Source organism: Desertivirga brevis (genome assembly GCF_017355835.1).
This window is the reverse complement of the sequence record NZ_JAFEWF010000018.1, coordinates 1-42,369: the sequence shown is the minus strand read 5'-3', so window position 1 is coordinate 42,369 and position 42,369 is coordinate 1. Positions and strand designations below refer to the sequence as shown.

Here is a 42,369-nt window from a genome sequence, read left to right as displayed (position 1 = left end):
AAAACGATCCGAAGTCTGGAAAAAATAGACCAGCCCGTTATTATCGCAATGACGGCCAATGTTCTACCTGAAGATAAGGAGAATTGTTATAAAGCAGGCATGAACAATTTTATCTCAAAGCCATTTAAGCTGGAGGAGCTGATGGAGGTTCTGAAGTTTGAAACAAGCATACCGGGTTCCTAAAGCTTTTAAACGAATTCCCTTTAGATAGCCTGTCTCCTGTCCTACACGTCGTAAGAGTAATTGAAAAACAAAGCAGGAGGCGCCAGATCCTTTACAAATGATCTGACACCTCCTGAGTTTTACCTGCCTCTAATTATTACTTCTTCTTCGGATTCTTCAACAATAGATTTAAAGATTTTTCACGAAAGTCGTTATGCTTTGTGCGGGCAGCGTAGCTGTGAATCTACCGTTATTCACGTTTATGCCAGGTAACTGTACTAAATTTTCAGTTGGAGAGGTGCGGAAAGGGGTAAATTGATTCACTGCCCCGGAGCTGACTGCGAATGACTGGCTTACTGACGTTGTTCCCTTATTTATTGCAACTACTACTATTTTACCATCACCCTGATAGGCGCTAACATACACATTAGTTTTAGGATTGTTAGTGGCATCTATACGGTTGTAACCGGGACGGATGAATTTTGAAAACTGACCGATCGTGTAACCTTTTTTATTAAGTATTCCATTATTTATTAACGCGCAATCCCATATTTTTAAAGTCCACCAAATATAGGCGTTATGGTCAGCAAGAGTCAGGCAATCGTGGATTTCTTTAGCTACAGTCATGCAGGTGCTAATGTCCGTACCATTATGATAGTGCTCGGTCATCCAAACCTTTTTGCCTTTATTTATAGCATTATCGTATCTCTGCGGTGTACTAACACCATAAATATGCCCTCCAATATAAGGAACGTTAGCAGACGCAGCAGGATCGTTAAGAACAGGATCGCTTAATGCATAGTTAAAACCCAGCGCTTCTGGCATCATTACAGGTTTTCCAATAGATGCAGCATTGTTTTTGGCGAAATTTAAAAAGTCATTTGCACTCCATCCACAGGATTCGTAATCAGGCAACCAATCCGGCTCATTTTGAATGGACATGACGTCTATAGTTCCAAAGTAATCACATGCTTCTTTCAGGTAATTCGCATAGTTTTGATACTGGTCAGGAAGCAGGGAGCCTTGAATAGTATTGTTATTCGTCTTCATAGAAGCCGGGGGAGTCCATGGGGTAGCAAGAACCATTGCACCGCGGGCTTTAGCTTTCAAGGAATTTGATTTTTCATCTGCCCAGTCTTTCCATGGATCAAGTCTTACACGTAATATGCTTAACCCTAACTGCTGGTTGTTGCCGTTGGAAAATAGCGCGTTCGCTTCATCTTCTGACATAGCACCACTCCAGGCGGTTGAACCGCCAAACCCGTCGATCACTTGCCTTATCCCATTTACATCCACAATTGCTTCACCTGAAATCGGTTTTTTTGAATTACTGACACTTAGAACTTCTTGTTCCGGTTCAGAAATTGTTTTGTCACTGCAGGATGCAAAGACCATCAGAATTAGTAGACAGAGGGTGTTTTTTAATGCTTTCATAAAGTCGTTTTTCTTTAGTAATTGATTATTTGTAGTCTTTCATATACTCAGCTGAATTTTCTTATATCTTCAGCTGAATACCGGCCTTGTCGATTATACATTGTTACTTCATGCATAATTTCGCCGTGGGTTAGTTTAAAATAAAATGCATTGCTACTCTAAATTTTCTAAGGCGGGATGTTGTCTGCCGTTATTTCCGCAAAAGAAGTGCAGGTAAGGTAAACAGATACATTAATATTTGAATTTGAAGGGAATGGTTGAACTGTTAGTTTATGTAGAATGAACGAAATAGAGAACCGCATCCTTATCCATATTCTTTCACAGAATGGCTTACAATTAACGATAGATGCCAGATTCAGAGGATCCATTTCTTTTGCAGGAATTTGGTTAGTTTAGACTTGACTTTGTATTTCTACGTCTTGGAATTCCTTTCAAAATCGGATGTCGACAGATAATACAATCAAGAGTATATAAAGCGACTAATATCTAGTGCTGAATTTAGTCAAGAGTGTATTATAGTTAAAATCTCGCGTCTATATGTTAAACCTTCTAATTGCTTAACCTCCATCTTTCAATGCCTACCTCCCCTGGCTCATCCGCTTTACGTGCAGATAGAAACAGTAACAATGGCCTAGCGACTTGTGTTGGTACTCAAAAGTTAAAGCCCCTCCTTGGTACCCCAGTCCTGTGTTTATAAAACTATTGATTTACTAAAATGCCAGACAAGGCACATCCTAGACCTACCTCAGCAATTTTTAACATTTGTCTTATCAAATTAAACATGTGAACATTACTCCAGCTGAGGCTTCCCATATTTTAGTCCCCTCGAAATCAATGATTTTTTAATACTGATTTATTACGTTGGAGAGTGAACCGGACAAATTCAAAGAACTACCCGAGGTAAACCTGAAATTACAAACACACAAATATTTAGATAACTTATGATGAATGTTAGAGAACGAAATCTGACAACAAAAAAAGGATGGTATTTTTTCACAGCACTACTATTCCTTTTCGTGGCACAGACACCCATGTCAACTGCCCAGAAAATATCTGCGGACAATGGTGACGGTACTTTTACCAATCCTGTAATTCCTGCTGACTTTCCTGATGTAGATGTAATCCGTGTAAAGGATACCTACTATATGCTGTCAACCACCATGTTTACATTCCCTGGTGTTCCGATCGTGAAGTCGAAAGATCTGGTGAACTGGGAGTACTGCAAGAATGTTGTAGAAAAGATGGATGGTGAATGCTATGACCTTCAGGGTTGTAACCGGTACGCGCTTGGTCAATGGGCAGGGAGCCTGAAATACCATAACGGAAAGTTCTACGTATTGTTCAATTCGCTTAAAGAAGGAGCTTTTTTATGCACAGCCGTAAATCCTGAAGGGAAATGGGACATTAAGCCACTTGGAAAAGGATACCACGACTGCGGGTTATTTTTTGATGAGGACGGAAAAATTTATGTTAGTTGGGGTTATGGCGAGATTTACATGACTGAACTTGACAAGGACTTCAGACCCGTTAGTAAAGATTCTCTGGTATTCACCGGGAAAATGAGAGCCGGACTAGAGGGATCTCATATATATAAAATAAACGGGTATTACTACCTGTATTGTACTTACGGCGGGGCAGATGGGTTGCAGATTGCCTTGCGTTCGAAGAATATATGGGGACCTTATGAGGAGAAAGTGGTGATTGATGAAAAAGACAAGAGCAATGTCAACTTTGGAATTCATCAGGGAGCACTGATCCAGACACAAACAGGAGAATGGTGGACGATGCTGTTTATCGATATTGGCCCCTTTGGACGTGTCCCTTCTTTACAGCCGGTAAAATGGGTGGACGGATGGCCTGTTGCAGGAGTAGACGGACATGCGGTGACCAGATACAGGAAGCCCGATGTCGGCAAAACCTATCCGATCAGATACCTTCCTACTTCAGATGAATTTACAGGCAAAGAATTAGGAATGCAGTGGGGCTGGAATCATAATCCTGACAACGCCAAATGGTCTTTGACGGCACGTAAGGGTTATTTAAGGCTCTCCACAGGAAAGCCGGTGAACGATTTCCTTCAGGCCCGAAATACACTTACACAGAAACCCTTTGTTAAGTACGATCAGCAAATCCCCACCACAGGAGTAACTAAGTTGGACGTAAGCCACATGAAAGACGGCGACATTGCAGGTCTTTCCGTTTTCCAGGATCCATACGGATATATAGCTGTAAAGCAAATCAAGGGAGCCAGGAAACTCATTATGGTAAATAATGGAATTGAAGTAGCCTCCGTCCCATTAGCTGCAAAGGTTGTTTACCTTAAAACCAGTGCTTCTAATGCTTCAAAAATTGCTCGTTTCGAATACAGCCTTGACAACAGGACTTTTAGAAAGCTTGGCAACGAACTATCTATGCAATTTAGTCTTAAAGTGTTTACAGGTAATAAATTCTGCCTGTTTAATTATGCAACTAAAAGCGCAGGCGGATACGTGGATTTCGACTACCTGAGAATGAATTGACAGGATTTATATCCTGATTTAGTTATTAAAATTATCAGGTCATCTTGATAAGGGGGAAATGAGCTGCACAGGTTCGATGATATAAAGTTTGTCCCCCTTATGCGCCGAAATTTAACATTTGTTTCAGAAATGATATCAAATGTACACCTGAATCATAAGCACGAGCTGCAATTTCGTGCTGGATTAAAGTGAATTCACTTTCCGGCAGTTTTGATTAACGATTCTTCCCGGTCCTGCTTAAATTTACTCTTGCCAGGCCCGGGATAAATTAAACACACAAATACTAACTAGATTATCAAAGCCTGGGAATAATTATGTATGGTCTATTAAGAGAGGACAGCTATCTAAATCCCATAGTTATCCTTTTGCTTTCATTATCTCAATTTGGGTTACAATGTACTTGTGGAATCTATCTCGATCTGCCGCGTATAATTCGTTTTTTTTCAAACTCATGTTCTTAAATACGTTCGTATTTTTTTTATTATGAAAATAAGCTTTTTAACTCTATCATTTTTATTTGCTTTCATGGGGCAATGTCTGAAGGCACAGACGGAGTATCCCTTCCGCAATCCAGATCTGCCTAATGAGCAGCGCATCAACAATCTTATCAGCCTGCTGAAGCCTGAGGAAAAAATTGGAATGATGATGCATGACTCCAGAGCGGTTCCCAGGCTGGGGATACCTGCCTATAACTGGTGGAGTGAAGCATTGCATGGTGTGGCACGGGCAGGTACAGCTACTGTATTTCCGCAGGCTATCGGGATGGGGGCAACCTGGAATGTGCCTGCCCAATACAGAACCTTTGATATCATCTCAACGGAAGCAAGAGCTAAATACAACGAAGCCGTCAGAAACAACAACAGGAGCATCTATTATGGTCTTTCATTCTGGACTCCAAATATTAATATCTTCCGGGATCCGCGATGGGGACGAGGGCAGGAAACGTACGGTGAGGATCCCTATCTGACCTCCCAGCTTGGTTTAGCAACGGTAAAGGGATTACAGGGAGACAACCCTAAATATTTTAAAACCCATGCCTGCGCTAAACACTACGCCGTGCACAGCGGGCCGGAGTGGAACAGGCATTCCTATAACGCAGTCGTCTCTGACAGGGACCTCTGGGAAACTTATTTACCAGCGTTCAAAGCCCTGGTGAAGGAAGGAAACGTAAGGGAAGTAATGTGTGCTTACAATGCACTTAACGGTGAACCCTGCTGTGGTAATAATCTGTTGCTTACCAATATTTTGAGGAAAAAATGGGGCTATAATGGAATGGTAGTTACCGATTGCTGGGCAATGAACGACTTTTTTGTAAAAGGTGCACATGCGACGAAGCCCGATGCTCCTTCTGCAGCCGCAGATGCAATTATACATTCAACTAATCTTGAGTGCGGTGATTCGTTTACCAGTCTAAACGCTGCCCTGAAATCCGGTCTTGTTTCAATAGAGCAGATAGATGCATCTCTGCGAAAAATACTTCAGGGATGGATAGAATTGGGTATGCTTGATCCTCAGGAAAGAGTGCCGTGGAGCAAATTACCATACAGTGTGGTGGACGCGCCTGAACACCGTCAACAAGCTTTAAAGGTAGCCCGCGAATCCATGACTTTGTTAAAAAATAATGCAAGTCTCCTTCCTTTAACGAAATCTGTAAAAAAGATTGCCGTAATAGGTCCAAACGCGGATGACAGTACGATGCTTTGGGGAAACTACAACGGCACCCCATCTTCTACCGTGACCATACTCGAAGGCATCAAAAAGAAATTGCCGCAGACAGAGATTGTTTACGAAAAAGGATGCGATCACGTGGATCCCTGGGTTAAAACTTCTTTATACGAGTATCTGTCAACCGGAGTAAATGGCCAAAAAGGGCTTAAGGTTGAATTTTACAACAATAATAAGCGAGAAGGCCAGCCGGCAGCAACATTAACCAACAGTATTGGCATTAGCTACAGCAACGGAGGAGGAACACCGCTGGCACCAGGAGTGAATGTAGAAAACACCTCATCTCGTATTTCGGGTATATTTACAGCACCTTATTCTGGTCCTGTTGCCTTCAGCGCAAGTGCATCAGATGAATATAAGCTGTTTGTCGACGACAAAGAGGTATTGACCCAAACCGGTTACTTTGCATCTGTTACCAGCGAGCATATAATGAATATGGAGAAGGGAAAGACTTACAGGATAAGACTGGAGCAATCGCAAAAAGGCCAGCATGCAAGTGTAAATTTTAATGTGTACAGAAAGGATCCTCAGGAATTCTCCGGACTTCTAAATAAAATCAGTGATGCTGATGTTGTAATATATGTCGGCGGGCTTTCTCCGGCCCTTGAGGGTGAGGAAATGTTCGTTAACGCCGAAGGATTTAAAGGGGGAGACAAAGTATCTATTGACCTTCCAACTGTACAGCGCAAATTGCTTGCTGAACTTAGGAAAGCCGGTAAACCGGTAGTGTTCGTCCTTTGTACGGGAAGCTCCCTGGCTCTCGAGCAGGATGAGAAAAATTACGATGCACTGCTATGTGCATGGTATGGAGGTCAGGCGGCGGGTACTGCAGTTGCAGACGTACTATTCGGAGATTATAATCCGGCAGGTCGCCTTCCTGTTACTTTTTATAAAACGCTGGCACAACTTGATAGCGGATTAAGCAAGCATAACGATCCGGCAAGACAGGGCTTTGAGAACTACGATATGGAAGGTAGAACTTACCGTTACCTTAGGTCGGAGCCCTTATATCCGTTCGGCCATGGTTTGAGCTACTCAGCCTTTAAGTACGGAGCTGCCACTTTAGATAAAAAAGTACTGAAGGCTGGTCAGAATGTCTCTATCACTATTCCTGTATCCAATAATTCGAAAAAGGGCGGCGATGAAGTAGTACAGGTCTATGTAAAAAGGGACAACGATCCTCAGGCACCGGTGAAATCTCTACGGGCATTTAAAAGGCTTTTCATAGAGCCGGGAAAAACACAGTACGTAAAGCTTACACTGGACAATAATTCTTTTAAGTACTTCGATAAGAAAGCTAACGATCTTGTGACCAAGGCAGGAAGCTACACCATTGAATACGGGGGTACTTCCGCCAGTACCACGCTTAATAAAATTAAAATAAAAGTTCAACCGAACTAAATCTAAAAGGCTACACACACACTGGCCCGGGAGACGTGCGAATACCGGGCATATACCTTCTAAAAACTTAGATAAAATACAAAACGACTTATGCATAGTGTAATTAAAACAGTATTTATTCCTACAATTGCAGCAGCGCTGCTGCTGTGCCAACCTGTATGGGGACAGAAACAAACAGAGGTTGCGCAATTTGACTACTTCAAATACGAAGGCAAAGACGAGCGGTTTAAAACGGGAATCGACCACAAGAAACAATACTACAACCCAATAGTGGCAGGGTATTATCCCGACCCGTCTGTCTGCCGGAAAGGCGACACTTATTATCTTGTAAATTCTTCGTTTGGTTTCTTCCCTGGTGTACCTATTTTCAAGAGTAAGGACCTGGTGAACTGGAAACAAATAGGCCATGTTCTGGACAGGCCTTCGCAACTTAGTCTGAATGAAAAACAAGGTATTTCTTCCGGAATATTTGCACCGGCCATCTCTTATAATCCCACCAACGATACCTTCTATATGATTACAACCGACATCGGTGGCATCGGTAATTTCTATGTAACATCAAAAGATCCGGAAAAAGGCTGGAGTGAGCCTGTCCTGCTCCCCGAGGTGAGGAACATCGACCCCTCCTTCCTCTTCGATGATGACGGGAAAGCATACATAGTGCATAATGATGAACCAGAAAATGGACCCGACTGGAACCAGCAGCGGAGTATCCGGATTCATGAATTTGATGTAGCAACAGGCAAGACTATTGGAAAAAGCAAGGAAATACTCAGGGGTGGAGCGCGCCCGGAAGATCGTCCGATTTGGATTGAAGGTCCGCACCTATACAAGATCAACGGTTATTACTATTTAATGTGTGCAGAAGGGGGAACAGACAGCGGTCATTCCGAGGTTGTTTTTCGCAGTAAAAGTCCCTGGGGACCTTACGTGGCAGCAAAAACAAACCCTATTTTAACGCAAAGAGACTTAGCTCCGAACCGGGAAAACATAGTAGCCTGCACTGGTCACGCAGATCTGATACAAACGCCCAAGGGCGACTGGTGGGCAGTATTTCTCGGAACCCGTCCATATACCAATAACTTCGTATTTAACACAGGTCGGGAAACTTTCTTATTGCCCGTTACATGGGAAAACGATTTTCCTGTTATCCTGAAAAAAGGAGAGCCGGTTCCTACAATCGTATCCAAGAAGGATCTTAAACCAGGGACTCAGCCTTTAACTGGTAATTTTACCTACAATGAAAACTTTGAAAAAGATAAGCTAGACCATTCCTGGATTTTTATTCGTACGCCAAAACAGGATTTCTATAAGGTGAATAATGGTAAGCTTGCTATTACTCCCCTGGCGATAAGTACGGAAGAAACACAATCACCATCGGCCATTCTAAGAAGACAGCAACACACTAATTTTTCAGCCGAAACTCAGGTAGAGTACACTGCTAAATCCGAAAATGATTTTGCCGGCTTGGTCTTGTTTCAGAATGAGAAATATCAGTTCCTTTTTGGTAAGACTATCATTGACGGAAAAGAGAGCATAGTACTATACCGGATAGAAGGCAAAAAGGAAGTACTGGCTAGCAAACCCCTAGATGGTATTAAGCCCAATACTCCGGTTAAGTTGAAGGTAGAAGGCAAAGGAGGAGCGGGTGATTTCCTCTATAGCTTAGATGGTAAAACTTGGCAAACTTTGGCTGGCGGTGCTGACATGACCAACCTTAGTACTCAAAAGGCACAAGGCTTTGTTGGTACCTGTATTGGCCTTTATGCCACAAAGAAGAATTAATTTATATTTTCTCTAAAGGTTGTTCCCTGTTGCTCCTTATGGTAACAGGGAATTTTTTTTTCCTCTAATCCGTAGAAAATGGAAGATCGGCTTTATTACAAATCGGAGGAGGAGTGTTAACTGAGTGGCATGACTTAAAATTAGTGTTTCTGATACGCTTTTATGGAGAAGTCAGTCAACTTGGATATATGATCCGGTAAACCCCACCTACTAATGAAAGACCTAATTCGTCATTCCCGCTGTATACCTTGAAGATTCGTTAATTTACTTAGGAAGTGCCCGCTCGAAAATAAAGGTGTTGCCAGATTTGATAACCTGGCTGATGACAATGTCAGGGTCAATTGGATTAGTTGTCCGGACAGCAGCATGCAACAATACGGCGTAAAAAACTTTTTCCGGTTTTCCCCGGATTATGTTCTTCAAGGAACACATGCAATCTTATAAAATTCATCAACGTTCAAATTCCTCATCGCGATAAAGACCTTTAATTGTCTCTATCGCAATGAAAAATAAACTATCTGCCCAAACAGCCAGGAAGTTACTCCTTGGACAGCTTGGTTGAAAACGAGTCATTTACTTTTAAAAGATATAAGCCCGAAGATAAATCCAGATTCAAAACTTCCACACCAGACATTCCCCTTACAATCTTTGTTTTATAGACTATTTTTCCAGTCAGATCACTCACCTTAATATCAATATCTTTTGTTTTTATAGCAGGAGGAACCTGAATTGAAAGAGTATTGTTTACTAAAGGATTGGGATAAACTACAAGCTTTTCTTCTTTACCCAGACCCAACGATACTAATCTTATACCTTCAACTTTTGTATCGCCATTTTTATCGACCTGAGACAACCTGTAATAATTAGGTCCATTTGCAGGACTCGCATCAGTCGCTGAGTAGAATCCACCTTTTTCACCCTTAGATTTCACACTGACAAATTTTTCAAAAGTTTCTCCGTCTGTACTTCTTTCTATAACAAAATAATCATTTCCGGATTCAGAAACAGTAGCCCACCTTAAATCAACATTACCGTTTGCGTTTAATTTTGCTTCATAAGAGGAAAGTTTAACCGGCAAAACTGTTGCATTTAAAGCCTGGATTTCTGCTGGAGACAAAACCTTATCATAAATTCTAAAATCGTCTATTACCTGCTTTGCAAGGCCATCCCATTCAAACTGTGATTTACCCAGATAATTATTTTTTGTTATTCCTAATGCCCTCACTCCCGCTTTAAACTCATTTGCATTTTCAGCGATCTGACTTCCATTGACATAGACTTTTGCCACACCACCTTCATCTACTGTACAGACCAGGTAAACCCACTTATTATCACCCAACAAATAGGGAGGCTGACCCCAGGGAATAGCTCCTTTTTCTCCTCCTGTGATACTGTTTTTCATGAAAAGCCCTGGAAGAAATGCACCACCCGGGTCTGCAGTCCAACCTATTAAGCTGTAAAAAGCAAAGAACGTTTCTGTGTCATTCCCAAAGTCAAAAACACGGCTATAGTTCTGATACTGCTCTATCTTTACCGCAGTAGCGATGGTTATATTAGGATGATTAATTATGCCTTCAGGCAAAGTTATATAGTTAGTACCATCAAATCTGAAAGCCTGGCCTTCGACACCCTCGACAAATAAAGAATTTCCGCTGACTACTGCAGCACTCCCTCCTTTTTCGTCATTTGTGTTGCCATTAAATTTATAATGAACCAGGGGTGAAGGCATTTGAGCAAAGGATTGGACCCTGATAAACAAGGACGAGGCAACAAATAGTGCAGTTGTTCCTCGTTTTAAAGAAGTGTAGAATTGTTTCATGTTAGTTTGAATTATCATTGGAAAAACCCCAACATTACTCCACTTGGCTTCTAGATCTACCTCACTTGCAACTGGGGAAATTAAGTTTATAATGGTTTTATTACTGGCTGCAATTTATAGGAGTGTAAGAACCTGCATTACCACACCTGTAAAAAACATTGCAAGAAATGTTAAATCGAAAAATAATCGGTGAGGGCTTCCGCAGATGCCGGAATAAAAAGGTCTCAGGGTTTAGCGTAATATCCTGAGCGCTTAATGGTGAAAAAAATGGCCCTTTAGGTAGTTAAGTATCAGCCCACGGAATAAATGTTAAAGATGGATATTTTACTGCTGGAATTTTAAGTTTCAATTACCTTCGGCTTTTAGTGCCGGTGAGCAAATTTATAAACGGTCATTCCTGCTTCTTTTACAAGTATCCCAACGAATCGCCTTAAAGATAATATCTCTCGAATAATAAGCCCGATTCCCTAACTTTTAACATTCGGTCGATAATCTTTACGAATAGTCCTAACTAAACTTACAAATCTTCAGGTACTTCGCAGTACAGAAATCAATTATATAAAAGGCAACGCCTTTACCAGGCTTGATTAAATGACAGCCTTCAAGCGAACCAACTGTTCAGGACTTTGCCAATGTATCTATGAAGACAAACAACAAAGAGCTGGAAACGACACAACCTGTTTCTTATGTGCCCGGAAAAATCAACACTAGCTGTGCAACCCTCAGCCAGAACCCCTTTTACTTACTTGGAAGAAGCGAAACGGATATGCGCTCTCCCTGACCAAAAGTAGCTACGGTAAGAGGACAGGATAACTAACCAATTGAACAGTTCTTCACCCCGTACATATTCACTTGCAGCTTTTGCTAACCAACAAACACATTAATCAGAGTAAAAGACTAACCCAAAAATACTGCGCACAAGCTACGGTTTCTCCCTTATAACCCAGTTGATCACGCAGTGCTATAAATTCTAACAACTAATTCAATAAACTATGTTAACGATGAAACATTTAAACTTAAACAGATGCATGCGTATTGCCGCGCTTGCATTGAATTTGGCAATTCTAAGCAGCTGCTCCAAAAATGAGTTACTGAAGGAAGAAGCACCGGTAACAATGAACAATAAGACTAAGATCTCCGGTGTACTTGCACAAAGGGGAAGGCCGGTAAAATCAAACGGAACTTTTTTAACAGACCAGGGGGAATTGCTACGGGGACTTGCTATTTCCAGCGACATTTTTACCACTGTACCTTCTCAGGCTGATATTGCAAAAATCAAAGACCTCGGTATGAATGCCATTCACCTATATGCAGAGTGCCCTAGTTGCGGTTCTCCTGGTGGTAAGGTTGCTCTGGTCGATTCAGTGGTTAATGCTACAGCCAACACAGGCTTATATCTAATACTTACCATCGGCAACGGCAGTGAAAATGGATCATTCAATTTAGATTTCATCAATTCCTTCTGGAACCTCTATGCACCGAGGTATAAGGATAAACCCCACGTTATTTACGAGATTCAGAACGAGCCATTTGCCTGGGGACCTCCGTACGATACAAACACTTTAAACATGGAGAAAAGCGCCTTTAATTTAATCCGTTCCAAGGCTCCGAATACCCCAATTCTGCTGATGAGTTACAGCGTTCCCGGCAACTATACTGCTGCAATTTCAGAAATTAACTCTCTGGGACTCGACCTCTCCAATGCAGGGGTTGCGATACATGGGTACGGAGTAACCAATACTGAGTTTTCAGCTTCTATATCAGCTTTGAAAAATGCCGGTTTTGCGGTCGTTGTAACAGAGCCAGAAACCAGCAGCGGGAATGTAAACATCAGTACAACCACAATCTTTGAAAACCAGGGTGTTTCCTATACCCATTTTCTCTCAGTAGCTGATGTACTTGCAAACAATGCTATGTTCAAAACACCAGTAGAAAGCAGCGTGCTTAGATGGAAACCAGACTATGGGACATGGCCTTTAGGAAACAATAAGATTGTACACATGACCAAAAGTAACTCCAACACTTTCGCGGTCGATGGAGGCAATGGCGGTGCAAATGGTCAGCAAATATACCTCTACACCAGGGACGTTAAGAATATAAATCAGAAGTGGCTGGAAATTGATGCAGGAGGAGGCTACTTTGTTTACCAAAAATTGAATACCAACTACTGCATCGATGGCGGGAATGGTGGTGCAAATGCACAATCCGTGTATTGTTGGACCTGTGATGTAAGCAACCAAAATCAGCAGTGGCAGAAAATCAGTTCCGGTAACGGCAATTTCAGGCTGCAGAAGCGGAACGCTCCGGGATTTTCCATTGATGGCGGCAATGGTGGTGCAAATGGGCAGCCTTTGTACTTATGGTCTTCCGACGCCTTTAATCAAAACCAGCAATGGACCTTCTTAACCTATTAAGTCCTTCAGCTTTCTGCATGTAAGGCACTTACTAATAAGGGAGATACCGTAAAATTCAAGACCCTGAGAAGGGTCTTGATAACTGAAAAGTTAACAGATAAAGTAGTGTAGTATTTATTATAAAACATCTTAAATCCTGTGCTTCGACATATCAACGTGATGCAGTGCTTTAAATCCAAAGATGCAAAGAACATTTCCGCGGCCAGGAACTCGCTCATATAACAACCAGTTTATTTATGAAGAAAAAACAGCTTTTTACATCTAAGACAATGTATAAAAATACTTGTCTCCTGGTAAGCATTTTAATGGCGTCCAGACTGGGCGCCGTTGCAAATGTAGGCCTGGTTAAACCTACCAGAACTCCGGTTTTGATTACCAATTCACTTGACAAAACGATTGGAGGCGTAGTGCTTGACGAGAAAAATCTTCCATTGCCTGGTGTTTCGGTTAAAGTTAAAGGAGCCTCAACAGGAACCGTAACCGATATCAACGGAAAATTTTCCTTATCCGTACCTGATAACAATGCAGTTTTAGTTTTCAGCTTTATTGGCTACACCACCAGGGAGGTACCTGTTGGCGGGAAAACGACCTTTAGAATAAACCTTTCGGCTGAGAACAGTGTGCTTAGCGATGTAGTAGTAGTAGCCTACGGTACCCAAAGGAAAACTTCTTCCACCGCTGCCGTTTCGCAAGTTAAAGGTGCCGAAGCCGCTAAATCTCCTACCCCCAATATTTCAGGTTCGATAGCGGGAAGAGTTTCCGGTGTGAGCATGCGGGGTAACGGAGGCCAGCCTGGCCAGGATAATCCAAGTATCTATATACGTGGAGTAGCATCTACCGGAAATACTAATCCACTGATTGTTGTGGATGGTATAATAAGGGACAATATAAACCAGGTAGATCCAAATACCATTGAATCAATCAGTGTATTGAAAGACGCAGCTGCTGTAGCACCATACGGGATGGGAGGAGCTAACGGGGTACTGCTAATAACAACCAAATCAGGTGTGAGCGGAGCACCCACAATATCTCTCAATGCCTATTACGGGACCCAGACTCCTACCGTTTACCCGGATATGGTCAATGCTACAGAGTATATGAAGATCAGGAACGAAGCTGCCCTGAACTCGGGTGCAACCACTCTTCCCTATGCTGAGGATTTAATTAACAACTATGACGAACTGCATGCTGCTGACCCTGATAAGTACCCGAACAGCAACTTTTTCAGAGATGTTGTGGATCTGCACGTTCCTCTTCAGAATTACAACTTCCAGCTTAACGGGGGAACAGACAAGGTCAAATACTTCACGGGCCTGGGCTTCTATGATCAGGGAGGAATGTTCGGCAATGTAGGCTATAAAAGGTATACCTACAGTTTAAAGACAGATGTAAATGCTACCTCAACCACTAAGATCACCGCTTCCCTGAATGGTTCAATAGAACGAACCTCCAGCACAAATGAATATATTGGAAATGTTATTTGGGCATCGGTAAAGATGCAACCAACAGGAGCTATCAGATATTCTAACGGTTTGCCAGGAGCGGTAACAGGAATTTCTCCACTTGGATTAGTTAACGGAGGATACGCAAACACAAGAAGGAATACTCTTTTAACTTCAATTGCGGTTGAACAACAACTGAGCTTTATTAAGGGACTGAGTGTTAAAGGAACCTTCAGCTTTGATCCCACACAGTCGACCAATAAGAACTGGCACCTTCCCATAACCTTTTATGATATAAACACCACCACCACCCCTTATACATTTACGAAAGCTATTGCCGGGGGACCACGGACAACCTTATACCAGGCCTACTCCCAAAATGAGAATTTCACCTATCAGGGAATAGTGAATTATAACAGGACTTTTGGAAAACACGGAGTATCGGGACTCTTTGTTGCAGAAAGCCGCAGAAACACCAATAACTATTTCAATGCCGCCCGGAACAACTTTGCGATCTCGGTTGACGAGCTTGATCTGGGGAGTGCCACCAAGGAAGATTTTGATAACGGAGGAGGATCGGGGACAGGAAGTCAGATTGGTTATGTTTTCAGATTAGGATACAATTATGATGGAAAATATCTGCTGGAAGCTTCCGGAAGGCAGGATGGGCATTATGCTTTCGGTCCCGGAAAAAGATTCGGGTTCTTTCCTGCGGTGTCAGCGGGATGGAGAATATCTGAGGAAACGTTCTTCAAAGAGCGCTTCGGTTTTATTGAAAATTTAAAACTAAGGGGTTCATGGGGCAGGTCAGGAAACCTTCCGTACCAGAACGGCAACCTGGCATTGTACCAATGGCTAAACGGATATACATTAGGATCGAACGCTTATGTTTTCGGAGCTTCCAATATAGTTCAGGGTGCCTATGTTCCGGTAGAAGCTAATCCAAACATCACCTGGGAAATAGCAGAAAAAACTGATATCGGCTTTGACCTGTCACTACGCCAGGGGCTGCTGAACTTCGAGTTCGATTACTTTGCCGAACAGAGAAAAAATATGCTAATTCCCCCGACTGTTACCGTGCCACTTGAATACGGGATTAGTCTACCTCTTGAAAACGCTGGTATAATGAAAAACCGCGGTGTAGAATTTTCAGTCGGCTCCACCAGACGGTTCAAAAATGGAATGCAGGCCGGACTTACCGGAAACTTCAGCTACGCAAGAAACAAGCTGGTTCAGACTTTTGAAAATGCCTCCACATACAATAATCCAAACAGGAGACAGACAGGCCGCCCACTTAACACTCCATTCGGGTATAAATCTCTTGGCCTGTTCAGTACTGATGATGATGTAAATAAGGATGGACTTATCAATGCAGCCGACGGATACATGGTAAATCAATTTAACGCCGAACTTCGTCCTGGGGACATCAGGTATGCAGATCTGAACGGGGACGGACAGATTGACCCGGAAGACCAGACGGTAGTTGGATATCCAACCTACCCTCAAATCACTTATGGCTTTACGCCAACGTTTGCATGGAAGGGACTGGATGTGAGTTTATTCTTTCAGGGAGCAGCGAGGTTAAGTCTGAATGTTTCCAACTTCCAGACTGTTCCGTTCGCTAATAATGCAAGTAACCTGAGCTACGAATACTATAACAATTACTGGACTCCGGAGAGACAGGACGCTAAATACCCAAGGGTAACCTCCGCCCCTACTCTTAATAACTCTCAATATTCTGATTTCTATATGATGAATACAAGTTACCTGAGACTGAAAAATTTAGTGGTTGGATACACCCTGCCGGGTTCTATTTCAAAAAAAGCAGGAATGAAAACTGCAAGGATTTATGTTTCGGGCCAGAATGTACTCACTTTCAGCAAACTGAAGTATATGGACCCTGAAGAGGCTGCAGTCAATACTAGCGGAACGTATTTCTACCCGAATCAAAAAATGTATACCCTGGGACTAAATGTTAATTTCTAAGACGATAAGAATGAACAACATAAAAAGTATTTTAAGGCTTGCAGTGCTGGCCTTCTCTATAACCGCTATATTTTCTTGCAAAAAGGATTTTCTGGAAAACGAATCGAAAACCAATCTGGATGATTTGAGCCTTTGGCAGACAGAGAACAATGCCGATATATTTTTAAATGATATGTATGGCAATCTTTTCAGGATCAATAACACTCCTGATCAGCTGGATAACTATACCGACGATAATGACGCGGGGCCGTACTGGCCTTGGTGGGGCTGGAGATCAGGAAGTGTAACCCCTACCAGCAATGCAATGAATTATAATGCCTTCGACTGGAATTCTGACACTTACGCCAACTGGCAGCGGGCTTATGAAAGGATTAGGAAAGCGAATCTTTTCATTCAGAAATTAAATGAGAACAAAGCCAACTTTTCTGAAGAATGGTACCAAAAGAGAATTGATGAGGCTCGTTTCCTGAGAGCTTTCACTTATAGCTATCTTCTTAAGCACTTTGGAGGAGTTCCTATCATTACCAACACTCAAAGTCGACAGACCGATAGTGAAGAAGAGATCAACAGGCCGCGTGCAACATTTGCAGAAACAGTAGATTTTATAACGGGACAGTTAGATTCGATTGTGACAAACAACAAACTGGCAGTCAAACACACAAGAGATCAGCAGGACGCCGGAAGGGCTACACTTGGAGCTGCATTAGCTTTAAAAGGATGGATAGAATTATTTGCAGCAAGTCCGGCCTTTAACACCAGTACGCCTGCTGCCGCGCAGGGGACCGGAGCATCCGATGCTCAGAAAAAACTTGTAGGCTACGGAGACTATGATATTCAGAGGTGGGTACGCGCTGCCGCCACCAATAGAAAGTTCATTGAAACTTATGAAGGAACATATGATCTTTTCCCAGATCTCTCGACCTTCTGGACAGAGCAGAACGAATACAACAAGGAGGTTATATTTGACAGGCAGCACGTCACAGCGACTACAAATAACCTTGGGAATAATCTTGAGGTTTACGGAGGCCCGACATTTGTATTAGGCCAGTACCGTTCCTGGGGGAACTATTGTCCTACCCAGGAACTTGTGGATCAGTTTGGAATGGCAAATGGAAAGGGCATAAACGAAGCTGGCTCCGGCTATAACCCTCAAAATCCATATGTTAACCGCGATAAACGTTTTTACGATTTCATCGTGTATGATGGAGCTCCATACAAGATGAACTGGATGCCTACAACTGATATCATTTACACAAGGATTGACAAGGTAAATCCCTCTCCAAACGAAATTGATTTTGCTACTGCAGATCCAACCAATACAGGATATTACTTTAAAAAGAGACTGAATCCTGATGCGAATCCGGGAACCTGGTGGATCAGCGGGCTAAATTATGTCTTCTTCCGCTATGCGGAAGTTCTGCTTAACTATGCAGAGGCTCAGAATGAAGCAATAAATCATCCTGATGCAAGTATTTACGCTGCTATAAACAAAATACGCCGACGTTCTAATGTTCCTACCCTGGAGGAAACTTACGGAGGTCAGGTACTTACCAAGGAGCAGATGAGGGAGGTGATAAGAAGAGAACGCCGGGTAGAACTCTGTTTCGAAAACAAGCGATTCTATGATATCATCAGATGGAAAATAGCAGAGGATGTACTCAATAAGGACCTGCACGGGATGAAGATCACGAACACATCACCAAACGATAATAGCGGCGTTTGGAAATATGAGAAGGTTGGATTGAATCACCCGCATGTGTTTCAAAACAAAATGTATCTCCTTCCTATACCGCAGAGTGCAATTGACCGGAATAATAATCTGATCCAAAATCCGGGATATTAAATTTTAATAATACCTACCCTAAGGCTGGCTCTTGAAATAAGGGCTAGCCTTTTTTTATACAGATCAGCAAAAGATCTTCAGAAATAATGAACTATCCCTGTGGTCATTAAAGGAAAAACGTAATTACAGGTCCTAAATCGCACAAAAAGCTTTAAATTTTAACATTAGGAAGATCATTTTGAAGAATACTCCTAAGCAAATTGAGCGGTATTCCTGTACTTAGCGGAATGATATTTTCCGGACTCAGCGGCCACGCAGAGTCAAGGGAAAACTTAAAGAGCTGATAGGGCTGAGACATTTCCTGCCCGGGCTTCTGAAACTAGCGTTATAAACTATAAGAATGATGAATACTTCTATTTCTCCTAAAATTAGCTTAATTGCTTTGCTTGCGATTAGCCTGACCATCCTCGGAAGTTGCAAAAAGAAAGAACAAAAGGAGGAGGCTACGGCGCCCCCCGTCAGCGGACCGAAAAAAACAGGCGTTGCTGAATTTGAGTATTTCAAGTACGAAGGCAAAGACGAGCGTTTCAAAACAAGCATTGACCCGAAGAATCAATTCTTCAATCCTATTGTGGCAGGGTATTACCCCGACCCCTCTATCTGCCGCAAAGGCGACACTTACTACCTGGTTAACTCTTCGTTTGGTTACTTCCCTGGAGTACCTATTTTCACAAGTAAAGACCTGGTGAACTGGAAACAAATAGGCCACGTTCTGGACAGGCCTTCACAATTGAACCTTCATGATAAACACGGTATCTCTTCAGGGATATTTGCGCCAGCTATTTCATATAATGAAGCAAATGATACCTTTTATATGATTACAACAGATGTATTTGGAATAGGCAACTTTTATGTAACAACAAAAGACCCTGAGAAGGGATGGAGCGATCCAATCTTACTGCCCGAGGTAGCGAACATTGACCCCTCATTTCACTTTGATGATGACGGAAAGGCATACATCGTACACAATGACGCCCCTGAAAATGGACCTGACTGGGATGGACAGCGTACCATTCGTATTCATGAATTCAATGTAGCAACAGGCAAGACTATAGGAAAGAGCAAGGAAATAATAAGGGGAGGAGCGAATCCTGCAGAGCGTCCGATCTGGATTGAAGGTCCGCATTTGTATAAAATAAATGGCTATTACTATTTAATGTGTGCAGAAGGGGGAACAGGCTGGTATCACTCAGAGGTAATTTTCCGAAGCAGAAGTCCGTGGGGTCCTTACGAGGCAGCCCCAACAAATCCTATTTTAACACAAAGAGATCTGCCAGCTAACAGGGAAAATATAGTAGCTGCAGCGGGGCACGCAGATATGATACAAACTCCGGAGGGTGACTGGTGGGCCGTATTCCTGGGAACCCGCCCCTATAACAACGATGCATTCAATACCGGAAGAGAAACATTCTTATTGCCCGTTACCTGGGAGAACGACTTTCCTATTATTTTGAAAAAAGGTTTGTCTGTACCAACAGTTGTGGCTAAAAATGGTCTTATGCCTGGGTCACAACATCTGACAGGTAACTTTATTTTCGACGAAAACTTTGAGAAAGATAAACTTGACCATTCATGGATCTTTATACGGACGCCAAAACAAACTTTCTATAAATTAGAAAATGGAAAACTTGCTATTACACCCTTAGCAATAAGTACAGAAGAATCACTATCACCATCGGCCGTTCTGAGAAGACAGCAACACACTAATTTTTCTGTAGAAACACAATTAGAGTATACCCCTCTGTCTAAAAATGATTTTGCCGGGCTGGTTCTATTTCAAAACGAGAAATACCAGTTCCTTTTTGGCAAGACATTCATCGATGGAAGAGAGAACATAGTAGTTTACCGGGTAGAGAATCAGAAAGTATTACTGGTAAGCAAAGCCCTGACCAGTGCTGAGATTAATTCACCACTGAAACTGAAGGTGGAAGGAAGAGGAGGTATGGCAGATCTGCTTTATAGTACAGATGGTAAAAGCTGGATAGCGCTGGTAAGCAATGCTGACATCACTAACCTTAGTACGAGCAAAGCTCAAGGGTTTGTGGGTACCTGTATTGGGCTATACGCAACAAAAAAGAATTAAATTTAGGTTGGTTTTTAAGGTTAACCCCTGTTACCATATTGGTAACAGGGGTTTTTTATCTTTTACTCTGCTTTATCCTCACCCATATAGGGACTCAAGAATAAAGGCTAATCCAGGAGAACTAGTTTTAGACAGTTGCAGAGAATTTTTCTTTGTACAGCTCTATGCTTTCCCGGATTATCTGGTAAGCAAATTCCCGTCCTTTCAGCTGCTCAACGTTAACCGTTTTATTCTCCAATGCCTTGTAATCCTTGAAGAACCTCACTATTTCTTTCATTGCATGGGGAGGCAGATCTTCAAGGTCTTCTATATAGTTAACCGACATGTCATTTTTGGCAACAGCAATAATTTTATCATCCTGCTCGCCATTATCAACCATATGCATTACCCCTACAACCTTCGCTTCGATGATTGACATAGGGTAAACATCGACAGAACATAATACCAGTATATCCAAGGGATCGTTGTCATCACAGTACGTCTGAGGAATAAATCCATAGTTAGCAGGGTACATTACTGAAGAAAAAAGGATTCTGTCTAACCGAAGGAGACTAAAATCCTTATCAACTTCGTACTTAGCTTTTGACCCTTTCGGGATCTCAATGATAGCGTTAACGTAGGCTGGCAAATTATCTCCGGGAGAGACAATTTCCCAAATCTGTTTTTTATCCATAGTTTCGAAAATTCTCTAGTTAATTTATTGATTAAAAATCCTGTTATTCATTCCCAAAGGTGAATAGCAGGATTTACTTTATAATTTTTCTAATTAAAGGGCACTCACTATTTACCAGAAAACAGTGTAAACAGCGGCCAGAATGCCAATGATCAATAATGATCCGACAGCAAAACTGGTTGTAGTTTTAAACATTCGGGTATCGACCTCCAGACCCATATTTCGAGCGTTATCTCTGTTTTCAATCATACTGATGACATACATTCCCAGAATACAAAAAACAAATACAAGCCCCATGCGGTCCAGGAATGGAATTTCGTATACGCCATTTACCGGTACTGCATAACCGATTGGAGCCAGGAAAGATAAGTCTACCATAGCTGGTAAGAACTTTAGCAATAATGAAAGGAGGAATCCACCAATGGTGGCAAACAGAGCGGCGCTTGACGTAGTTTTTTTCCAGAAGAAACCCAGAATAAACATCGCAAAAATACCGGGAGAAACGAAGCCGGTATACTCTTGTATGTACTGAAAACCTCCTTTTTTATCGATCCCCAAATGCGGAGCTATCAGAACACCCAGAATCATGGAAACTACTACCGTTATTTTACCAACGTTAACCAGTTTTTCCTCACTCGCTTCCGGGTTGATCACCTTCTTGTATATGTCCAGGGTAAAAATGGTTGCAATAGAATTCGCTTTCCCTGCGAGGGAGGCCACTACGGCAGCAGTCAGCGCTGCAAAGGACAGTCCTTTTAGACCAGCCGGAAGCAAGGCAAGAAGTACAGGATACGCCCGGTCAGGATTTACTTCGCCATCGTGGATCATATCGGTTTGAAAAGAGCCCGCATTTTCCCGCCATAGTACATACGCCGCAATACCTGGTAATACAACAATTACCGGCATTAATATTTTAAGAAAAGCAGCGAATAAAAGTCCGCCTCTTCCTGTATTTAAATCCGCGCCCAATGCCCTTTGTGTGATGTATTGATTACATCCCCAATAATTGAGGTTAACGATCCACATACCTCCAACAAGTACAGACAAGCCGGGAAGATCAATAAAATTAGGATTGCTTCTTTCAAGGATCATATCAAAATGTTCAGGAGCTTTCTGGATCATGAAATTAAATCCATTCAATACCCCTGCTGAACCGTAGTGTTCCGCAACAAGATTAAGGGCAAGATAGGTAGTGGCTAAGCCACCCAGAATCAAAAAGAAAACCTGGATTACATCTGTAAATCCAATCACCTTCATCCCGCCGAGTGTAATTAGAATGGCAAATATTGCCATAGCGTACATACATGCGTTAAGGTTAATTCCAGAGATGCTGTTTACAGCAATTGCACCCAGGTAAAGGATTGAAGTAAGATTAACAACTACATATAACAACAGCCAGAAAACAGCCATGATCATTGCAACTGTACCATTGTACCGCTGGTGCAAAAACTGAGGCATGGTGAAGATCTTATTCTTAAGATACAATGGAAGAAAAAATACGGCAACAATAATAAGGGTTAGCGCTGCCATAAGCTCGTATGTAGCAATCGCCAGTCCCATCTTAAAGCCGGATCCGCTCATACCCACAAACTGCTCTGCGGAAATATTTGAAGCAATCAAGGAGGAACCGATTGCCCACCAGGTTAGGGAGCCCTCTGCCAAAAAATAATCTTTTGATCCTGAACTTTCAGTGTTTTTACGACGGTAGATCCAAAATCCGTAAGTAGAGACAATAAGGAAGTAAACAAGAAAAACTACATAGTCTTTCGTTTCAAGTCTATTCATTAAAAAACGGGGTTATATTATTAAATAAAAAAACAATTACAATTTGGATAAAGGAGATGCATCATCAGTATTGCAGCAAACTCAGATTAGGAAGAGCTGCTTCAAAGACAGTAAAACGCGGTGTTAAAAACATACATTCAGAAGTGTCTTAAACTCGCGGTAAAGCTAAAGCATCTGAGGCCTACAGAATAGCCCTTATGTTTTCAAAGACTATCATAAATGTTCAATCACATGTCCAATTATATCCCCCGGCTCACTTTGCCTAAATAACCGCTGAGTTGTTGCATTCCCCGCACGGGAGCACAGCCTTTGGTATCCTCAGGTAATGGAACCTGTTGAATTATGTCGAAAAACACAGCCGCTTGATAATTACCAATGGAAGTATGAGTGATACGGTTACCAGGAGCAATAATACTTAGGATGAAGTTTAACATCCGTACAGTTATCGTTAACATATGTGCATGTTGACTACCTGTTGGAGTGGTACTTTTGAAGTATTAAAAAAATAAGCCTCCAAAGCTTATTCCTAGATCTTTCTTACTATTCAAGTATTTATTGGTTTATTAAATTGGTTACGCTCATCCCTCAGCAGGGATGAGTTTCGTTTTTTAGCCCCAGCCACACTTCCACCACGTTGGCAGCTTTAGAAGGGGCAAGCAGTATTTCCTGCCGTAAGACTATTCGGTTTAACCCACAACAAAAAACGGGAGATACCCTGAATGGATACCTCCCGTTCTTTACGAAACCTCGTTTTCTTATTTACCTCTTAGTCCTTCCGCTACGCCAACATAAGCCGGCTTACGAGTATAACCTTCGGTCCAAAGACCAATTGGCTCTCCAGCTCTCCAGAAAGAGTTTTCAGGCTGATCTGTCACACTCCAGATGGTAATTCCATACTGCTGGGCCTTAGGAACGATCTCGAAGTACTTATCGATCACGTATTTGTACATATCAGACTGCGCCTTGTAGTGCGCCTCTGTCGCGTCAGCCGTTTTGACACCTCCTAAACCCATATCCAGTTCCGACACTTTGATCATCTTCCCTGTTGCCGCAAGTAAAGTAAACATCTGGGCAATGTTTTCTTTGCTGGTGTTAATATCAATGTGCATCTGCGTGCCAATACCATCAACGTGCGCGCCTCTGCTTTCGATGTACTTAACATATTCAATTAAGCCTCTGCACTTATCCAGATTATACTCCAGATTATAGTCATTGATAAACAGCTTATCACCCTGGTTAGCATGCTGTCTGGTGATCCTAAACGCTTCTACAGCGTAATCTCTACCCATATAATCCTGCCAGTAAAACTCATCACTTCCTAGTTTATCTTTACCTATACCCGTTTTCAATTCAAAAGGGCGTCCATCATCCATAGGTTCGTTTACTACATCCCATGCTTTCACATAATACTTACAGGTATCCACCATACCAGAGATAAATTTATTAAGTGCGCCTGTGATTAGCTGTTTTTTCTCCGCTGGAGTTTTTTCAATCACCTGATCCAGTGCTCCACCGAATCCCTGTCCCTGAGCTGTGAGACCACGGGTTGATCCATCACCCCAGCCTACCCATTCTCCTGCGCCTGATTCAAAATCAGAAGCTGAGATCAGGTTATTAGTGTTCCCGGCTGCAGTTAATTTAACATTATCGATATACACGGTGCCTGCATAATCGCCGAAGCTTATTACAAACCTGTTACGGTTTGAGGCAGAAGTAGTAACCTTAAGCTCATACTCTTTCCATCCGAGGCCTAAACTAATGGAACCGAAAGAGTTTGATGAATAATCTGAACTCGATTGAAGCTCCGCACGGATATTTCCTTCCGCAGTCGCCTTTGCAGCAAACTTCAAAGTATACTCCTGATTATTTTGCAGAGTCGGCAGATCATGTGCGACTTGAACGGCCCAAAAATCTTTTACTGATTGATTAGTAAAGAAGTACGCGTGCCCTGCATTGCCACTTCCTTTTGCATTATACTTCTTTAAGGTGAAATTATCGAAATAATAACTGGTTGCCTTAGCTCCCAGGTTGAATGCAATAGCGCCACAGTCCGCCATTTCCTGAGTAATTGTTACCGTTTTAACGTATTTATTCCAGGTGCTTGTGGCTGGAATATTTCCGAAAAAATCCCAGTGTTTATATTGATACGGCGCCCTATGAGCCTGGGTAGGGAAACTAGCGTTTTCATCTGCCTTAACATCCATACTAAACTCATATTTTTCCCCAACTTTAACTACCGGACTAAATTTGAAAAAAAATTGCGCATCCCAATCATTAGCCCGCACCGCGTCATTGGTTATCTTAATAGCTCTTCCTGTGCCTCCAGCACCTTGTCCGACAGCGGTAAAAGATAACTTAGCATTAGGATTCGCTTCATAGTTTGAATTGCTGTTCGTCTCAAAGTCGGCTTCAGTAACTATATCCCAGGTTGGGGTACTTTGCCCGGGTATAACAATAGGCGCAATTAAGCTATTAAGGTACTTTGCATTCTGGTTAGAATGCCAGCAAAGGGTATGACCGTAAACCGCCAATCCGTTGCTTTTCGCTGCCTCCAGAAGATTCTTAACATCGTCAAGGTGTAAGGTTCCATCATCCCGAACTACAGCTCCATGCTTCATTTCATACCCTAATACAATTTCATTAAAATTGGAATTGGCCAACCTGTAGAACACACCTTTATTAAGGTAATCGCCGATCGATCCTGCGATTCCGAACTTGAAGGTTGAATTCGGGTCGGGTTTCAGATAGGTTTTCAAAGGCTGGTAAGAGTCTATGATTTCCTGATTGGCAAAACTAGCAGGCTTGGCTACCTGATAATCGAGCAATTCACTTTTTGTACAAGAAGTCATTATCGCAGAAGCGGCAAAACCAAGTACTACTTTATATAAATTCTTCATTTTACTATCTATTTAACCTTAAAAATTATCTGGCTACCGGAGTAAACATCTCCATTTTCACTCCCCGGTTGCGCATTACAAGAGTATCTGTTGAGGAAACGTGCATTGCTGGCAGATCTACTTCATAATTGAGGTAAAGGGCATCACGATCTTTAGTCCCCCAGCTGTTCTTTTCGCCTCTTTTTACAAATTTGCCACTTCCGGTTGCAGTGAATGTATTGTCACCACTGCTAACAGTACAGTTCCCATTGCTATCAAAGTTCAGCAGAAGCTTGCAGGTAATATTCTTATTTTCCTGGTCCTTAAATACCACAGGGAATTCAGCAACAGTCAGGGATTGCGTTTTAATTTCCGAAACCTCATCCTCCTCCACATATCGCTTATGTCTTACGATCGTTTTATTCAGGGAAGTATTCCCGTTTTTCCCTGTCACTACATCTTTCCCTCTGCGCAGGTAAAATCCATGCCAGGTATTAATATACTTTATGGCGTACAAAACAAAACTTTTACCTGCCAGGATAGAGTCTGCGTTATTTACGTTAGTCATTTTAAGAGGAATGACGTAAGTGTTCTTTAACGAAAGCGGATCAGCAAAGAAAGCGTCAGATAGCTGCACTTGTACCCCTCCGGTAATTTTGCCTTTCGGGATTACAATCTGGTTGGAAGCCAGACTGTAGTAGCTTGCTGGCATCGCAACGATATCCCCACCTGAATTAAAGGCCTTACCTTCGGCAAGAGAGTTGTCCACCTGAACGCCAATAGTAACGTCCTGTTTATTCGAATAGACTCCTCCCATGGTAGCCATAATTTCACACTTATGCTCATTGTCCAATGAGGTATCAAAAACATCCTCACCCAGAGTTATCGTTCTCACCGGCCCCTGATAGGCGAAATAGACTGACTGAAACTCATAATCATCAAACTCCCAGTCGCCGTTTTTACAGGAACTCAGGCAAACTGCCGCAGTCAGGATCATCAATAATATCTTCTTCATTCTTTTTAATTTAAATCGATTAGTATTTGCTTCATTATTACTGCCAGCCGGCGTTTTGAATCAGGTTACTGTATTTCAACGTCTCGGAATAAGGTATCGGCCCATAAATCATATAGGGCTGATATGACCTGTTCTCTACGTGAATAGTGGAGTGGTTTGTCCCTGATATACTTACTCCTTTTGCAGGTTCATTCAGATTCGAATTCCATCTGCGAAGGTCCCAGAATCTGAAACCTTCAAAACATAATTCAAGTCTTCGCTCATTTCTAATCAATGTCCTCATTGCATCTTTGCTGTTCTTTACAGACTCCAGGTAGGGGTCACCGTTGGATAAGCCTACTCCTGCCCTTCTGCGGATCGCTTTGATCACATCATAAGCAGAATAGGAACGGCCTCCTGTTGCTAATGGCCCCCATGCTTCATTGGCTGCCTCAGCATAAGACAGGAATATTTCGGTATATCTGATATGAGGGTTAAAGTGCTTTTGGGTGGTAGTTGAACTTGGATTAAGGTTAATATCCTGCCTTAACAGCTTTTTCAAATAATAACCAGTCCGGGTTGACCTTTCAATCTTGTTTAACCCGTCAATTGTTGGGCTGTTAGCTGAAGTATTTATTTTGGTGTTAGAAACGCCAGCTTCCTCCCCATTTACCAGAATAAAGATTTTTAATCTTGGATCCCTTCCCGTGTAAGGGTCGGACGGATTGTAACCACTGTTAGCCTGATCAGAAATAGGGTAACCGTTAGCCATAGGGAAAGCATCAACGAGATTTTGAGTTGGATTTACACGTCCGTTACCAAATAGAGTGGGAGGAAAATTGTTCCTTTCCAGATCATTGCCAGGTCCCACATTTGACCTCCATAAAATTTCGTCGGTATTATCTCCGGAACCAATGCCGTCAATACCTCCTGTAGCATTGTACCATTCAAGATCCTTATAACTCTCGTTTTTAGTTAAAATTCTTAACCCACCTTTCAAGTCAATAACTTCTGCCGCGTAATTGGCCGCAGCCTCCCATTTGGCTGTGCTTCCATCATTATTATAGGCTGGACTTGCTGCTAATAAAGCCGACTTGGCCTTTATACCCTTGGCAATACGCCCTGTCATGCGGCCCATGAAATTTCCACCGAAAACCCTAAGGTAATCATCTGAGCTAACACCACTGTATTTGGAAGGAACCGGATTGTTGTCGGCATAATCCGTGGGCAGCAGTTCTATTGCCTTGTCTAAGTCGGAGTATATTTGCTGCATGCAGGCTTCAAAAGTAGCTCGAGGCTGGTTAAAATCTGCAGTTATCGGTTCAGGCTGCAGTAACAGCGGAATACCCAGAAGTTCCCCGTTGGCGGCCTTTCCAGCATGATTTTGTAGCAGATGGAACATAAATAATGCTCTTAAGGCATGAGCCTCTCCTTTCATACGGTCATTAAACATTCTATTGATGACCGGATCTATCGCCCATTGAACACTGTCTGCCACAGCAAAAAACTGATTAATGTACTGGAGGGCAGAACGGCTGTTTTTCCATTGGTCCAATGGATTATTCATTGCGGTCCACTGGCCTGTAGCCATTTTCAGCAAACTGCTATTCCGATCATTCGTGACAGCATCGTCCGTTGCTACATCATTAAAAGACCAGGAATTGGTAGGAATTCGTGTATAACCATTAAGTAATAATCCCTGAGCATAAAGTGCATTATTATAGGCATTTTCAAGTTCCAGGTTGTTCTCTATCTCGGGTTCGAACATATCCTCGCAGCTGCTAAAGAGCAATGCAACAGATAAGCAGAATAATAATATCTTTTTCATCTAGTTTAATATTTTCTTTATGGAACATTCAATTAAAACATTGCTTTCACACCCAAATTGTAAAACCTGTTTTGCGGTGCGGATCCAATATTCATTTCCATAATATCCCTTTCCTTAGCTATTGTAAGCAGGTTAAATCCATTCACATAAGCTCCTAATTCTCGTACAAAACCTTTACCCAGCATCTTCGCCGGAACCTGATAAGATATCTGCACTTTAGCCAGATTAAATCTGTTTGTAGAATACAGCCAAAAGTCTGAACTGCGATAATTATTATCACTTGAGCCCGTGGTCAACCTTGGAAAAGTAGCTGTACTTTTCGTTTCTTCTGTCCATCGGTTTCTTACCGCTGCAGAATACTTATCCTCGCCATCGACCCAGAAATAGGAGTTGTTCTTCATCGCTTTTGCTCCGTGATAACCTGTACCTAAAGCAAAGAAGGTAAGGTTTTTCCATTTTGCAGTGAGGTTTACACCAATAGTTAAAGGAGATGCGGGTAAACCCGACCATGCTGCTCCTCTTCCCAGGTAAACTTCATCCCGGGTGTCCACTATTCCATCATTATTCTGGTCTTTGTATTTAATGTCCCCGGGCTGTACCCCTCCGGAAGTCAACGTAGACTGACTTGGAGAATTGGCAATATCAGCAGCATCCATAAAGAGACCATCGCTCTGTAAACCGAATATAGCATCGAGCGGCTTTCCAACCCGGCGTTGATAGTCATATTCGTACTCACTATCTGATGCTCTCAGGCTGGCTTCCGTTGTATAATAGGTACCGTTAAATCCGAGTGTCCAGGCAACTGATCCCAGCCTCTTATTGAGATTTAAATTGAAGTCCAGCCCTCTACGCTGATCGTTGTCGTAGTTAACATAGGGAATATCTGAATAGTTAGGCCACCAGGTTTGCAGGTAACTTGGATAAAGCGAATATGGCTGCACAATATTACCTTTGGTCTGACTGAAGAAAGCATTTCCATTGAATGAGATTAAATTCTTGAACAAGGAGCCCTCAATACCAAAATTGATCTCTCTTTTTTGTGGAAAATCCATATTAAAATTATTTCCCCTTCTTCTATCAAAGCTATGAACCAGCTGACCATCTTTCCAGCTATAGTACGCGCCATCATTAAACGTGTAATATCCCTGGTATAAGTAGTAGTTGTTAATATCAAGATCAGTGTTCAGAATTCCTGCAGAGGCGGTTAGCTTCAAATCATCCAGGATCGCATTGTCCTTTAAAAAACCCTCCTCGCTTAGTCTCCAGCCAAGGCTCAAAGTAGGAGAAAACGCTCCCCTGTTCTTCTTGGGAAGTCTGGCAGAATACACATATGCACTACTAAAATCAGCATAGTACTTATGATTAAAATTATAAGCAAGCTGGAAGCCCAGGTTTGCATTATTCGTTTTATGATAACTTCCTGACTCTCCTATATTAAAGCCATAACCTAATAAAGTACTGGATAGATTATGTTTCTTATTAAAAGTGCGGTTATAATCAAACTGGCCGGAAAAAGCAATATTCTGACGATAATAGCTGTTGTTCACATTCTGAGCACCTGTTTTTGAATCGTCACCATACTTTACTAAACTACTGATCTGATCAAAACCTGCATATCTGTTCCAGGCAGCCTCATAAGTTGCATAGTTATTATTATAAGACTGGGTAAAGGAAGTAAGATAATCAATGGCAAGGGTTGTCTTAAAAGCCAGACCCTGCAATAATCCATTCAAATCAAAATCCACTCCGGTGCTGAACTGAAACTGGCGGTTTACGTATTGATTACTTCCTCCCGCATAAATAGAGCCGAAAACGTTGGTTGGATCTGACTGGGTCCCTCCCAAAATATACTTCCCATCAATAATATAGTTACTACTATTCACGTAGCGCATAGAAGGATCGTCACCATTTTCAATCATGCTAATAGGGATCAGAGGGGAGAATCTGTTAGGACGAACATTTGCCGCACTTCCCCAGTAATCTGCATTTACACCTTTTCCCTTGTAAAAGGCGGCAGATGCATCTACGTTCAACTTAATGATCCGGTTTAGCCTCATATCTACATTTCCCCGTAAATTAAACCTATTGTCGCCACGGTTTTCAACTGCCTCACCAAAGTTTAACAACGAACCATTAGACCAGTACCCAAGATTGGTATAATACTGGGCTTTCTCATTTCCACCGGATATTTCAGTAGTTAAATCATACCGATTGTAACTGTCTTTCAGGTAATCAGAAGAGTAAAAATTGAGGTTAGGATAACGGTAAGGGTTCGATCCTATTGCACTATTATAAATTTCGTTTTCAGTGTACTGATTAGTCAAACCGTCATTCCTGCGAGCCTCATTATAAAGGGTCATGTATTCGGCGGAACTGAGGTATTCCGGATATGCTTTAGGAACGTTTACTCCAGCATTAGCTCTGACATTTACTTTTTGACCATAATTTCCTCCGCGCTTTGTGGTAATGAGAATTACTCCTTTAGCGCCACGACTTCCGTAAAGAGCTACAGCACCCACACCTTTCAATACTGTTACCTGATCAACTTCAGTAGGCATCACATTATTTGCATCTCGTGGAACACCGTCTACCAATACCAGGTAACCACTATTACCCCAAATAGTACCATTAAAGCCGGGAGTCAATGCGTCAAGGTTCTCCAGACTATAGGTGGCGTAATTCTTTTCCATTAATTCAGAAAAGTTAACCGCTGAAACCCCTCCAAGGAGATCGTTTTTCCTAACTTTCTTAAAAGCCACCTGAACAAGGGAGTCCTTGTCATTTTTGATGAGTATTGAATCTCCTTCCTTTATCGCCCTGGTTGAATAACTATCCTTCTTTTTATTGACTAAGTTGTTTTTTATATTGAAAGCAGCCTTTGCCGTATTTAATCCTGACAATCCCGTTGCGACGGTGAGGAATAACGCTATTCCTATTCTTATTTGCTTCATTTTCGTCTCTTTTAGATATTTAAAAGCTGTTACCATCCGGGATTTTGTTTAAACTCCGCATACAGGTTTACATCATTGGTTTTAAAAGGTAACCAGTAATGCTTTTCAGAAAACCTTCTTTCCAGCAGCACTACTTCACGTAGATTTACTACCTCGTTCTGGGTAGGATCGGTAGTATTAAAATCTCCGGCGCGGTCGAATTCAACTGATTTTTTTAAAGTATAAGGCTGTTCGGTTAATAGAAGCCATCTTCTTAAATCGTTAAAGCGGTGGCTTTCGAAAGAAAGCTCAACAGCTCTTTCCCTTCTCACCTCGTTAAGAAAAGCATTTGCTGAACCCAAAAACTTGGCATTAACCGGATCAACACCCGCTCTTGCCCGGATAACATTGATGGCTTCAACGGCGTTTTTACTATAGGAAGGATCTTTACCGGTTGCTGAATTAAAGCCCATCGCGGCAGATTCCGCATACATCAGGTAAACATCAGCCAGGCGCATGTAAGGAACATAGATATGAAGATTGTAACCCCAGTCCCATCCATTGTCATATTTATTAGCAGTAAGCGGAACAAATTTGCGAAGTACATATCCTGTACGGCTTCCTGTTCCTATATCCCGGTAGGTACCGCCAGTCATTAAATTTGCATAACGGTAATCTACAACCTTAATCAGCTTACCATCCTTATCTCTTTCTCCCTTGTTTTCCTTATCCTGAATGTCTGGCATAGCCCCCTGTACAAATTTTACACCGTCAAACACAATGTCATTGTAAAAGCGGGGATCCCTGTTCTTCCATGGAAAACGCGGATCGTATCCAGACTCTGGATCAGCCTTGGTAATGTCCGCAATTGGAAGGCCGTTCTTCATTCCATAGTAATCAACATAATTAGCAGTGGGTGTAAACTTAAGGTCACCGCCAGCAACCACAGCAGGTGAATATTGACCGGCAGTTCCGTATGTCGATTCGTGGGCAAAATTGTATGGCCCTCTAAAAATCGCCTCGTTTGCACCCGGCAGCGCCCAGCCTTCTCCCGTGGTATAAAAATTCTTATAATAGTTTGCCATCGTAACCAGGCTATATTGAGTTGTGCCACTTTCAACTAAAGTTAGAAGTTCTCCAAAAGCAGCGGCTGCCTTCTTACAATATTCAGTATTATAAGTTTTGCTCCCGGTCGACTCATAGTTCATCAGAGGACTTCCTGCCCATAGGTAGTTCTTACCCAAATAGCCTAAAGCCATAATTTTATTGATACGCAACTGGTTTTTGCCCAAAGTTCTCTTTCCGGGAACTGTGTTATCCCAGTTAACAGGCAGAAGGTCTGCAGCAGCTCTGAAATCGGCAGCAGCTTTATCAGCACACTGACTATAACTAAGGCGTGGTAATCGAATGTCTCCTACACTTGGCAATACTTGATCAATGTAGGGTATGCCGCCAAAATATTCCATTAAGCGGTGGTGAAACCATCCTCGGAAAAATAGTAACTGGCCTTGTATAAGCTTTCGTTCCTCTGGTGTCGCATCCGTCATCTGATCCATATTGGCCAGGCCAATATTTGCCTTTCTAATCCCGTACCAGGCAGCATTCCATAGGTCTTTATTATTTGGATTAAAGCGACCCGGATTTGTTGAGAAGTTTGACCTGTTCAACCATCCTGATCCCCAGCCGTCAAATTCAGACTGCCAACCCCAGAAATTACCCTCATCTATCCTGTGAATAAAGTGATAGTTGCCGGCGGTGGAAGTGATTTCATCCTCTCCCCAATTAAAGGAATTAGTCCAGTAATTATTACTAAAATTTACAATACAAGGGTAAAGCTCTTCAGTAAATCCCTGAAAATTTGTAAAATTTTTAAAAGCCTCTTTTTCGGAAATATTTGTTTCCGGGTCCTTGTCAAGATATTTCTCGCAGGATGAAAAAAACAAACATGACCAAACGATCAGGCAGGATATAATCGATTTTATATACGGTTTCATGACTATTTCTTAAAAAGTGATATTAGTACCTAAATTGAAACGCTTTACTGTAGGGTAGGCTCCCTGAGTAGCCCAGCCTGTCCCAGCGAAGTTCGACTCCCGGTCATCCGGCATCTTTGTCCACACGGCGAGGTTATTGCCATTTAAAAACACCCTCATGCTGGCTATACCAATTTTTTTAACAAAGCTGTCCTCTCTGCGAAAAGTATAAGCGATCTCGGCATTTTTTAAACGCAGATATGAGCCGTCAAACATATACTGGTTTCCGGAATTTCCATTGGTCGACAACCAGCGTGGTAATGCCACATCGGCATCGTAGTTTTCTTTCGACCAGTACGAACCTTCGTTAAATACAAGGTGACTCTGACCAGCTAAACTTGAAAACACTACCTGACGGGTTACGTTGTTAACCCCGTAAACCTGAACAAAAGCGCTGAAGCCCTTCCAATCAAATCCCACAGTAGCATTAAAAGTATGCTGAGGAGCTGACGAGAATGCATAAGGAACATTATCTTTCGCGTCAATCACTCCATCTGCGTTGTAGTCCAGGATATGATAGTTACCCGGTAACTTTTGCAAATCACCATTATCCATTGTACTTGCATAAAGCTCATCCCATGTATTATAATAACCTGCGCTTATATTAGAGTAGGTTTGATTGATCTGCATGTTCTGCCGTTTTTGATATTCAGGCAGAAGTATTGCATCATCTGCATTGAGAATCTTATTTTTTGCACTCGTGTAATTAATATTTCCCCAAAGACGCCAGTTCGGATTCAACTTTTTGTCGATCGCAAGTTCGAGTTCATACCCTTTATTCTCCACTACACCCAAATTTGCAGTAGGAGCTTTAGCACCGAAATAACTTGGGATAGCTCTCCTATCGCCGGTAAGTAGGATATCCGTACGTTTATCTCGGAAGAAATCAACCTTTCCAGAAAGAACGCCCTTGAAAAAGCCAAAATCAGCTCCTATATTCATTTTCTTCACTTTCTCCCAGTGAATTTCAGGGTTTCCCAACGCGCTTTGCCTATACCACTGGTATGGACTAAGCTCAGAGTCTACTCCAGTAACACCGAGTTTGGATTGGCCGCCATAACCCCACTGTGTTAAGTATAACCAACGGTCACCACTACTATCGTCTCCGATCTCGCCATATGAACCTCTCAGTTTTAGGTTACTGATAAATGTCAAAGGCTTCATAAACTTCTCTTCTGAAATATTCCAGGCAAGCCCACCTGATGAAAAGAAAGCAAAACGATAATCGGAACCAAACTTGGAAGAGCCATTATATGAGCCATTATACTCAACCATGTACTTGTTAGCATAATTATAAGTACCCCTGAACGCCCAGTCTTCGCGATTGAAAGGAATTTCACTGCCCTCGGCATGCTGATTTCGGTTAAATAAGCCCATCGCACCAAAGGTGTGCTTTGAAAAGCTCCTGGAGTAGTTCAACTGCGTCTGGTAAAAAAGCCGGCGATATGTTCTGGAGTTATTAACAAAGCCAGAACTTGGCGCCCAGTTAATCCCGTTCTGATAATCAAACCGGTTGGTCCCATCGTAAGCTATACCATAAGTTACTGTACCGGTCCTAGGATCTATGTATTTAGTCTGGACACCATTATTAGCATCATTTATCCCGCGGCCTGCTTCAATGAAAGTGTTGTCTAGAGAGACAGTCCCTTTGAAATTCAAGCCCTTTACTAATTTACTCAGATCCTGATCCAGAGCAAAATCTGTGGTAATCCGGTTAGTGGTAGTAAGTTCCACTCCGCTTATTGCCAGTCTCTGAGCCGAGTTATATCCGCGCTGCGCATTTGGCGCATGATATCCCCAGGTACCGTCAGAATAACGGGGGAGAAACACATCAGGTGCTGCCGAATAGGCAGCCACCCAATATTGCCAGTCACCAATCCCACCACTAGGAGGCCCTTTTTTAACGCCCCTTGAGCCTGATAGATTCGCACGAAGAGTGGTTGACTTAGACAACTGAAAATCCAGGTTGCTACGCATATTCAAGCGGTTGAATTCAAAACCGGAATCGTAGCCCCTATTATTATCGAAGTTCCTGAACAAGTCACCTTCAGACAAATAATCAGCACTTGCAAAATATTTCACCTTATTGGTTCCGCCTGCGACGTTAAGACTTGCATTATGAGACATCGCGTAATCTTTAAACAACACTTCATTCCAGTCGACATTTGGATAGCGTTCTGATTCAGCCAGGTCGGCCGGGAATCTGTATTTGTCAATAATTGCCTGAGGAAGGAAATCGTTCCAGCTTGAGGGGCTCAGTGAGAGTTCGTGCTCGATAGCCTGATTTTTAATGCGCAGTGCATCGTATGCGTCGTACTTTCCAGGCAACTTTGAAGCAACTTTAGCCACATTATTTACAGTTCCACGAATACTTGCCTGACCTTCCTTTCCCCGCTTGGTAGTAATAAGAATAACTCCATTTGCACCCCGGACACCGTAAACGGCTGTAGCGGAAGCGTCCTTCAGTACAGAAACTGTTTCAACAGAACCCATATCCACACTTGTCATTGGTCTTTCCACACCATCTACCAGAATCAGCGGGCTTGCGTTGTTCAGAGTACTTATTCCCCTGATCAGAATCTGGGGATCCTCTTCGCCCGGCATCCCCGTACTTGCAGTGGTTACAACTCCCGGAACATTTCCGGTTAGTGCAGCTCCAATACTCGATACCCCTCCTGCCCTTTCCAATATTTTCCCGGTAGTTTGAGCTATTGCTGCAACCACACTGGCTTTTTTCTGAGTACCATATCCTACTATAACTACTTCGTTCAATGTGGTTTGATCATCTTTCATGATCACTTTGATGTAGCTCTCACCGGCGATATTTACTTCCCGGGTCACCATTCCTATATAGGTAACCACCAAAGCTTTCGCATCTTCCGGAACACTAAATGAAAACTCTCCCTTGGCGTTTGTAGAAGTGCGGATAGTTGTCCCTTTTACAGCAACTATGGCTCCGATAACTGAATTTTGTTGCTGGTCAATAACAACACCCCTTACTGTGCGCTTTTGCTGAGCGAAACCGGCGGTGGATAAAAGACCGAGAATTATCGCTAACAGATAAAACTTCGTCAATGATCGCATCCTGTTGCAATATTTACAGAGTGCATCATTAAACAACTTTACATTTTTTTTCATTACTTAATTTCATTTAAAGAAATAGAATTGGTTATTACATTTTTCCATGCCGGAATCAATACGGCATGCACACCCTGCTATATGTGTGATAAGTGCTGATGTTCCCTTTTCATCTAGTTATATTTTATTTATTCAGCGGTTAGCGACTTAAGGCAATGAAAGCGCCAGTCAAGCCGCCGTTAGAAATAAGCAGACAAGGTCGATGAACCTTGAGGTGCCTAACGATGTTCCTGATGTCAAAAGCCCCCCTTAAAAAACAACAGGGTCGCCGACAATGGATAATAATTGATTTTAGTAAAAACTCTACCATTGGATTTAATTTTAATTTCAGATTTATACCAGCAATGATGACAGATCAAAAGGCAATTGCATTCCTCGAATGACTTTAAAAACCTTTGTCAAATTGAAGTTTGATTTCCCCTTCTGATGGTTGTCCTGCACTTACTGTTAGCTTATAATTAGTATTCCAAAGGTAGAGCAGCAACATTTTTTACCGTAGGACATTTGTTAAGATTGATAAATCGATTGTTAAATCCGGGTTAAAATGGCCTCAGAAGCATAAAAAAAAGCAAAACAAACTCATATTTTCCAGTCATTTATTTCAGCTGCGGTTGAATGCCTCGTTATTCTCCTACACAATCATTTCTACATTAAAAAACATTGATAAAATCCCGGGATCTGGGATGAGGGCCCGCATTGAAGTCGAAAAAATAGTATTCCTATTAAGGCAATAGAGCTCTGTCCAAAGGATGGAAAGAGCTCTATTTAAGAAAAAATCATTCACAATTCCCTGTTCTTATTCTTTATTCCCCTTCTTCACATTGATGTATTCCGTAGGGAGCATATTAAACCTTTTTCTAAAAGCACGGGCGAAATAACTTGGGGTTGCAAACCCCACAGAATAACCAACCTGAGCGACATTCATGCCGCTCTTTTCCAGCAGAATAGCGGCTTTATCCAACTTTACCGACCGGATGAACTCGACGGGTGTCTCTCCTGTATATTCAAGGATCTTTGAGTATAAAGATACCCGGCTCATTCCAAGCTCACGGCTAAGGTCCTCAACCGATAATTTGGGGTCCGTAAGATTATCTTCAATGTACTTAATAGCTTTACTGAGTAATTTTTCATTTTCAGAAACAATCTTAGTTTCGGCAGGCATTACCTTGATCTTCTTCGTATAGGTGCTTTTCAGTTTTTCATTCAGAGCAAGCAGGTTTCTAATCTTGACGTTAAGGATCTCAAAATTAAATGGCTTTGTCATATAGTCATTTGCACCTGTCTCCAATCCCAGGAGCTGATCATCCTCACCGGTCAGGGCTGTTAATAATAGTACAGGTATGTGACTTGTTCTTCGGTCTGATTTAATTTTCCGGCAAAGCTCTATCCCGCTTACGTAGGGCATACTTATATCACTAATTACCAGATCCGGATGAGAAGAAAGCACTTTCTGCCAGCCTTCCTTACCGTTCGAAGCTTCAATAATCCGGTAAAACGTTTTTAAATTCTCCCTCAGGTATAACCTGAAATCATCATTATCTTCAACGAGAAGCACCAGGGGTAATTGGGAAGAAGAATTAGTATCCGTTAGCGTTTCTTCAGCCGGTGTTTCTGCCGGAAGCTCAGAACTGTCATTCAGACCGCTATCTTCGTATTCCACCTCCCGACCACTTTCCAGGCATTCGAAAGGGAAATAGATGGTAAATATAGAACCTTCCCCGGCAATGCTTTCCACATCGATACTACCTCCGTGCATTTTGACAAATTCCCTGGCGATTGACAAGCCTATTCCACTTCCCTGATTTAGAATAGCCGAACCTGCTTCGGTCTGAAAAAAACGCTCAAATATCTTCTCTTTCGCCTCCTCTTCTATTCCAATACCGTTATCCAGTATGCTTATTTTAAGCCCCTCTCGGTTATCCCGCTCAATCCTAAGGGTAACTGTGCCGCCTTTGAGGGTAAATTTAAAGGCGTTCGACAAAAGGTTAAAAAGGACCCGCTCTACTTTATCGTGATCGAAAGATGTAAAATACGACCTAAGAGTACTCTGAAACACCAGACCTATCTGTTTCCTTTCGGAAAGATCTTTAAAAGATTCAGTCACATCCTTAGCAAAGGCAATAAAATCTCCCTCTGTAGGATTGAGTTTCAACTCCTTATCTTCGATATTCCGGAAGTCCAGCAACTGATTAACCAGGTTTAGAAGCCTTCTGGCATTTCTCCAGATCATACTTAACTGGTTTGATTTATTACTGTTGGTTTCCACATGCAAGAGCTGCTCCACCGGCCCGAGGATCAGAGAGATGGGTGTCCGGAATTCATGGCTCAAATTGGTCAGGAATTTAATTTTCAGCTCGTCGAACTGATGTAAACGTTCTGCCTCTTTGCGTTCCTGCTCAATCATTTGCTGCACTTGTATGCGCTCCTGCTGCAACGCAAACTTTTCTTCTAATTTTCGTATACCACGTCGTCGAATGAGCCATAGAAGGGAGCCTACCAGGACAATATAAATAATGTAAGCGTAGTAAGTTCTCCAGAAAGGGGGGTGTACATGAATAACAATAGAAGTAGCGGGACTAGCCCAACTGCCGCTTTCGCTAACTGCCTTGACATAAAAGGTATAAGTTCCCGGATCAAGATTGGTATAGACAGCCGTATTAGAATACCCAACATCATTCCAGTCCTTATCAAACCTTTCCAGCTTGTACAAATACTTGTTTTCGTGCGGAGAGGTGAAATTAAGGGCCGCAAAAGTCAGTGAAAAGTTCTGTTTATAGTCCAGGTTAATCTCCCTGGCAATGGAGATATTCTCCTTTATTTCCGCATCCTCAGATGGAAGAACGCTCCTGTTGGAGATTTTAAGATCCGTTAATACTACCTTGGGACTATTCCTGTTGTTACGCAGACTGGCCGGATTTACATAATTAAATCCATCAGTGCCGCCAAAAAACAGTGTACCATCTGCCAACCTTATTCCGGCACCTAATACAAAAGGACTTTGTTGCAGGCCGTTGTAAGATGAATAATTCCTGATCTTTTTCGACTTCGGATCCAGACAGCTTACTCCCTTATTGGTGCTGGCCCAGATCTTACCCTGGTTATCTTCCAGAATCTTGTGTATCACCTCGTTTGCCAGGCCATCTTCTTCGCGGTAGGCAACAAACTTTCTACGACTCTCATCATAGCGGGCCAGGCCTCCTTCCGTTCCTACCCACATGGAACCGTCCGAAGTGCGGCAGATGGAGCTTACATTATTATGTGGCAAGCCATTGTTAACCTTATTTAGAACATAGGATGAAGGTACCACCTGGTTGTAGACGGTAATCCCGCCACCGCGTGAAGCAATCCAGATATTACCACTCCCGTCCTCCCCGATATCCCTGATATAACCACTAAGCATACTTATGTGAACGCCCTTTTCGCTTTCACTGAATTGATGAAAGCTCTTTTTGGAAGCATTAAATTCACTTACCCCCTGACCGTTCGTTCCAATCCAGACATTTCCCCGGCTATCCTCTTTTATACAAAAAACATCACTGCCACTAATACTTTCCGGTCCCTTTCCGGCAGTTACCTGCCTGCTTTTACGAGTTTTAGGGTCGTAAATAAATAACCCATCCAGGTAAGTTCCGATCCAAAGTGAAGAGCCTATACTTTCCATAGCCAGTACAGCTTTTCCCTTATTAGAGCTTGAGAGAGGTAAATGCTGGAAAAGGGAGGTATGAGGATTAAAAAGGTTCAGACCGCCGCCATCGGTTCCCACGTAAATTCCCGAGTTGTCAATTTTGGCAAATGAAGTTACCACAGGGGCTTTTAACCCGGTCGGGTCCAAAGGATTACTTTGCCGGTAGTTGAAAAAGGGCAGGTTCTTGTCGTATTTACTTATCCCACCCCGGAAGGTTGCCACCCAGCATATATTCTCCTTATCTATTACGATCGATCTTACTGCCCTCGACACAAGGCTAAAACGCTTCTTTGGATCCGATTCAACCCGCCTAACCCTTCCATTCGATGGATTTAAAATATTTAATCCTTCTTCGGTTCCCACCCATACTATATTATCCTGATCAACAGCAATCGAATAAATAATGTTACTGTTTAAACTGTTAGCATTGGTAGATGCATTCCTGTAATTTATAAACTTGTCGCTGCCCGGTGCCAGCATACTTAAGCCTCTGTTAGTACCCACCCATATGTTGCCCTTTCTGTCCTCGGCAAAACAGCTTATTGAATTACCAGCAAGGCTTGAGCTGACATTATCGTAGTGCAGGTACCTCTTGAACATATTATTCTTAGGGGAATACCGAAACAAACCTCCGCTCGTACCCAACCAGATGTTCCCGGTTTTGTCCTTAAAAACTTTAGTCGCTGATCCCGGCAATACATTCAGGCCCAGCTGCTTTTTTAAATCGGGATAAAAAGTTTTGTTCGTTTTAGGATTTACAATAGCTAAACCTCCGAAAACACCCAGCCAAAGATCATCTTTGGTACCACTGGTTACAGAAACGACCGGTGTCCCATTAACTTTATTATAATTAATAAAGGAATCCATTTTACGATTGTAACTTACGATGCCTTCTCCTGTTCCTATCCACATGGTTCCTTTCTCATCCTCAAAAAGATCAAGAATCTCATTGGAGGGGATGCTCGTAGAATCTTTATCCCGATGACGGTAGATCGAAAACTGCTTGCCATCGAACTTATTCAAGCCATCGTCAGTGCCAAACCACATATAGCCGTAGCGGTCTCTAAGAATAACATTCACATTATTCGAGGACAACCCCTGCCGACTGCTCAGATTTGTGAAATTAAGATCACTCTCCTGGGAAAAAACTGTAATAGAATGCAAAAGAAAAAAAACAACAGAATAAAAATATCTCAGTTTCAACATCTTAACTTTGCTTTTTTAAGCTCGAATATTTAATTGGTTACATTAGCGGCCTTTTTAGGTCACTTTTTTGTGTTACAAATCTGGTTATACGTATAATATTTTCTCAGGTTCCTATGGCCAAAAGAGGTTCTGCTATCTACCCCCGATTCCCTTAGCATTGGTTAACCTGTCTGAAAACTCAATCCTTTATTGGTCCGGGTAAACAAATCTTTTACAGGAAATAAGGATTGAAAGGAAAGAGGCTGGTTAGACCATCTAATTATTTTACTACAAAACTAGCATGCCTAAGCAGGTATCAAGCTTACAAATGTTAAGACAAATAGACCAGATGTTAAATTTTCTGCTTTTCCAACTAGTATTGATCCCTTTCCAATCTTTGAAGTAAAGTGCAAAAACTTTACAATACCGAAGGCTGGTGGAATAACTACAAACGAGAATATCGATCCACTCACGATTCAATAATTTTATGTTCTGCCTTAACACCTTTCAGCACCTCCATCAGTTCCTCCAGTTTAAAAGGCTTTGAAATAAAATTGTTCATACCCGCTTTATAACAATTCTCCTTATCTTCAGGTAGAACATTGGCCGTCATTGCGATAATAACGGGC

21 protein-coding genes are annotated in these 42,369 nt (G+C 42.2%); 8 read left to right on the top strand and 13 right to left on the bottom strand.

Annotated features, from left to right (window positions below; translation table 11 throughout):
- Positions 1–183: response regulator (locus J4N25_RS26595; protein WP_207424936.1), on the top strand; the 183-nt coding region annotated here is incomplete at its 5' end.
- A 168-nt stretch (positions 184–351) separates the two neighbouring features.
- Here the strand turns inward: J4N25_RS26595 and J4N25_RS26590 are convergent.
- Entirely contained in the window at positions 352–1,596 is a 1,245-nt protein-coding gene (locus tag J4N25_RS26590) for a glycoside hydrolase family 30 beta sandwich domain-containing protein (RefSeq protein ID WP_207424935.1), read from the bottom strand.
- Positions 1,597–2,537: 941 nt separating this feature from the next.
- Between J4N25_RS26590 and J4N25_RS26585 the strand changes: the two genes are divergently transcribed.
- The 3 genes from J4N25_RS26585 (at position 2,538) to J4N25_RS26575 (ending at position 9,026) form a co-directional block, all read left to right on the top strand.
- The gene (locus J4N25_RS26585; RefSeq protein ID WP_207424934.1) at positions 2,538–4,115 is read left to right on the top strand and encodes a glycoside hydrolase family 43 protein; all 1,578 of its coding nucleotides are present in this window, start codon (positions 2,538–2,540) and stop codon (positions 4,113–4,115) included.
- A gap of 483 nt (positions 4,116–4,598) precedes the next feature.
- The gene (locus J4N25_RS26580) at positions 4,599–7,241 is read left to right on the top strand and encodes a glycoside hydrolase family 3 C-terminal domain-containing protein (RefSeq protein ID WP_207424933.1); all 2,643 of its coding nucleotides are present in this window, start codon (positions 4,599–4,601) and stop codon (positions 7,239–7,241) included.
- 90 nt (positions 7,242–7,331) lie between these two features.
- A complete protein-coding gene (locus J4N25_RS26575) occupies positions 7,332–9,026 on the top strand; it encodes a glycoside hydrolase family 43 protein (RefSeq protein ID WP_207424932.1) in 1,695 nt (564 codons plus the stop codon).
- 538 nt (positions 9,027–9,564) lie between these two features.
- Here the strand turns inward: J4N25_RS26575 and J4N25_RS26570 are convergent.
- Complete coding sequence (locus tag J4N25_RS26570) at positions 9,565–10,845, bottom strand: LamG-like jellyroll fold domain-containing protein (RefSeq protein ID WP_207424931.1); 1,281 nt, start codon at positions 10,843–10,845, stop codon at positions 9,565–9,567.
- A 1,001-nt stretch (positions 10,846–11,846) separates the two neighbouring features.
- On the opposite strand from J4N25_RS26570, the gene J4N25_RS26565 reads away from it, so the two are divergent.
- The 4 genes from J4N25_RS26565 (at position 11,847) to J4N25_RS26550 (ending at position 20,613) form a co-directional block, all read left to right on the top strand.
- Entirely contained in the window at positions 11,847–13,259 is a 1,413-nt protein-coding gene (locus tag J4N25_RS26565) for a cellulase family glycosylhydrolase (RefSeq protein WP_207424930.1), read from the top strand.
- A 269-nt stretch (positions 13,260–13,528) separates the two neighbouring features.
- Positions 13,529–16,687, top strand: a complete 3,159-nt coding sequence (locus tag J4N25_RS26560; RefSeq protein WP_207424929.1) for a SusC/RagA family TonB-linked outer membrane protein — start codon at positions 13,529–13,531, stop codon at positions 16,685–16,687.
- A gap of 10 nt (positions 16,688–16,697) precedes the next feature.
- Positions 16,698–18,530: a RagB/SusD family nutrient uptake outer membrane protein gene (locus J4N25_RS26555; protein ID WP_207424928.1), complete on the top strand. Its 1,833-nt coding sequence runs from the start codon at positions 16,698–16,700 to the stop codon at positions 18,528–18,530.
- A gap of 340 nt (positions 18,531–18,870) precedes the next feature.
- Complete coding sequence (locus tag J4N25_RS26550; protein ID WP_207424927.1) at positions 18,871–20,613, top strand: glycoside hydrolase family 43 protein; 1,743 nt, start codon at positions 18,871–18,873, stop codon at positions 20,611–20,613.
- Between the two features lie 127 nt (positions 20,614–20,740).
- Here the strand turns inward: J4N25_RS26550 and J4N25_RS26545 are convergent, their stop codons facing one another.
- From J4N25_RS26545 to J4N25_RS27230, 11 genes are all read right to left on the bottom strand, one after another.
- Positions 20,741–21,286: an inorganic diphosphatase gene (locus J4N25_RS26545; RefSeq protein ID WP_207424926.1), complete on the bottom strand. Its 546-nt coding sequence runs from the start codon at positions 21,284–21,286 to the stop codon at positions 20,741–20,743.
- 111 nt (positions 21,287–21,397) lie between these two features.
- Positions 21,398–23,071 carry a sodium/sugar symporter gene (locus J4N25_RS26540; RefSeq protein ID WP_207424925.1) on the bottom strand — a complete coding sequence of 558 codons (1,674 nt, stop codon included), beginning with the start codon at positions 23,069–23,071 and terminating at the stop codon, positions 21,398–21,400.
- 239 nt (positions 23,072–23,310) lie between these two features.
- Entirely contained in the window at positions 23,311–23,526 is a 216-nt protein-coding gene (locus tag J4N25_RS26535; protein ID WP_207424924.1) for a hypothetical protein, read from the bottom strand.
- A 300-nt stretch (positions 23,527–23,826) separates the two neighbouring features.
- A complete protein-coding gene (locus J4N25_RS26530) occupies positions 23,827–25,968 on the bottom strand; it encodes an endo-1,4-beta-xylanase (RefSeq protein WP_207424923.1) in 2,142 nt (713 codons plus the stop codon).
- Between the two features lie 25 nt (positions 25,969–25,993).
- A complete protein-coding gene (locus J4N25_RS26525; protein WP_207424922.1) occupies positions 25,994–26,962 on the bottom strand; it encodes a DUF5627 domain-containing protein in 969 nt (322 codons plus the stop codon).
- 37 nt (positions 26,963–26,999) lie between these two features.
- A complete protein-coding gene (locus J4N25_RS26520; RefSeq protein ID WP_207424921.1) occupies positions 27,000–28,769 on the bottom strand; it encodes a RagB/SusD family nutrient uptake outer membrane protein in 1,770 nt (589 codons plus the stop codon).
- A gap of 32 nt (positions 28,770–28,801) precedes the next feature.
- Complete coding sequence (locus tag J4N25_RS26515) at positions 28,802–31,720, bottom strand: SusC/RagA family TonB-linked outer membrane protein (protein ID WP_207424920.1); 2,919 nt, start codon at positions 31,718–31,720, stop codon at positions 28,802–28,804.
- Between the two features lie 29 nt (positions 31,721–31,749).
- Entirely contained in the window at positions 31,750–33,693 is a 1,944-nt protein-coding gene (locus J4N25_RS26510; RefSeq protein WP_207424919.1) for a RagB/SusD family nutrient uptake outer membrane protein, read from the bottom strand.
- Between the two features lie 9 nt (positions 33,694–33,702).
- Positions 33,703–36,870 carry a SusC/RagA family TonB-linked outer membrane protein gene (locus tag J4N25_RS26505; protein WP_242696042.1) on the bottom strand — a complete coding sequence of 1,056 codons (3,168 nt, stop codon included), beginning with the start codon at positions 36,868–36,870 and terminating at the stop codon, positions 33,703–33,705.
- A 796-nt stretch (positions 36,871–37,666) separates the two neighbouring features.
- Complete coding sequence (locus tag J4N25_RS26500; protein ID WP_207424918.1) at positions 37,667–41,761, bottom strand: hybrid sensor histidine kinase/response regulator transcription factor; 4,095 nt, start codon at positions 41,759–41,761, stop codon at positions 37,667–37,669.
- A 448-nt stretch (positions 41,762–42,209) separates the two neighbouring features.
- Positions 42,210–42,353 carry a response regulator gene (locus J4N25_RS27230; protein WP_369410887.1) on the bottom strand — a complete coding sequence of 48 codons (144 nt, stop codon included), beginning with the start codon at positions 42,351–42,353 and terminating at the stop codon, positions 42,210–42,212.
- Between the last annotated feature and the right edge of the window lie 16 nt (positions 42,354–42,369).

What these genes read in the sequence shown, in the direction of transcription:
- J4N25_RS26590 (WP_207424935.1), bottom strand. Translation starts at nt 1,596, where the DNA reads ATGAAAGCATTAAAAAACACCCTCTGTCTACTAATTCTGATGGTCTTT.
- J4N25_RS26585 (WP_207424934.1), top strand. Translation starts at nt 2,538, where the DNA reads ATGATGAATGTTAGAGAACGAAATCTGACAACAAAAAAAGGATGGTAT.
- J4N25_RS26580 (WP_207424933.1), top strand. Translation starts at nt 4,599, where the DNA reads ATGAAAATAAGCTTTTTAACTCTATCATTTTTATTTGCTTTCATGGGG.
- J4N25_RS26575 (WP_207424932.1), top strand. Translation starts at nt 7,332, where the DNA reads ATGCATAGTGTAATTAAAACAGTATTTATTCCTACAATTGCAGCAGCG.
- J4N25_RS26570 (WP_207424931.1), bottom strand. Translation starts at nt 10,845, where the DNA reads ATGAAACAATTCTACACTTCTTTAAAACGAGGAACAACTGCACTATTT.
- J4N25_RS26565 (WP_207424930.1), top strand. Translation starts at nt 11,847, where the DNA reads ATGAAACATTTAAACTTAAACAGATGCATGCGTATTGCCGCGCTTGCA.
- J4N25_RS26560 (WP_207424929.1), top strand. Translation starts at nt 13,529, where the DNA reads ATGTATAAAAATACTTGTCTCCTGGTAAGCATTTTAATGGCGTCCAGA.
- J4N25_RS26555 (WP_207424928.1), top strand. Translation starts at nt 16,698, where the DNA reads ATGAACAACATAAAAAGTATTTTAAGGCTTGCAGTGCTGGCCTTCTCT.
- J4N25_RS26550 (WP_207424927.1), top strand. Translation starts at nt 18,871, where the DNA reads ATGATGAATACTTCTATTTCTCCTAAAATTAGCTTAATTGCTTTGCTT.
- J4N25_RS26545 (WP_207424926.1), bottom strand. Translation starts at nt 21,286, where the DNA reads ATGGATAAAAAACAGATTTGGGAAATTGTCTCTCCCGGAGATAATTTG.
- J4N25_RS26540 (WP_207424925.1), bottom strand. Translation starts at nt 23,071, where the DNA reads ATGAATAGACTTGAAACGAAAGACTATGTAGTTTTTCTTGTTTACTTC.
- J4N25_RS26535 (WP_207424924.1), bottom strand. Translation starts at nt 23,526, where the DNA reads ATGTTAACGATAACTGTACGGATGTTAAACTTCATCCTAAGTATTATT.
- J4N25_RS26530 (WP_207424923.1), bottom strand. Translation starts at nt 25,968, where the DNA reads ATGAAGAATTTATATAAAGTAGTACTTGGTTTTGCCGCTTCTGCGATA.
- J4N25_RS26525 (WP_207424922.1), bottom strand. Translation starts at nt 26,962, where the DNA reads ATGAAGAAGATATTATTGATGATCCTGACTGCGGCAGTTTGCCTGAGT.
- J4N25_RS26520 (WP_207424921.1), bottom strand. Translation starts at nt 28,769, where the DNA reads ATGAAAAAGATATTATTATTCTGCTTATCTGTTGCATTGCTCTTTAGC.
- J4N25_RS26515 (WP_207424920.1), bottom strand. Translation starts at nt 31,720, where the DNA reads ATGAAGCAAATAAGAATAGGAATAGCGTTATTCCTCACCGTCGCAACG.
- J4N25_RS26510 (WP_207424919.1), bottom strand. Translation starts at nt 33,693, where the DNA reads ATGAAACCGTATATAAAATCGATTATATCCTGCCTGATCGTTTGGTCA.
- J4N25_RS26505 (WP_242696042.1), bottom strand. Translation starts at nt 36,870, where the DNA reads ATGAAAAAAAATGTAAAGTTGTTTAATGATGCACTCTGTAAATATTGC.
- J4N25_RS26500 (WP_207424918.1), bottom strand. Translation starts at nt 41,761, where the DNA reads ATGTTGAAACTGAGATATTTTTATTCTGTTGTTTTTTTTCTTTTGCAT.
- J4N25_RS27230 (WP_369410887.1), bottom strand. Translation starts at nt 42,353, where the DNA reads ATGACGGCCAATGTTCTACCTGAAGATAAGGAGAATTGTTATAAAGCG.